At 69.1% G+C, this 57671-nt stretch carries 43 protein-coding genes and 3 pseudogenes (1 of these 46 cut by a window edge); 26 read left to right on the top strand and 20 right to left on the bottom strand.

The annotated features are described in order from the left end of the window. Positions 1 to 210, top strand: the 3' portion of a protein-coding gene (locus ACZ4Z1_RS18635) for an STAS domain-containing protein (protein WP_468487673.1). 165 nt of this gene lie to the left of the window's left edge; 210 of the gene's 375 nt are visible here — the last part of the coding sequence; the start codon falls outside the window, past its left edge; the stop codon is at positions 208 to 210. Here ACZ4Z1_RS18635 and ACZ4Z1_RS18630 read toward each other — a convergent pair. After that, positions 207 to 1130 carry an anti-sigma factor RsbA family regulatory protein gene (locus ACZ4Z1_RS18630; RefSeq protein WP_468487672.1) on the bottom strand — a complete coding sequence of 308 codons (924 nt, stop codon included), beginning with the start codon at positions 1128 to 1130 and terminating at the stop codon, positions 207 to 209. The genes ACZ4Z1_RS18635 and ACZ4Z1_RS18630 overlap by 4 nt on opposite strands. A 5-nt stretch (positions 1131 to 1135) precedes the next feature. Beyond that, a complete protein-coding gene (locus ACZ4Z1_RS18625) occupies positions 1136 to 1402 on the bottom strand; it encodes an STAS domain-containing protein (RefSeq protein ID WP_468487879.1) in 267 nt (88 codons plus the stop codon). A 930-nt stretch (positions 1403 to 2332) separates the two neighbouring features. Here ACZ4Z1_RS18625 and ACZ4Z1_RS18620 point away from each other — a divergent pair. From ACZ4Z1_RS18620 to ACZ4Z1_RS18600, 5 genes and pseudogenes are all read left to right on the top strand, one after another. After that, positions 2333 to 3194, top strand: a pseudogene (locus ACZ4Z1_RS18620) (IS5 family transposase). A 178-nt stretch (positions 3195 to 3372) separates the two neighbouring features. Next, positions 3373 to 4413 (top strand): chaplin, encoded by a 1041-nt coding sequence (locus ACZ4Z1_RS18615; RefSeq protein ID WP_468487878.1) that lies wholly within the window; start codon positions 3373 to 3375, stop codon positions 4411 to 4413. A 1710-nt stretch (positions 4414 to 6123) separates the two neighbouring features. Continuing rightward, a complete protein-coding gene (locus tag ACZ4Z1_RS18610) occupies positions 6124 to 6582 on the top strand; it encodes a hypothetical protein (RefSeq protein ID WP_468487671.1) in 459 nt (152 codons plus the stop codon). 655 nt (positions 6583 to 7237) lie between these two features. Next, the gene (locus tag ACZ4Z1_RS18605; protein WP_468487670.1) at positions 7238 to 7663 is read left to right on the top strand and encodes an ATP-binding protein; all 426 of its coding nucleotides are present in this window, start codon (positions 7238 to 7240) and stop codon (positions 7661 to 7663) included. A gap of 744 nt (positions 7664 to 8407) precedes the next feature. After that, positions 8408 to 8737, top strand: a complete 330-nt coding sequence (locus tag ACZ4Z1_RS18600; protein ID WP_468487669.1) for an STAS domain-containing protein — start codon at positions 8408 to 8410, stop codon at positions 8735 to 8737. A gap of 505 nt (positions 8738 to 9242) precedes the next feature. Here ACZ4Z1_RS18600 and ACZ4Z1_RS18595 read toward each other — a convergent pair. After that, positions 9243 to 9410, bottom strand: coding sequence for a hypothetical protein (locus ACZ4Z1_RS18595; protein ID WP_468487668.1), 168 nt, complete (start codon positions 9408 to 9410; stop codon positions 9243 to 9245). A 34-nt stretch (positions 9411 to 9444) separates the two neighbouring features. Between ACZ4Z1_RS18595 and ACZ4Z1_RS18590 the strand changes: the two genes are divergently transcribed. Beyond that, entirely contained in the window at positions 9445 to 9723 is a 279-nt protein-coding gene (locus ACZ4Z1_RS18590) for a hypothetical protein (protein WP_468487667.1), read from the top strand. Between the two features lie 250 nt (positions 9724 to 9973). Here the strand turns inward: ACZ4Z1_RS18590 and ACZ4Z1_RS18585 are convergent, their stop codons facing one another. Further along, entirely contained in the window at positions 9974 to 10708 is a 735-nt protein-coding gene (locus ACZ4Z1_RS18585; RefSeq protein WP_468487666.1) for a dienelactone hydrolase family protein, read from the bottom strand. A gap of 418 nt (positions 10709 to 11126) precedes the next feature. Here ACZ4Z1_RS18585 and ACZ4Z1_RS18580 point away from each other — a divergent pair, with 418 nt between their 5' ends. Together ACZ4Z1_RS18580 and ACZ4Z1_RS18575 are read left to right on the top strand one after the other, a co-directional pair. Beyond that, on the top strand, positions 11127 to 11573 hold the full coding sequence (locus tag ACZ4Z1_RS18580; RefSeq protein WP_468487665.1) for a hypothetical protein: 447 nt from the start codon (positions 11127 to 11129) through the stop codon (positions 11571 to 11573). Between the two features lie 80 nt (positions 11574 to 11653). Next, positions 11654 to 12251 (top strand): annotated as a pseudogene (locus ACZ4Z1_RS18575) (PDDEXK family nuclease); the annotation flags it as partial. A gap of 155 nt (positions 12252 to 12406) precedes the next feature. On the opposite strand, the gene ACZ4Z1_RS18570 reads toward ACZ4Z1_RS18575, so the two are convergent. The 6 genes and pseudogenes from ACZ4Z1_RS18570 to ACZ4Z1_RS18545 all read right to left on the bottom strand — a co-directional run bounded on the left by ACZ4Z1_RS18570 (position 12407) and on the right by ACZ4Z1_RS18545 (position 19505). After that, entirely contained in the window at positions 12407 to 13648 is a 1242-nt protein-coding gene (locus tag ACZ4Z1_RS18570; protein WP_468487664.1) for a hypothetical protein, read from the bottom strand. Positions 13649 to 14705: 1057 nt separating this feature from the next. Beyond that, positions 14706 to 15242, bottom strand: a complete 537-nt coding sequence (locus ACZ4Z1_RS18565; RefSeq protein ID WP_468487663.1) for a cation:proton antiporter — start codon at positions 15240 to 15242, stop codon at positions 14706 to 14708. A 70-nt stretch (positions 15243 to 15312) separates the two neighbouring features. Next, positions 15313 to 15678, bottom strand: a pseudogene (locus tag ACZ4Z1_RS18560) (hypothetical protein); the annotation flags it as partial. Then, positions 15605 to 16084, bottom strand: a complete 480-nt coding sequence (locus ACZ4Z1_RS18555; RefSeq protein ID WP_468487662.1) for a cation:proton antiporter regulatory subunit — start codon at positions 16082 to 16084, stop codon at positions 15605 to 15607. The pseudogene ACZ4Z1_RS18560 and the gene ACZ4Z1_RS18555, both read right to left, overlap by 74 nt. Positions 16085 to 16589: 505 nt before the next feature. After that, the gene (locus ACZ4Z1_RS18550) at positions 16590 to 18068 is read right to left on the bottom strand and encodes an MFS transporter (protein WP_468487661.1); all 1479 of its coding nucleotides are present in this window, start codon (positions 18066 to 18068) and stop codon (positions 16590 to 16592) included. A 960-nt stretch (positions 18069 to 19028) separates the two neighbouring features. Then, the gene (locus ACZ4Z1_RS18545) at positions 19029 to 19505 is read right to left on the bottom strand and encodes a hypothetical protein (protein ID WP_468487660.1); all 477 of its coding nucleotides are present in this window, start codon (positions 19503 to 19505) and stop codon (positions 19029 to 19031) included. A 167-nt stretch (positions 19506 to 19672) separates the two neighbouring features. Here ACZ4Z1_RS18545 and ACZ4Z1_RS18540 point away from each other — a divergent pair, with 167 nt between their 5' ends. From ACZ4Z1_RS18540 to ACZ4Z1_RS18520, 5 genes are all read left to right on the top strand, one after another. Then, complete coding sequence (locus tag ACZ4Z1_RS18540) at positions 19673 to 19936, top strand: hypothetical protein (protein WP_468487659.1); 264 nt, start codon at positions 19673 to 19675, stop codon at positions 19934 to 19936. 66 nt (positions 19937 to 20002) lie between these two features. Beyond that, a complete protein-coding gene (locus ACZ4Z1_RS18535) occupies positions 20003 to 20287 on the top strand; it encodes a hypothetical protein (RefSeq protein WP_468487658.1) in 285 nt (94 codons plus the stop codon). 298 nt (positions 20288 to 20585) lie between these two features. Beyond that, positions 20586 to 21311 carry a DJ-1/PfpI family protein gene (locus tag ACZ4Z1_RS18530; RefSeq protein WP_468487657.1) on the top strand — a complete coding sequence of 242 codons (726 nt, stop codon included), beginning with the start codon at positions 20586 to 20588 and terminating at the stop codon, positions 21309 to 21311. A 162-nt stretch (positions 21312 to 21473) separates the two neighbouring features. Continuing rightward, complete coding sequence (locus ACZ4Z1_RS18525; protein ID WP_468487656.1) at positions 21474 to 22175, top strand: DUF3159 domain-containing protein; 702 nt, start codon at positions 21474 to 21476, stop codon at positions 22173 to 22175. 230 nt (positions 22176 to 22405) lie between these two features. Then, complete coding sequence (locus ACZ4Z1_RS18520; RefSeq protein WP_468487655.1) at positions 22406 to 22741, top strand: hypothetical protein; 336 nt, start codon at positions 22406 to 22408, stop codon at positions 22739 to 22741. A 602-nt stretch (positions 22742 to 23343) separates the two neighbouring features. On the opposite strand, the gene ACZ4Z1_RS18515 is transcribed toward ACZ4Z1_RS18520, so the two are convergent. Continuing rightward, positions 23344 to 24789, bottom strand: a complete 1446-nt coding sequence (locus tag ACZ4Z1_RS18515; RefSeq protein ID WP_468487654.1) for an HNH endonuclease — start codon at positions 24787 to 24789, stop codon at positions 23344 to 23346. Between the two features lie 548 nt (positions 24790 to 25337). Here ACZ4Z1_RS18515 and ACZ4Z1_RS18510 point away from each other — a divergent pair. The 3 genes from ACZ4Z1_RS18510 to ACZ4Z1_RS18500 all read left to right on the top strand — a co-directional run bounded on the left by ACZ4Z1_RS18510 (position 25338) and on the right by ACZ4Z1_RS18500 (position 27328). Beyond that, positions 25338 to 26231 (top strand): transposase, encoded by an 894-nt coding sequence (locus tag ACZ4Z1_RS18510; RefSeq protein WP_468487653.1) that lies wholly within the window; start codon positions 25338 to 25340, stop codon positions 26229 to 26231. Between the two features lie 192 nt (positions 26232 to 26423). Further along, positions 26424 to 26717 (top strand): hypothetical protein, encoded by a 294-nt coding sequence (locus ACZ4Z1_RS18505; protein WP_468487652.1) that lies wholly within the window; start codon positions 26424 to 26426, stop codon positions 26715 to 26717. A 341-nt stretch (positions 26718 to 27058) separates the two neighbouring features. Continuing rightward, entirely contained in the window at positions 27059 to 27328 is a 270-nt protein-coding gene (locus ACZ4Z1_RS18500; protein ID WP_468487651.1) for a hypothetical protein, read from the top strand. Between the two features lie 82 nt (positions 27329 to 27410). Here ACZ4Z1_RS18500 and ACZ4Z1_RS18495 read toward each other — a convergent pair whose 3' ends face one another. The 7 genes from ACZ4Z1_RS18495 to ACZ4Z1_RS18465 all read right to left on the bottom strand — a co-directional run bounded on the left by ACZ4Z1_RS18495 (position 27411) and on the right by ACZ4Z1_RS18465 (position 38376). Continuing rightward, entirely contained in the window at positions 27411 to 28460 is a 1050-nt protein-coding gene (locus ACZ4Z1_RS18495) for a hypothetical protein (RefSeq protein ID WP_468487650.1), read from the bottom strand. Between the two features lie 37 nt (positions 28461 to 28497). After that, a complete protein-coding gene (locus ACZ4Z1_RS18490; RefSeq protein ID WP_468487649.1) occupies positions 28498 to 30489 on the bottom strand; it encodes a DNA/RNA non-specific endonuclease in 1992 nt (663 codons plus the stop codon). Positions 30490 to 30695: 206 nt separating this feature from the next. Further along, complete coding sequence (locus tag ACZ4Z1_RS18485; RefSeq protein ID WP_468487648.1) at positions 30696 to 32231, bottom strand: FG-GAP-like repeat-containing protein; 1536 nt, start codon at positions 32229 to 32231, stop codon at positions 30696 to 30698. Positions 32232 to 32378: 147 nt separating this feature from the next. Beyond that, entirely contained in the window at positions 32379 to 35729 is a 3351-nt protein-coding gene (locus ACZ4Z1_RS18480; protein ID WP_468487647.1) for an ALF repeat-containing protein, read from the bottom strand. A gap of 227 nt (positions 35730 to 35956) precedes the next feature. Next, positions 35957 to 36337, bottom strand: a complete 381-nt coding sequence (locus ACZ4Z1_RS18475) for a hypothetical protein (protein WP_468487877.1) — start codon at positions 36335 to 36337, stop codon at positions 35957 to 35959. A 209-nt stretch (positions 36338 to 36546) separates the two neighbouring features. Continuing rightward, complete coding sequence (locus ACZ4Z1_RS18470; protein ID WP_468487646.1) at positions 36547 to 36681, bottom strand: hypothetical protein; 135 nt, start codon at positions 36679 to 36681, stop codon at positions 36547 to 36549. A gap of 339 nt (positions 36682 to 37020) precedes the next feature. Next, entirely contained in the window at positions 37021 to 38376 is a 1356-nt protein-coding gene (locus tag ACZ4Z1_RS18465) for a hypothetical protein (RefSeq protein WP_468487645.1), read from the bottom strand. Positions 38377 to 38727: 351 nt separating this feature from the next. Here ACZ4Z1_RS18465 and ACZ4Z1_RS18460 point away from each other — a divergent pair, with 351 nt between their 5' ends. The 7 genes from ACZ4Z1_RS18460 to ACZ4Z1_RS18430 all read left to right on the top strand — a co-directional run bounded on the left by ACZ4Z1_RS18460 (position 38728) and on the right by ACZ4Z1_RS18430 (position 50594). Further along, a complete protein-coding gene (locus ACZ4Z1_RS18460; protein ID WP_468487644.1) occupies positions 38728 to 45057 on the top strand; it encodes a type I polyketide synthase in 6330 nt (2109 codons plus the stop codon). A gap of 5 nt (positions 45058 to 45062) precedes the next feature. Further along, positions 45063 to 45272, top strand: a complete 210-nt coding sequence (locus ACZ4Z1_RS18455) for a DUF5988 family protein (RefSeq protein WP_030602955.1) — start codon at positions 45063 to 45065, stop codon at positions 45270 to 45272. Positions 45273 to 45329: 57 nt separating this feature from the next. Further along, entirely contained in the window at positions 45330 to 46181 is an 852-nt protein-coding gene (locus ACZ4Z1_RS18450; protein WP_468487643.1) for an SDR family NAD(P)-dependent oxidoreductase, read from the top strand. 151 nt (positions 46182 to 46332) lie between these two features. Then, complete coding sequence (locus ACZ4Z1_RS18445; RefSeq protein ID WP_468487642.1) at positions 46333 to 46584, top strand: hypothetical protein; 252 nt, start codon at positions 46333 to 46335, stop codon at positions 46582 to 46584. 181 nt (positions 46585 to 46765) lie between these two features. Further along, positions 46766 to 48169 carry an ABC1 kinase family protein gene (locus ACZ4Z1_RS18440; protein ID WP_468487641.1) on the top strand — a complete coding sequence of 468 codons (1404 nt, stop codon included), beginning with the start codon at positions 46766 to 46768 and terminating at the stop codon, positions 48167 to 48169. A gap of 71 nt (positions 48170 to 48240) precedes the next feature. Beyond that, a complete protein-coding gene (locus tag ACZ4Z1_RS18435) occupies positions 48241 to 49611 on the top strand; it encodes a wax ester/triacylglycerol synthase domain-containing protein (RefSeq protein ID WP_468487640.1) in 1371 nt (456 codons plus the stop codon). An 83-nt stretch (positions 49612 to 49694) separates the two neighbouring features. After that, on the top strand, positions 49695 to 50594 hold the full coding sequence (locus tag ACZ4Z1_RS18430) for an alpha/beta fold hydrolase (RefSeq protein WP_468487639.1): 900 nt from the start codon (positions 49695 to 49697) through the stop codon (positions 50592 to 50594). 1096 nt (positions 50595 to 51690) lie between these two features. On the opposite strand, the gene ACZ4Z1_RS18425 is transcribed toward ACZ4Z1_RS18430, so the two are convergent. Beyond that, the gene (locus ACZ4Z1_RS18425; protein ID WP_468487638.1) at positions 51691 to 52152 is read right to left on the bottom strand and encodes a lamin tail domain-containing protein; all 462 of its coding nucleotides are present in this window, start codon (positions 52150 to 52152) and stop codon (positions 51691 to 51693) included. Positions 52153 to 52767: 615 nt separating this feature from the next. Between ACZ4Z1_RS18425 and ACZ4Z1_RS18420 the strand changes: the two genes are divergently transcribed. Further along, on the top strand, positions 52768 to 53481 hold the full coding sequence (locus ACZ4Z1_RS18420; RefSeq protein ID WP_468487637.1) for a chaplin: 714 nt from the start codon (positions 52768 to 52770) through the stop codon (positions 53479 to 53481). A gap of 314 nt (positions 53482 to 53795) precedes the next feature. Here ACZ4Z1_RS18420 and ACZ4Z1_RS18415 read toward each other — a convergent pair whose 3' ends face one another. Continuing rightward, positions 53796 to 54545, bottom strand: coding sequence for a transposase (locus ACZ4Z1_RS18415; RefSeq protein WP_468487636.1), 750 nt, complete (start codon positions 54543 to 54545; stop codon positions 53796 to 53798). A 1285-nt stretch (positions 54546 to 55830) separates the two neighbouring features. On the opposite strand from ACZ4Z1_RS18415, the gene ACZ4Z1_RS18410 reads away from it, so the two are divergent. After that, positions 55831 to 57671 (top strand): LamG-like jellyroll fold domain-containing protein (locus ACZ4Z1_RS18410; protein ID WP_468487635.1); only part of this gene is annotated, 1841 nt, incomplete at its 3' end.

Genomic DNA, 57671 nt, shown 5'->3' with positions numbered 1-57671 from the left:
GTCACTTTCTGCGACTCCTCCGGAATCAGCGCCCTGATCGGCCTGATGCGCGAGGCCAGGCTGCACCACGGCACTCTGGCCCTGGCCGGCGCCCCCGACCGCGTCGGACGGGCCCTGCACCAGATCGGGCTGCACCACTTCATCCCCGTCTACCCCGACATCGACGCGGCGCTGACCGCCTCGCCCGACGCCTCGGACAGCGGCGGCTAACAGGCGAAGTAGCAGCGCACGGTGGTGCCCTGCTCACCGGTGTGCAACCGGACGAGGTCGGCGACCAGGTGGACCAGCAGCAGCCCGCGCCCGCCGGGCTGCGCCCGGTCAGCGGGGCGCCGTCCGGCCAGTTGGTCATCCAGTTGACCGCGGTCACGGACCTCGCACACCACCTGCCGGTCCTCAACCCAGACTCGCAGGGTTCCCGAACCGCCGCCGTGCACGACACTGTTGGTGGTCAGTTCGGCCACCGCCAGCGCCACATCCTCCAACCGCGCTGCGTCCACACCCAGTTCCTCCGCGCGCCGAACCGCGGATTTTCGCACCGCGGGCAGCTCGTGCGCGGTGAACGCGGTCGCCACGACGCTGTGCGGAGGCGTAAGCGGTTCGTTGTAGCGGGTGATGATGGCGTCGGGGTCATAGGCGGGGCTGGCCCGCTGGTGATCCTGGTCGATGACGTGGGGGTGGGTGGCGTAGGCGTCGGCGAGCACGGTGGCATCGAGGCGGGCCGCGTCGTAGGGGCACAGGATGGTGACCGGGCGACCGCGGAACGCCGCGTTGATCAGTGCTTCGTGCTGGGCGCAGGCCGGGTACTCGGCGGCCGAGCGGCCCGGCCAGATCGGCTCACCGATGATCCGGACCCGCCCGGTCGGCTGGGCATCGGCGAAAGCCCGCAGCACCCCCGGGATGATGCGGCCCGGGTTGCGCCCGGCCTGCGTCATGTCGATGAAGCGCACCGCAGCGGCATGCCGGCCCAGTTCCCGCTTGAGCAGTGCCAGCCGGGCACCGGGGACGGCAACAGCCACCGGCTCTCCGGCCTGCAGGCCGCCGAGGATGAACGGCACCGTGCCCGCCGCATACTGCTGGTCATCGCGGTAGAAGAGAGCGGGGTGCGCAAACGGTCCGGCAGGTGCGGCCATGGACGTCACTCCACCACCTCCAGTGCCGGCAGACCGGGCCAGAACAGCTCCAGCAGGCGCCGCAGCGTCAGGGGAGGACGGCTCACCACGATGCGCCGCCCGGCTCCCAGGCTCTGCGCCGTGAGAGCCAGGGCGGAGGCTCCGGCCACATCGACGAACGTCACCGCCGACAGCTCCACATGGAACACCTCGTGACCGGGAGCGGCCAGACGCTCCAGCGCGGCCTCCCAGGTCACCCGCGTACTCAAGCTGATTTCTCCCGCCGCCCGCACCCCCGGCCGGTCCGGCAAGGGGTACACCGTCAGCACCGCCCCGGCCGGCCACGGCCCGCCGGGGCCCTGCGGGATCTGCACGATGCCCCCTGTGTCTTTGTTGCGACGTCAGTATGGCCCACACCGCCCGCCGGCGACATTCGCACACCAGGACCAACCGCGCCCGGCCGGGCAAAGCCGGGCGCACGCCCGTTCGCCGCGACGCCGGGCCGACCACGCTCCACGCGTCATCCTCGACCCGCCGCGGCCCCGGCGGCCTGCTCACCGATGCCACCCTGCGGTGCCTCCCCGTATGCGGTGAGCCGGTGTGGCCTCGGACATAGGAGTCCGGCCCCAGGCGCTGAGGAGGACGGTTTCCGGAACCATCACCTTCACACCTCGAACGAGACGAGCCTAGTCAGATCTTCGGTGCGGTGGCAGGTGTTCAACGCCGGTGGCCGGTGAAGGTCACGGCACGGGGCGACGGGTGGGCGAGGCCACCGGCAGGCGTTCGGGATGCAGGCGGTCGGCCAGGCCCAGGTCGAGATCGCTGCACAGGCGAAGCAGGAGCGTACGGCCGCTGTGGAGCGCCCGCCGGTCTCCGCCGCTACTGCGGCGGCCTGCGGAGCCGGGCCGACGTGGTGCCGAACCGGTGTGTGGTGAGGGCGGATGGCCGGAGCGGGCCGGGGCTGAGAGCAGTGACGAAGCGTGTGTCACCTCCGACGGTCATCGGCCGGGGGCAGGGACAGTCTGCCGGTGCCGGAGGACGGAGCCAAGGGCCAATAACCGGCCGCTATACGTGGCCGTACGGCACCACAACAGAGCGGTGCGCCGCGGCCCTTTCGCCGACTGCGGCGCACTTGGATGTCCGGGGCCGTGGTGGGCGGCCCCGGATCAGGGGTCAGCGGCGGCCTAGGCGGCGCCTTCAAAGATCATCTTGCGTGACGGATCATGTTTGCCGTGGTGCGTCGTCATGAACTCTCCGATGCTGAGTGGGCCGTGCTGTCACGGCTGTTACCCGAGTCCGGGACAGCCGGCCGGCCCCCGGGGTGGATGACCGGGTGGTGTTGAACGGCATCGTGTGGAAGCTGCGTACGGGGTCTGCCTGGCGTGATGTGCCCGAGCGGTACGGGTCCTGGCAGACCCCGTACACCCGGTTAAGCCGGTGGGCTCTGGACGGCACGTCCTTCCGCATGCTGCGGGCCGTCCAGGCCGAGCGGGACGCCGCCGGAGACGTGGACTGGCTCGTCTCGGTGGATTCCACGATCGTACGCGCTCACCAGCACGCCGCCGGAGGGGAAAGGGGGCCGTCGATCAGAACGAAGCGGCAGATCATGTCCTCGGCCGGTCCCGAGGCGGGCTGAGCACCAAAATCCATCTGGCCTGCGACGGCCGTGACCGGCCCCTCGGCTTCGTCCTGTCCGGCGGGAACACCAACGGCTGTACCCGCTTCGAGGCCGTGACGGCCGCCGTCCGGGTGCCGCGGCCGGGGCCAGGACGGCCCCGCGCCCGCCCCGTCCATCTGATCGCCGACAAGGGCTACAGCTCCCGCACGATCCGTTCGTACCTGCGGCAACGAGGCATCCCGCACAACATCCCCGAACGGATCGACCAGGCGTCCGGCCGTCTGCGACGAGGCTCCAGGGGCGGCCGGCCACCCGGCTTCGACCGCCGGATCTACCGGCAGCGCAACGTGGTCGAGCGCTGCTTTCAAAAGCTCAAGCAGTGGCGGGGCCTGGCCACCCGCTACGACAGGACCCGCGAGTCCTACCAAGCCGCCGTCACCATCGCCTCACTCCTGCTCTGGATCTGACCCTTTGAAGACGATCTCCAGTGCTTGGTGTCGACGATGCCGTGGGTGACGGCGGCCAGACGTACGGGACGGGGCGTGAGCGACCTCCTGCGGACAGCCCCGCCCGAGCGGGACCGGTGGGATCAGATGCCCGGACGGCTGCCGGGTGGACCTCACGGTGCGCCCCGCCCGGCAGGCCATGGTTGAAGATGCGACGGTCCATTACCGAACACGGACATTTGCACAACCGCACTGCACCCACCGTGCGCGCCCGCGCGCCCAGACGCCGATCACGCGCCCCGGCATGCCGCGCTATGCACGTGACTGGCCGGCGTTTTTGTCGGGCCCGGGGCTCCTGAGAGTGGGCCCCGTACAGGCTGACCCGTCCGTCGTCGGCTGCCACGAACGCATGCCCATGCATCAGGGGGCCCGCAAAGGGGATGCGGGCGGGGGAGGACCGTTCAGGCGGTGTGGTGCACGGAGGTCGTGCGGTTCCTGCCGGTGTGACGATCGTTTGGTCCGATGCGACGCGTTCAGCGCCTCTGTCCGTCTCTGTCATGGCTGGTCAGGGAGAGCGGGGGAGCCGGGTGTTCGCTGCATGGACGGTGTTCCTCAGGTCAAGTGGCTGGGCGGTATCCCTTCGGGATGTGGGCGCCTGGTCATCACCGGGTGTCCGGTTCGTCATCTTCGGAAAGATGAAGGACCACACGTGCAACACCTTGTGAATCAGAGCGTGTTGGTCGCCGCGGCGGCGACCGGGGTATTGGCCGGTGCGACGGTTGGTGCGCATGCCGACACCGGCGCTGCGGGACGCACCGCGGCCTCCCCGGGGTTGTTCGCGGGCAACCTGCTTCAGGTCCCTGTCCATGTGCCGGTGAACCTGTGCGGCAGGCACAAGTCCCCTGGTCAAAAGCCGCCGGGCAGCCATCAGACTCCGGGGCACAAGTCTCAGGGGCACGAGGCTCCCGGTGTTCCGGGGCCGGGTGGGCACCAGCCGCCTGCCGGTTCTCAGGGGCCTGGTCACCGTCCGCCGGCGGATACCGCCGGTGTCGTGGACTCCCGGGTTCCGCCGGTCGCAGCTGCGACCGGCGGAACGGGCCGGGAGATCAGGCAGGGGGCCAGGTCCCCGGCGCTGGCGCACACCGGCTGCGACAACCTCGCTGCCGCAGCCGCGACGAGCGCCGCACCGCTGCTCGGCGGTGTGGTGATCGTGCGCCGTAGCCGGGGCGCGCGGAGCTGACTCTTTCGCGGCTGGCGTGACCAGCCGGGACTGGAGGCTTCCCGACCGGGAGCCGCCAGTCGGTCATTCCCGCTCGAACCTGACGCCCGGCTTGTTCCGGGGCGGCGCATGGGGCGCCCCGGAGACACGGGTGATTGGCCCGCACGTTCCCGACGACGTGCATGGCCCTCCGGCGTTCCCTTCCCGGCCTGGGCTGTCTGCTGGACGGGGCAACGAACCATCGCCGCTGTCGGTCACGCACCGTCGCGATTCCTTCCTTCGATGGTCACGGCCGGTGGTAACCGGGTGGGGGTGATGGGGCGGTGAAGGGGGGCTGTGTCCGGCGGACAGCTCCGCCCGGCGCCAGGGGCGGCCGTCTTCGGCCAGCGTGCGAACCGCGGCCGTACTGTCGGGGAAGACGGCCGACAACGGCCCGGTACCGGTGCGTTCGATGACTTCGCGTAGGGCGGGGCCCGCCCCGGCGAGCAGCAGTTCGCCGCCGGCCGAGTGCAGGCGCATCGCCTTGCGGACCAGCACCGCCAGGGCGTCGATGGTCATCCACTTCACCGCTGCCGCATCAAGGAGCACCGTTGGCACGACCGCGCGGCACCGGATGACGGAAGCCCGGTAGCTCACCGTCTCCCGCGTCCCCTCGGGCAGGGGGAGCAGGTGGTACTGGGCAGGTCGGGGCAACGAGGCGGAGCCTTCCGTGCGCAGGGCTGGACGCCTTGAGCCGCAGGGACACCGCGGCCCTGCGGCCATAACGCGCTGGGTGCGGCTCCTTCTCGGGGACATGAGGCAAACCTGTCCTTGGTTCAGACCGCACGAACCCGTCCCATGCACGGGGGGATGTCTGGCCCTCAGCCCTTGCCCGCGGTCCCCGTCGGACGACAGCATGCACGCCATGTCCCCTTCTGCTTTCGCCCATGGTGCCGCCGGAACGGACCGCCGGACCGTCGTCAAGTCGGCTGCAGTGGCAGCGGGGTTGCTGCTCGTGGGCGGCGGCATCGCTCGGGCCCAGGCACGGGCCGCGGACGGTGTCGCCTTACGGCTGCCCGCGCCGACTGGCCCGCACCGCATCGGGGTCACCACCCTCTATCTGGTCGACCGCTCCCGGCGCGATCCGTGGGACCACGCGATCCCCGTACGGGAAGTCGTGGTCACGGTGCTGTACCCGGCCCGTACCGTCCGCGGTCATCCGGTCGCACCGCAGATGACGGCGAGCGCCGCGGCGATGTTCCACGACATTGATGTCCCCGTCCATGGACTGCCCTCCTCCGGTGTGGACTGGGCGGCCACCCTCTCCCATGCGCACACGGGCGCGCCCGCGCCGGCCGTACCGCGACCGGTGCTGCTCTACAGCCCGGGCGGCGGCGATCCGCGCACCCTGGGTACCGGGGTCGCCGAGGACCTGGCCAGTCACGGCCATGTGGTGGTGAGTGTCGATCACCCCGGCGACGCCAGCGAAGTCGAGTTCCCGAACACCACGGCATACCGGGACAAGCCCTACCGCACAACGGTCTTCCGGGATGACCCTCGCAAGGACCGGCAGCGTTTCCGCACCATGATCGACGCCAGGGTCGCGGACCTACGCTTCGTCTTCGACCAGCTGGCGTCTCTCGCAGCCGGGCGCAATCCGGATGCGGCCGGCCGTCCATTGCCGGAGTGTCTCGGGCACGCCCTGGATCTGCGACGGGTGGGCTGCTACGGCCACTCGGCGGGGGCACCGCCGTGGCCGAGGCCATGTATGAGGACCGCCGTATCACTGCGGCGGTCAACCTGGAAGGTTACCTGGACCATCCGCCGGACAGGCCCGGTCAGCTGGGGGAGCTCTACCCCGTCGCCCGTTACGGGGTGGACCGGCCGCTGCTCCTGCTGGGGTCCGAGGAGTTCATCGGCGAGGAGGCGGCGAAGAAGGAACTGGGGCTTTCATGGGCGTCCATGCTCGCCCACCCACGGGGGTATACCCATCTGCGACAGATCGACCATGCCGCGCACTGGGTGTTCACCGACCATGCCGTCATGGCACCCCAGTTGCAGGCCGTCGGGCTGATGGCGGCCGAAGCCCGGAACGCGCTGGTCGGCAGGATCACCCCGGCCGTATCGGTGCCCATGGTGCGGCGCCACCTACGGTCGTTCTTCACCCGGCTCCTGCCCCGGCGGGCGGCCCTTTCGCAGGGACTGCGGTGATCAAGTTGCGAGCTCGTATCCGTCCCGGGCAGGGCCTTCGGGCGGATACGACCTCATCACTTGATCGCCTGGATCACTCCGGGAGAGCCACACCCCAACGCGCTTACCGTGCCGCAGGCATCATGTCCCCTCGCCCCGGTAACACCCCGATCGTCGGCATGGAATTTCCCGCGTTCTGCGCCCGGACGGGGCTTCGGGCTCCACGGCCCGGGCGCGGCCTGGCGGCAGGCGGCGGGGAGCCGTGCGGTGGGGGAGGTGCCGGCACCGAACGTGGCTCGGAGGATGGCGTTTGCGCGCCTGGCACGGGGTTACCCGGTCGGTACCTTGATTGCATGTCCTCCCGCAGTGTGTTCAGGGCATGTTCGCCGCAGTCGGCCGGCTGGCCGTGGTGAACGGTCGCCGCCGTCGGGCAAAGGCGGCGGCGATACACACCTCAACCGGCACGGACTCCTGGCACCGCGCGAAAGCGTCAGCAGGCTCCAAGACGAGTACGTTGAGTACGTCACCAGGCAGATGCGTCGTGAGCGCCGGGCGCATACCGGCGGATCCTTGTTCCCGTACGCGTGTGCCGTGCGGCGGGCTTCGCGTCCGCCTCACCCGAACGGGTACACGCAAGGCAACCGGTTACCGGGCGCCGACCGCCGCCCGGGCCGCGATGAGCTGTCCGTTGTGGGGATCGACGATCACCGCACGAAACCACCCGCACGCCCGCATCGAATACCTCTCACCGCATTGCCCCGAGACGGTCTTCTGGGCCCGCTGGCTGACCACGGCCTATCAGGGCCGTGCCAGTCCGCCGCCCGTCGACACCGGCGACGCCTCCTTGCTCGTCACCGAACTGGTCGCCAACGGCATCCGTCACACCAAGAGCCTTTGCCGTCTGAGTCTGTGCGCCCAGCCCCGGCACCTGATGGCCGAGGTCCATGACGACAGTCCCGACCGGTCCCGTACCCGCCTGCTCAGCGCGGATACGGAATGCGGCCGGGGTCTGGCCATCGTGTACGCCCCCGCCCAGAGTCTGGAGATCGTCGATGGTCCCGGAGGCGGCAGAACCGTCCGTGCCGCCCTCACCACGCCCTGACGCCGCCCCGCAGGGGGACCGCGGCCTTGGCCGAGCGGGCAGGGCCGTGGCAACTGGGGCGGCAACGCCCGGCAGGTTTGGGCTCCCAGCCCTTCGGCCCCACTCGTTTCGCGTCCGCTTCCCACACGCCCGTTTCAACCACCAGTGTTCAGCCGCCGGGGTGCCTAGACGCACACGTTCTGCGGCAGCTCCACGGTGGCTTTGTCGACACGGCTGCAACTGCCGCGAGCCGCGCCCTGGTGCTGCACGCGGCAGCCTGCACAGGGCCGTGCTCAGCAGGTGCGGGCCGTCCAGCCAGTTCGCACCCGACAGCGTGCCGTGCCCGGCCGCCGGTCTGCTCTCGTCCTCCAGTGGCTCCATACCGGCGCCGTCTTCCCGCGCATCGGCCCGAGGGCGTCACCCGGTCGTGCAGGCGCCGGCGTGCCCGCGGCCTGCGCCGGTCATGGGCGCGGGCCCCGGGAGCTGACGGCAGGGTGCGCGCGTGGTGCTGGGCGGACTTCACCCGTACGGGGGAACCGGCGGGCTTCTGCGCGTCACTGACCGGCCACTTGGCTACCTTTGACCCGTCACCCCCGGACCTCGGGTGCTGTCTGCACGGCACACGATTTCGTCACCACCGGGGTGCGGGGCGTGTCAACCCAGGACTACGCCATGGCGAAGACGTCACGCCGCACAGCCAGCCCTCCGGCACCTACCGGCCCAAGAAACGTTTCCGGGCCGGACGGCCGCACGCCCCCCTATGCCGTGCAGGGATTCACCGTGATCGAGCTGCGCGGTGAAATCGACCTCGCCTCCGCCGATTACGCCGGCACTCTGCTGGAGGCCGCCTTCACTCTCCCCGGTCCCCGGGTGCTGGTGGACCTCCGCCCGGTGAGCTTCTTCGACTGCTCCGCCCTGTCCCTGCTGTGCCGGGTCCGCCGCCGTGCCCTGGCACACGGCGGCTGCCTGGGACTGGTCTGCGCTCATCCGTGGCACCTGCACATCCTGCACATAGCCGGGCTGAGCGAAACTCTATGCCCACAGCCCACGGTGGAGCAGGGCGTCGCGGCGGCCCTCCTCCACTCGGAAAACTGAATCGCACGTGACGCAGCCGACCACGTTCACTGCGCCAGGGGCCGCTACTGCCACCGGATCGGTGGACAACGGAAGCCGGCGGGCAGCGGGACGGGATCACCGCGCGGCTCACCTCACAGCCGTACCAGCACGGCCAACCACAGGCGCGCCCGCAACGCACCGATGCGGATGAGAGCCCCCGCCAGCGTCGGACGGTGGACTCGGACACGTCGTTGCCGCCGGCCATGTCGGCCAGGCGTTCGTCGTGGTGCAGTACGGCCAGGACGATCACCGCGATCTTCCCGGGTGGCAGGATCCGCCACCGGGACCTGATCGCCTTCAGATGGCGTCTGAGCAGATCGGCGAGGTGGTTGACGGTGCGCGTGGACAGCAACAGACGGCACTGGAAGACAAGCGGGCAGGTGTCCTCGGCATGCTTCTTGGTATTCGTCACACAATTCCAACGGCCGCCGGGGGCACCCTGGTTACGCCCGTGCCGCACCGCTCCGGGCGGCCGTGCCCCTGGTCACAGGCGCGTGGTGAACCGGCCGTCGGGGAGTTTCCGCAGCCAGCCGCGATCGACCAGTCTGACCAGTTTCCCGCGCAGCGGCTCCGGCTTGCTCCGCACGCTGATGTCGACGCCCGCCGCCTCGCCGACCTCGCGGGCCATGACCGGTCCCGCGGCCTGCCGCACAACGGTGAGAATGCGCTGACAGTCCGGCGGCAACGTGCTGATCCTCCACGCCCGGTTCGCGGTGCGGGATCAGCATCACCGCTCGTCCGGCCACCTGCCCGGGCGCCGGCAGGTCCGAGGCGCGTTCCTCGGCGAGTTGCCCGGACACCCGTTCAAGGACCCGTTTGGCGACAGCGAGCTCATCCCGCTCAGCCCGCACCTCCGTCCACTCCTTGGCCAGCCGTCCTTTAATTTCGTCCAGTTCCGCGCGCCGCGCGGTGATCCGTTCCAGCAGCTCGGGATCCAGCATGCACAGATCGTAGAAGCCCGTTGATGAGGCTTTCCGGAAAAGGGGTGATCGAGTGGCTTCGTTCACGAGCCGACGGCACCAGTACACAAGTTCGGGCAGCACTCGAAGCTCCGCAGACGTCGAGCAATTCATGGCTTCGGGCAGCACGGGCCCCTGCCAAGAGTCTGGCAGGGGCCCGTGGTGCAGAGAGCCGAGGAGGGCCGGGACCTGTCCCTGGATGAGCAGCCTCCTGGCCGACGCGGCTACCGTCTGCTGGTGGCCTGACGGCCCGGCGTCACTTCAGGTGTCGGGTGAAGAACTGGGCCGCGGCGTCCCCCGCGAACTGCGGGACGCCGGTGTGCCCGCCCATGTTGGCGTGCAGCGTCTTCTCCTTGGAGCCGAAGGCGTCGAACAGGTCCAGGGCCGCCTGCCGGTCGTTGCCTTCGTCGTCCCACTGCAGCAGGACGTGCAGCGGAATGGTGACCTGGCGGGCCTCCTCGATGATGGTGCGAGGGACGAAACTCCCGGCGAACAGAACAGCGGCCGAGATGCGCGGCTCGACCACCGCCAGCCGGGTCCCGATGGAGATCACTCCCCCCGAGTACCCGACCGGGCCGCCGATCTCGGGCAGCGACAGGAGGGCGTCCAGGGCGGCCTGCCATTCCGGGACCGCCTTGTCGACCAGGGGGAGGATGAGGGCGTCGATGATCTCGTCGCTGGCCGGCTCGCCGGCCTCCATAGCCCGGCGCAGGTCGGCGAGGGCCTGCTCGGCGGCGGGCAGGCGGGGCCGGTCGCCGCTTCCGGGGAGCTCGATGGTGGCCGTGGCGAAGCCGTCCGCCGCGGCGTGCCGGGCTCGGGCCACCAGTCGGGGGTACGCCTTGCGCAGCCCGAGAGGAGGAGGGCTGAGCAGGATCAGCGGCGCCGGTGCGGACGTGGATGCGGGCGTCCACAGGATGCCGGGGATCTCGCCGAGGGTGAATTCGCGCTCGAGGACAGCGTCGTCGAGACGCTGTTCAGAAGTGAATTGCATGGTCGTGCCTTTCGGAGTGCCATTGAACGGCGCTCCCGGACGACCTATCGCCCGACCATGACCCCGGAGAGGAGCACCCATGTCGATACGTTCACGGGTACCACCTCCTCGTTCTCTTGCACGGCCACCGGAAACGTAGCAGTGGCTGCCGTGGTTCCGTCAACGGGTTTTTGCGGAGGCTCCGTGGCCGAACACCACGGCGTCGGAGCCACGCCTGTCACTGGTCGGGAAGCGCACGTCCGCCACCGATTCGAGCACCGAAGAACCGGCAACCAACCGCTGACGGACGATCTACTGCGCAGACTTCCGCCCATGACCAGCGTGAGCACCCTGAGCACTGGTCACACCAACCATTTGACCAGTGACTACAAGTTGGCGGAGGCCCAGTGACGCGCACAATTGCGCTTGGCTGGCGCACGTGATGCTCGAAGGCTGGGGCGACCGGGACGAGGACGACCGCCCCGACGACCTCGATCACATGGAGTACCTGATCCGGGAGAGCGGCGTCCTCGCGGGCAACGGCGCGGCGGCGGAAAGCGCCGTGCTGACGGAGGACGACCTGCACCGGCTCCTGGCCGTCGCCCGCCACCCCGTCTCGTGGAGCCTCTTACTGATGATCTCGGCGTGGTGTCACCGGGCAGCCCTCGATAGCGCCAGGTCAGAGACTCTGCTCTCATGCGACATCACGCGTGGAATCTCAGTGGAAGGCACTCGGCCCATGATCAATACGATGGGGGCTGACCTGGGGAAACGCGCTCCGCCGGTGCAGTCCTCTGGGGCGCGGGGGACGCATGGGGGATTGGCAGGCTTCCGGTGCTGGGGGGACACGAGTGATCCGAGTGGCCACGGCCAGGCTCTCACATGATCTTCACCGTTTTGCGGTCTTGCGCGGAAGCAATCGGGGGCCTCGCAGGCGTTGGCAGTCCCGGAGTCGAGGAGGGGAAGGTGTCGGGGCTGAAGCTGTTCCATACGACGAATGGCGGCGTGAGCGAGGTCGCGCCGCGTCTTGCTGAGGCCGAGGCGGATGTGCAGCATCTCATCGAGGCGCACTCGGAGATGATGCTGAGTGTGCGGTTCCTGGCGAGCGAGTACGGCACCGGTCCGGTGCACGGCGGGCGGATCGACTCGCTGGGTCTGGACGAGAACGATGCGCCGGTGGTCGTCGAGTACGAGCGCGGCACGGATGCGAGTGTGATCAACCAGGGGCTGTTCCACCTGGCGTGGCTGATGGACCACCGGGCCGAGTCCGGGGCACCTGGTCCGCGAGCGTCTGGGGGCGGCAGCCGCGTCCCGGGTGCGGTGGAGTGCTCCGCGGCTGATCTGTGTGGCGGGCGACTTCACCCGCTACGACGTGCATGCCGTGCGCGAGCACCGGCGCAGCATCGATCTGGTCCGCTACCGCTTCTACGGTGAGCGGCTCGTCGGTCTGGAGACGGTGGCCTCCGTCACGGGGCAGACGGCGGTATCCGGGGCGGCCCGTCGCCGGCGCGCGGCCGAGAGGGTGCGCGGGCACCTGGCGCAGGGGGCGATGGCCGAGCTGGCGCCATCGCCGCCCCCGGAACCCGGTCACCCGACACCATGACGATCGAGCAACACGCCCAGGCCCCCAAGGCCAGACCAGGAGCAGGGACGCGTACGGCCCCGCACGCAACCGGGAGGCCGGGGGCACGTGCGGGGCCGCTCACGGGGTGTGGGCCGTCAGACTCCGATCAGGCTGTACGTGCCCGTACCGTCCTGCCGGCCGCTGGAGTACTGACGGATGAACTCCCCGTCCGCGTACCGGTCGTGGCCCATCATGGAGCCGGTGTACTTGTTCTGCACACCGATCTTCGAGCTGCCGGGTACGTCGCGGTAGATGTAGAACCGCTGGAGGTCGTCCTCCGCGCAGGTCGTCGTCTGCAGGACCGCCCGATCGGTGGCCGCGTTCTGCGAGGCGATGGTCGCACACCCGCCGTTGCCCCAGTTCCACAGGGATGCCTCAAGGACCCCGTTGCGCTCCGTCACGTTGCACAGGCGCCAGTTGTCCAGGTGGGCACTGAAGATCGTCGAGGGCCGCAGGCGGACACCGTCGGCCGCCAGGAGCGGCGCGCCCCAGGACAGGGGCTTGCCCGGTACGGCGATCTTGTAGACGCCGGCCTGGCAGTCGAGCGCGGCCCGCGCGCTACGCCCGGTGGCCTCGGGTTGTTCGGCAGACGTGCCGCCGGCGAGAGCCGGGCGCTGCACGAGGCGGTTCCGCATCTGCTTCGCCGTCGGCGCCACCGCGCCCGCCGGGTGCTCGGCCTTAGCGGCGGCCGAGCCGCAGTCGAGGAGAGCCTGCGCCTTGGCCATGATGCTGCCTGCGGGCACCTTGTCCTGGCAGCGCACCGCGCCTTCCTCAAGGGTGGTGTAGGTGGTGAAGTTGCCGCCGTCGGGTCCCTCGATCCACTTCAGCGCCCAAGTCCCGCCGCCCTGTTGGACGCGGTTGCAGTTGAGGCTTCCGTACGTGCCGGTGACCTTCTTCGTGCCCTTGTAGGCGCCGTAGTAGCCGGGCTGGTTGAAGTTCCACGTGACCGCGTTCGACTCGGTGCTGGTGGAGGTGTAGTCGACCTTTACGTTCAGGCCCAGGCTCGCGCCGACCTTGCCGAGGACCTCGGTGCCGAAACCGCCCTCGACATTGCCGTTGAGGCCGACGGAGACCGTGATGGTCGTCTGGCTGGTGGTGGTGACGGTCTGGGTGCCGGTTGTGCCCTCGGTGACGTACCAGCCCTTGAAGTGGGTGATCGTCGGGGACACTTCGGTGGTCTTGATGTACGGGTGGCGTGTGCCGAGGTCGGCCGCCGTACAGGTGTCGCCGGGCGCGGGCGTCTGCGCCGTCGTGGTGGTGGGTGCTGCGGCAGCCGGTGAGGCGGCAAGCCCCATGGCAGTGACCGCGCAGGCGGCTGCCGTAGCGGTCACCGCCATGAGTGATCTGCCGGTGCGGCTGATGGGTCTGATGGGGCGCATCATTGCCCACTTCCCCCTGATCGTGTGTGTCCGGTCGGGGTGAATGTAGCGGCCGCAGGGGGTGGTGGCGTGAGGCCGGAACTGGCCACAAAGGATCACGGAGGGGCTGATTCCGACCTGTCGCAGACCGTTGCCGGGCTGCTTCGGTCCCCGGTGAATCCGTACGCCATGAGGTCACCCTTTGGAACGCGGGGGCTGGGGGCGGCAGTCGGAGGCGACTCGTGATCTGTTCCCGGTTACGCAACATGTGGAGTGTGTGATGATCCCTGAGAAAGCGGCTAAGGGTTCCTGACCTGCGGTTTTGCGCGTGCGCGTTATGTGCGGTGTGGTCGTTAAGGGCGATATCTTGACGCTGAAATGAGGCTCGTGACGCTCATTTGACGCTCGACCTGATGGGGAGTCAGGCGCTGTTCGTCGCTGGTCAGGCCGCCTAACTGGCGGTAAGGGCTTGGCGGATTGCCGGGGGTTCTGTGATCGTCATCGTGCCGCGCACCTCCGAAGGGAGGGAAGCCTCCTACGTGATGCACGGGTGATCGCCTACAGAGCGCGTCGACCTGATTCGGCTTGCAAGCCTCCTCGCGGGTCGCAGCGGAGGTGTGGAGGTCGGGCCGTGGTGCCGGTATCGCACAACACCGCGGCCCGACGGGCTGTCGCGGTTGAGCACAGTTACCGAGTGTTGGGCCGGCCCCGGCAGATCGTGGCGAAGTCGCAGGCGGCGCAAGTGTCGCACCACGAGGTCTTGCGGGGCATATCGTTCTGGCGCAGTTGTTCAAGACCTCGACAAGGTCGGCGCGCTTGCCGCTCAGCTCCTCGTCCCCGGCCACGTAGATGTGCAGCTGTTCAAGGGCGACGGCGTCAGGCTGGGCGCGTTCCCTGGACTTGAAGTCCACGAGGGACTGCTCACCGGTGTCGATTCGGCGGATCAGGTCGATTCGCCCGTTGACCGTGACTCCTGGGGTGAGGTGCACCTCCACCGGCTGCTCGGAGTGCTCGGTCAGTTCCAGTCGGAAGCCGTTCACGGCCAGGGCCGCGGCGGCGTGCAGCGTCGGCAGCAGCTCCACAGGATCGACGGAAAGGCCGAGGGCCAGGAAGAACATGGCGGCGAACAGGGCGCGCAGGGGCTGAGTACGGCCCGGGCCTTTTCGGCGACGGTGCCGGTCAGCGCGAGGCCGATGAGAAACGCGCCGACGGCCGCGGAGACGTGGACGGTCTCGGCGAGCGCGGCGACGATCAGGGTGAGGCCGAGGATCCGTAGCAGAACTTGCTTGGGGCCGGGGTGGGAGACGATCCGACCGATGTGATGGCCCCAGCGGGCGGAGGCGGTGATCGCGGCGGTGAGGGTCGCCGTGGCCGCCGGCAGGGCGAGCAGGGCCTGCCAGCAAGTACCGCCGGAGGTGACGACGGCGAGCAGGGGCAGGTAGGCGGCCTTGGCGAAGTCCTCCACCACCAGGACGGACAGCACCGCCGGGGTCTCCCGGTTGCCCAGGCGGCGCAGGTCGCTCAAGAGGCGGGTGATGATGCCGGAGGAGGAGACGTAGGTGGCGCCCGCCAAGGCCAGTTCCGGTGATGTCCAGGCCGAGCAACCACGCCATGGCGGCACCGGGGGCGGCGTTGAGGAGAAGGTCGACACCCGCGGAGTCGCGGTGGTGTCGAAGGCCGGCGGTGAATTCCGGGACGGTGAAGTCCAGGCCGAGGATCAGCAGCAGAAGGATGACACCTATGGAGGCGCCGGTGTCGACGAACTCCCGGGCAGCCGGAACCGGAGCCAGGCCGCCGTCGCCGAGAGCCAGCCCGGCCGGCAGATACAGCGGCACAGGGGAGAGGGCGAAACGCCGGGCGACCGCGCCGAGCAGGCTCAGCACGGTCAGGACGGCCTCCAGCTCCAGCAGCAGGGTGATCGGTGTGTGCGCCGGATCAACCCTGGACGATGCGCTGGACGCCGGCGATGCCGACACGGGTGCCGATGACCACCAGGACGTCACCCGCATGCAGGGGCCGGGCAGGCCTGGGGGAGGCGATGACTTCCTCGCCGCGCACTACGGCCACGATCGACGCGCCGGTACGGGTACGGGCCCGGGTGTCGCCCAGAGCACGCCCGGCGAACGGGCCGCCAGGAGGCACCTCGACCTGCCCGGCGCTCAAGCCGGGCACCTCGCGGGTCAGGTCGGCGAACCGTTCCGCGATGCGCGGAGCGCCCGGGATCCCGGCGAGAGTGTCGGCCTCCTCATCGGTGAGCCGGAGCACCGGCCGGGTTTCATCAGGGTCGTCCCTGGAATACACCATCAACTCGAAGTCGCCGGGCCGCCGGGCGACGACCCCGATCCGGTCGCCGTCATGGTTGAGGAACTCGTACCGCAGCCCCACGCCGGGACGCAGAACTTCATCGATGCCCATGTCCCTCGCTCCTGTCATCCCTGGTCCGGATCCGTGTGTGCCGGTACCGCCGGGGCACTGTGGCAAGGGCCCGCAGCATCTGGTGACAGCGATTCGGGACCCGGCGCCGCGCAGGGCTGTCGTGGTCTGCGGTCCGGCCCGCACCGGGTGATGGTCACTTTTCCGGCCGAACCGGCGACGCAAGCAGGGCTGAATGGCCCCCTTGAGCGGCCGGATGGCCCGTGTCCGGTGCAGTCAGAGGCTGCGCTGCCGAGTGGGGGTGGCCAGCATGGCGAAGAGTGTGTCTTCAGAGCGTGCGCCGATGCTGTGAAGTCCCACCTCGCGTTTTCGACGGGCAGTGGTTCGGCCCGGCCGCCCTACCGCTCCCGTACCCGTAGGTGTCCGCAGGGTCGGGTTGTGGGCGTGGTCGTGGTCGTGAGGCTTCACCCGTCGTGGCTGTATGAGGTGTACGGGGAGAGGACGAGGCGGCGGCACGGGCCGGGTGCCGCCGCCTTGGGGAACTGGTCTACCCGGCCCGGTTCTTCGTGTGCTTGGGCAGGCAGAACAGCAGGGTCCACAGCAGGGCCAGGAGGCTGCCGACCCACCACAGCACGGTGATGAACGCGTCGCGGTTGAGTGCGGCCTCGGGTGAGCCGCCGGTGGCCGCGAAGAACACCAGCGCGGTCAGCGCGGTGCCCAGGGCGATGCCCAGGTGCATGACGGTGTTGAACAGGCCCGAGGCGGACCCCGCGTCCTCGTGCGGGACCTTGGCCAGCGACATGTCGGCGAGCGGGCCGCCGACCATGCCGAGGCCACATCCGATCAGTACCACCGGAGCAGTCATCGCCACGAGGCTCAGGTCCGCCTGGCCTGCTTCGATCTGGAGCCCGTAGGCGGCCATCGAGGCGAGCGTGATGAGAGCTCCGGCCTGCGGCAGCCGGCGGGCGAAACGCCCGCCGCTCCTCGCCACGACCGTCGCACCGCCCAGCTCTCCGACGGAGAGCAGCACGAAGGCCAGGGCCGCGTGGAAGGGGCTCATGCCCAGTCCGTGCTGGAGGTAGAGGGTCCAGGTCATGAAGAACAGCCCGCACAGAAGGCCGTGCATCAGCTGTGCGGCCATGCCTCCGGAGAACTGCCGGCCCCGGAAGAGGGACAGAGGTACGAGCGGGGCGTTGCCCTGCTTGCGCTTCTGGTGACGCAGGAAGACGCCGAGGACGAGCAGGCCCGCGGCGAGCAGGGCGAAGCACCATAGCGGCCAGTGATGCAGGTGACCCTCGGTGAGGGGAAAGACGATCAGGACGACGGCCAGCGCGGACAGCAGCATGCCGGTCAGGTCGAGCCGGTCGGCCTTCTTCACGGTCGACTCGGGGATGAACCTGTGCCCCAGGAGGATCACAGTGAGGCCGACGGGCACGTTGACCAGGAAGATCGGCCGCCAGGACAGCCCGAACAGGTCCGCCTCGGTCAGCAGACCGCCCATCACCGGGCCCAGGACATTGGCGAGCGACATCACGGCCCCGTACAGGCCGAACACTTTGCTGCGGTTCTGGCCCTCGAAGGTGACGTGGAGGGTGGCCAGGATCTGCGGGATCATCGCGGCCACTCCCACGCCCTGGAGCGCGCGGGCGGCGATCAGCACGCCCGGCCCGGCAGTGAGGCCGCACAGCAGTGAGGCCGTGGTGAACACGACGGTGCCGATGAGGAGGATTCTGCGCCGGCCGTAGAGGTCGCCGAGACGTCCGCCGGTGATCAGTCCGACGGCGATGGGCAGTGAATAGCCGGTGGTCAGCCATTGCATCGTGTCCGGTCCGGCGCCGGTGGACTCCTGGATCGCGGGCAGGGCGGTCAGGACGACCGACTGGTCGATCATGTCCATCAGCTCGGCGCACAGGAGCACCAAGAGGGCGGTCCAGGCCGCCAGGCCCATCTTCGACAGACCGGGTGTGGGCCGGGTCGGGGGCTGGGTGGTGTGCTTCGGCTCGTCGTCGAGCGCGGAGGAAGACACGACGGGAACTCCTGATCCAAAGGAATCGGGGAGCTCTGCCGACAGCCGCACCGGGTCCGGAAAGCACGAAACCCGGGGCAGACGGCAGAGCTGCACCCGGGAAGAAAAACTGCGGGGAAGGGTGACGCAACTCAGGCCAGCGCGACGTCCGCCCCCGGACACGTGCGACACGAAGCACGTGGGGAACGCGGACGACTACATGGCCTGGTTAATAGGTCGCCACCTCAAGATCGATACAGGAGATACAGGGAATCCCGTCGCTGCCACCGATACCTCGGCACAGGAACCTTTTCACGTTACGGCATCCCGGGCTCCCGACGCAAACCAGACGTCTGCGACAGCATCCGAGGCATGACAGGCCCGTAGGAAGCCACCCCGAGCGACGCGGACGACGTCGAGCGCCACCCCGGTTCGCGCGCTGCCGGACCGTACTCGCCTCGCCCTGACGCTCGCACCCGGTCGCGGTCGCCGGCACCTACCGCACCGGTCGCTTCAGTGCGGTGGGTGAGGGTCTGTTCCTTCGAGTGATCGGCGCTCCTTCGCGGCCTGTTCCCTCATCTGGTCGTCGGTGCGCGTGCTGTGCCAGATGTGGCCTTCCCACTTCACGTACCGATGTTCGCGGTCTCGGAGGAGGATCGGCTTGAGGCGGCCGTGGAAGAGGAGCGTACGGCCCTGGTCCCGGCGCTGCGGCTGTGGCTGAACCACATCGCGCTTTACCCGTGGCGGGCGAGCCGGTTCGCCGCGACGCCTGGGAGGGTGCCGCGGGAGCGGCCGGGTGTGTAGTGGTCAGGGGTCGGCTGGGTGGGCGCCAGGAGTCGGCGAGGGCCCAGTGTGCGAGGGCGTCGGCGCCGCGGTCGGGTGGGCTGTAGGGGTAGGTGACGCGGCCTGCGACCTCCGCGAGGAAGCGGGCCTGCTCGGCTTCGGCGCCGCCGACCAGCCGACGCCAGTAGGACGAGGCGATCAGCGGGGCGAGGGTGACGGCTTCGGGATAGACCGCGGCGAACAGCCGCGAGGTGCTGTAGTCGACGTAGTCCTGCTTCTCCCGGCCGAAAAGGGGATCAGGAGGTGGAGGCGGTCGTCCCAGGCGCCCCGGGAGCCGAAGGGCTTCGGGCGCCCGTCCACGGACCAGATGAGCGCGCAGAGCATCAGGCCGGTCAGCCCCGCGTCGCAGGTGGTGGCCCAGCCGTAGCGCCGCAGGAGGAGCAGGTAACGCCGCTGTGCGTCGATGATGTCCGGGAGCCGGGCGAGATCGACGGCGGGATGGCCGCTGTCGGGCGGGCCGATCCAGGTGCCGTGCCGCAGGCAGACGTAGGTGTGGTGGGGCAGCAGCCGGACCACCGGGCCGCCGGGGTGGTGGGCGTCGCAGCGGTGGCAGCTGGCCTGCGGCTGATGACGGAACATCTCCCAGTTCGGCGGCGGGTCACGTGGTTCCGGCATCGCTCCGGCCAGGGCGTGGACGGAGCGTCCGGTCAGTGCGGCGAGCTGTTCGGGGACGACGACGCGGCGGCTGGCCCCAACGTAGGGCTCCGGCCCCGCTCGACCAGCGCCTGTCCTGCGCCCGTTGACTGTCCGACGCCGGCCGGCATGCCCGGCTGCCGGAGGCCATGCCCGGCCTGCTGGGCGACGCACATGTAGCGGCCCGCTCCCGTCAGGAGATGGACCTGGCCCGCCTGTCCACCGGCTACAGCCTGTTCTCCCAGGTCCTCAGCAAGATCGGCAGCTACGAGCGGACCCACGAGGCCGCCGACCGCGCCATCGTCTACGCCGACCTGTCCGGATCCCCGCTCGCCACCGCAGCCGCCGCCTGCGAGATGAGATCCTCCTGCGCCGCCAGGACCAGCCCGCCGAAGCCCAGCGCCTCATCCTGAAGGCCGCGGCCCAGGTAGAAGCCACCAGCCTCAAGACGAGCGCGCAGACCTCGGCTTACGGCCCAGATGCTGTGCACCCCGGCGTACTGCGCGGCCCGCGCGGACGACCGGCCCCAGGCTCTGGCCACCATCGGCGAAGCCCAGCGCGCCGCCCGCCTCCTGCCCGAGCAGGCCCCGCGCGAGCGTCTGTTCCCGCTTACCCCGGCGGCCGTCGCCCTATACGCCGTCGGCGTCCACTGGTCCCTCGGCGACGCGGGCGCCGTCCTGGAAGCTGGTTCGAGCCTGCGGGAGCAGCAATTCCCTACGTCTGAACGCAAGGCGCGGATGCACACCGACCTGGCGTGCGCCTGATGGCAGATCTCCAAGCCCGAGCCGACTGCCGAGCGTCCTGGATGTACTCGCCGCCCCCGCACCGGCTGACGCACGATGCCTAGCCGAAGCCCACGACAAGGCCGCCGCTGCGCTCGGCGCCACTCCCCACGGTCTCCTGACGTGGCAACGTCGGTCAGCAGGAAGAAGCCGCAGCTCATAGCGTTGGCGAGATCCCGTTGGAGACTGTCGATCCAGCCCATGGCCCGCCCCTGCCGCGCTGCCTAGCGTGAGGGGCGCGGTCAAGAGACCGGCAGCCCCGGAAGAAATGAGAAGTGCCATGCTCGCCCAGTTCGTCCTCTTCGACGGCTTCGACCCGCTGGATGTCATCGCCCCCTACGAGGTGTTCAGCGCCGCCGGGAACTTCACCGACCAGGTGCGGGTCGAACTGGTCAGCGCCGAGGGGGCCAGGGAGGTTCCCAGTGGGATTCCCGGCGTTTCCCTGACGGCCGCAGCCCCGTTGAACCCGGGCCGCGCGGACCTGATCGTCGTACCCGGCGCGGCGGGCACGCTGCCCGCGGGGACGGGCGACCTCACCGGGGGCCTGTCCGGCGCGACCATCCCCGTCCTCATCGGCAACTCCCTCACCACCGAGCTTCCGGGGCTGCTGGCCAAGGCCCTCGCCACGCCCGGCACCACGGTGGCCACGGTCTGCGGGGGTTCGCTGGTTCTGGCGATGGCCGGGCTCATCAAAGGCCGTAACGCGATGACCCACCATCAGGGCGTGGACCTGCTCGCCCGGAACGGTGTCACCGTCGTCCGCGCCCGCGTCGTGGACGACGGTGACCTGGTGACCGCCGGAGGCGTCACTTCCGGTCTCGACCTGGCCCTGCACCTGCTGGACCGGGCGATCGGCCCGAAGATCGCCTTGGCCGTCGAGCACCTCTTCGCGCACGAACGCAGGGGCGTGGTGTGGCGTGACCAGGGGGCGGTCCCGCAGCCCAGCCCCTTCGACACGGCGCAGGGCGGCGCCGGCATGCCGTCGTCCGCGTCCGCTTCGGCCTGACACCTCACACGCATTCGCGTCCCGCCGTACGTTGCCTGCCACGGCGGGTACGGCGGGTACGGCGGGGCGCGCGCCATCCTCCGGTGCGTGCCGGGAACCGAGCACGTGCCGTCCCCGGCGGCCCGGGCTGCCCGCCGCAACTGCGGCGAACGGAAGGAAGCCATGGACACACCACACAGCGAGGTCTCGACGGGGGGCGCCCTCCCCAGCCCCCTCCCGGGCTCCGGCCTCAGCCCTGGGAAGGCGGTGATCCAACGGTTCGGCGGCGCCTCGGGACTGGTGGCCACCGCGGCTCCCACCCTCATGTTCGTCGTCGCCGACCGCCTCGGTGGCCTGCGGCTCGCCCTGGTGTCCACCACGGTGACGGTGATCGTCGTCCTCGCCTGGCGTCTGCGCACCAAGGAGCAGGTACGGCACGCCGTCATCGGCGCGCTGGTGGCGGTGGCCTGTGCGGCCGTGGCGGCCGGCACCGGTGAGGCCAAAGGATTCTTCCTGCTGCCGATCCTGGTACCGGCCGTGGCGACGGTGGTCTGTGTCCTGTCGGTGGCCGCCGGCCGCCCGCTGGCCGGTCTGGTCGCGAACCGGCTGGTCGGCGGCCCGCCGCGGTGGCGCTCGTACCGGCCCCTCCGGCGCTTCTACGGGGTGACGACACTGCTCATCTCGGTGGTGAGCCTCGCGAGCCTGGTGGCGCAGGTGGTTATCTACCGCCAGGCCGAGATCGCCTGGCTCGGAGTCCTGCACATCCTCATGGGGCCGCTGTGGCTCGCCGTCACGGCCACCTCCATCCTCCTGTCCCGCATGGCCGTGACCCGCTACCGCAAGGCGGCCACGCAGGAGTCGGAGTACGCGGGGGCCGAGGCGTGACTGGAACGACGCGGCGCTGCTGTACCTCTACAGCCTCCTCGCACCCATCATCGCCTCGCGCGTGAAGCACGAGTTCGCCGACGTCATCGACTCACCGCAGGACCAAGCCGCCCAGATGTTCGTGGCCACGGAACTGCTCCAGTCCGCCTCCGCGGCGACCACCCGGAACTCGTACCGCCGCTGCGGGCGGTCATCACGGAGATCAGCGAAACGCTCTAGGTAAGGCAGCGTTGCCAGCCCGTCGTCACAGGGCGGGCAACTACGTGGAGGCCGCGGCGTACGGCACAACGTGGGCACGGGCCCGCGAGCCGGCCCTGACCCGGACGGAGCGCGCTTCCGGTCTGGCCAAGCGGCCCTATGACCTGCGGCATGCCGGGATCTCGTTCTGGCTGCACTCGGGTGTGGACCCGGCCGAATTCGCCCGCCGCGCGGGCCAGAGCATCCAGGTGCTTTTTCGTCACTACGCGAAGTTCCTGGACGGTGTGCGCGAGCAGGCCAACCGGCTCATCGAGCAGTCTTTGCAGGAGTGGGACCGCTTCAGCGGAGGAGGCGTTTCTGCGGGGTGAAGTGCAGTTTTGGTCCGTGACTGGTCCGGAAGAGCTGGTCGGGACGGGTATAGCGGTGGGAGGAACTGGGGGTACGACGGAAACCGGGCCTGGCTCTGAGTGAGTCCAGCGGAAGGCGCCTGACGGGCAAAAGCCCGGGTCAGGCGCCTTTTTTCGTGGGCTCAGAAGAGGCCCAGCTTCTTCGGCGAGTACGACACCAACAGGTTCTTCGTCTGCTGGTGGTACACGGTCGACATGGCTGTTGACCAGGGAGGATGTCTGCGGCTGCTCGATGTGCGCACGCCTTGGACCGGAGCTGGTCCGGATCTTGTTTCCGGCGGACGACCTTGGCTGCGTTGTGCTGCGCGGGTGCCGCACACGGGGCGCACCTGGGCCTGCGGCTCGGGCTCCGAGGAGAGGGCACCGGCCCGGTTGTGGTGGAACTTCTTCGGTCGCTCGTAGGTGGACATCGAGGAGGCGCGGGGGAGTGGACGGAGGGGTGGTTCGGGGAGGTGAAAAGGGGTATGACGGGGAGAGGCTGGCTGCGCCGGAGTTGCCTCTAGTGCCGTTGGGGCGTGGCGGTGGAGTAGAGACAGCGATGGTCGTGGCACGAACCGGCGGGCTCAGGTGTATTCGCGGTTCTGGTACCAACGCCACCGATGATGGCGGACGAATCGGGTATCGATGTAGTGCCAGCGGTGCAGTTTGAGCTGTCCCTGGTCGGCGTTAGTCACGGTGTTGATGACGCGAAAATTGTCGGTGAGGACGCGTGCGCCGGCATCGAAGAGTATGTGGCAATTTGGGCACAAGCAGAGGAGGTTCTCGACCACATCGGGACCGCCGTCTTCCCGCGCCTGGATATGGGCTCCCTCGCTGTATCGATGGCGAGGTGCAGGCAGGAGGAGCACCTCATGGCACATCTGACATCGGTCCTGGTACCACTTTTTGACCAGCTTGGTCGCACTGATATCGCGTCGCGCTCCCGGGTGAATCGGATCACCGGAAGATGCGCTGGGGTGAGACGGCAGGGCGTCGTCCGCGTAAAGCGGTGGGGCAGCCTCCTCGGGAGTCGTGACGTCCGACATCGCTGCATCCAGGTGTCCGATGAGTGGCAGTATCGCCTTGGGATCGACGAAGAGCAGCTCATATATGTCGAGAATGGAACGGCGGACAAGTGACCAGGCGGCGTCGATGTGCGCACCGTGGATCGCGGTGCATTCGGTCGCGGCGAGTGTCCCTGCGATGCGGTACATGTGATCGTCTGCGCGGATGAAGAAGTCATGCTCCGGGTCGTGGAGCACAGCCTCCCACTCGTGCATGACTTGGCGGAACGCATCCCACTTTGTTCCAGCGCGAGGGGTACAGGGCAAGGTGAACTTTTTCTGAAAGGCCCAGCGATAGGCGTCGGCGAGGCCAGCGCGCCAGTCTCCCTCGATGGCTTCGATGGCGGTTCGTGGCACCACGCGGCGGGTGAAGTGGAGCGCCCTGGAGTAGGTCGCTACGTGGGCGGGGCCAAAGCCTACCCACTCATGCTCCGCGAGTTCCCAGAGCACCCCTATGCGGGGAGGGACCGGTCCTCTGTGGGGCTGGTAGCGGTACCTGCCGCGGGATGGAAGACCGTGTCGACCGTCCCATGCCTGGTGCAAGTGCGCCTCGAGGGAGATGGAGAGGCTTGGGCGACCGCGAGTTTGTTTGAAGGGAGCGCCGGTCAACAAGAGGGTGGGGGCCGCCTCTCCCTTCGTCCTCGCCCGGAGGGTGGCATGCGCTGCCGAGCTGAACAGCCGCTCGTCGGAAATATCGTGGTGCATGAGCACCGGGGCGGACTCCTGCAGGACAGGGGAAAGGATGTCCCTCAGCGGAGGCAGGCGACGTTCGTCTGGTTCGATGAACGCGGTCCAGACCGACAAGGGTGCGCTCGGCCACCAGTCGAGGGATATGGCAGGGGCGATGGCTGTCGACCACCAACTCACCGCAGCCACATAAAGATCCGCCGGGTCCGCTCCCGCTGAGTGGGCCACCTCGTGCGCCATCTGGCCGAGTGGTCCTCTATAGATGATGTTGTCGCCCATGGTGTCCTTCTGTGGGGGCTCGTCGCACTCGCGAAAAGCCCTGTTGTCCTTCGGACGGCATTGTGCATGGCGGCACTGACATCAGCCGGCCGCGTTCAGGTGAGAGGAGGTCAGGGGGAGGCCGCCCCGCGTACGGCGAGACATTGAACCCGCGTGCGGCGTCAACCCTTGGCATCCTCCTGAACGCCTGGGGCCTGAACGAACTCGTCATCCTGAATATCGGCTTGGGCTGGGTTTCGCCGACAACCGACTGTACGCGGCGGTGGGAGTGGTGGCGGTCGCCACGACCCTGATGAAAGGGCTCCCGCTCCACCGAGCCACCCACCGACGCCGACCGGGTCAGAGCCAATCTCGCCGCTTGAAGTTGAAACACACAGACTCACACGCCAGCGCAGTCAGTGTCTTCGGACGGCCAGACTTCTGGCTTTCCGGGGACGGCCGGATGTGGCCACTGCACTGGTCGACGCGACCGGCCGAGGCTTACGAGTTGGTGCGTGATTGTGGGTGGGCATGCTCTGTTGGTGAGGGGTTCGACTGATCGTTCGGTGTTGGCGCATCCGCTGTTCACTGGCATCCCGACAGAGCATCTGGCGTCGTTGGTAGCTGAGTTGGCCGGGCCCTGGGTGGCCGGTGTCGAAGGGCATCGGTTCCGGGTGAGGGGTGGCGAGCGGAAGCGTGCGCCGGGTGCTGGTGCCCGGCACCGGCTGGTCTTCGTGGACCGGCTGGTGGCCACACTGATTCATCTTCGCCACGATCTGCCGCACTCGGTTTTGGCCCTGCTCTACGGAGTGGACCGCTCGACCGTCACTCGGGCTGTCGGTGAGGTCCGCTGTCTGCTCGCCGAGCGTGGGTTCGCCGTACCAGACCGCCCTGATCTGCGGCTGCGCACTCTGGAGGACGTGTTCGCCTATGCCCAGGCGGAAGGTGTTCAGCTGCGTTTGGACGCCACCGAGGTGCAAGTCCGCCGGCCTGCCGCGGGTCGGGGCGGACGGCAGGTGTTCGTGTCGGGCAAGAAGAAGCAGAACACGATGAAGGCCACCGTCATCGCCGACCACCAGGGCCGAACTCTATGGACCGATGCCCTCAGGCCAGGGCGGATGCATGATGTGACCGCCGCCCGCACGGCCGGGATCAGTAGATGCTTGGACCACTTCAACCTCGTCCAGGTCTTCCTCGACGACGGCTACCTCGGCCTCGGACGGGACCACCCGAGGCGAGCCCTCACCCCGCCGCGCAAACTGCGACCGGGAGCCATAGCGCCCTTTGTCGAAGCCCGAGCACGCCAACGGCACGACCACTCCTCACAACGGATCACCGTTGAACACGCCCTCGCCGATCACAAACGCTGGAAACAGTTGACGCGCTGGACCCATCGCCGCGACCGCCTGCCCGACACCTACCGCGCCATCTCCAGCCTTGTCTCCGACCGCAATATTGCCTGAGCAACGTGCTGAGCAAGGCAGACACGTCCCACCCGCTATCACGCACCAACTCGTAAGTTCGGCGCGAGTGATGTGCAGGAACTGCTGGACGGTAGCTCACGTAGCGTGGACCTACTCGGTAGCCGCACTGCCCCTGCCCGCGCGCTCCCGGCCACCGCGTTGACGAGCAGTCGACTGGCAGCATCCCATCGAGTGGAAAAGCGACCCGCGCTCAACCGCGCCACAGGCCGCGCCAAGGACCTGCCCCACCTCGGCACCCACCTGGTCCGATACTGTGCCGACGACCCCGACTTCGCGGCACTCATCAGCACGTACGCCATGGAACGGCTCATGTACAACGCCCGCCTGGGCTGGCGCATTGAGGGAAACCGCATGATTGGATGGACGCACGGGCGGGAGACCTACGAGGACCTTCTGTCCCTCACCGAAACCCTCGCAGCCATCATCGACAACTTTCCCGAACAGGCGTGGAGCTGGCCCAAATGAGCTGCTGTGCACCCGGACCGGACTCCCCCGCCGACGGCACACTGCGGGGGCAGGACACCGGCCCCGCAGCTGTGCGGACGGAAACGGGCAGCGGGGCGGGCCCAGTTTGTACATCTCACCGGGCCGATGGCGAAGGCGTCGTCGGTGAGTGCTGTGCGGGCCGCCGGTCGGTGTGGAGTTGGCCCGGCGCCGGCCGCCTTCCGCACGCACCGGGAACCGGCGGTGCAGAAGAAGACCGGGGCTATGGTCTGGCTCCGCGCGCCTTCCGCCCTCTGCGGCTTCGCCCGTGGTGGACTCTCGCCGAAGCCTGGTAGGCACATCTGAGAGCAGCCGCTCACGCCGTGGCCTGGCTGCCGCTGGCGGCCGCGCTGCGCCACCAGCTCGCCGGCCTGCTGAGCCCGCAGGACGAAAGGTGCAGTGAGCTGCCGGGCATCGTCGGCGGGCTGCCCGGCGCGCCTCCGGTCTTCAACCTTCCCGTACGGCCGGAGGTGGTGGTGGAGATCGAGGCCGACCAGCCGGCCGCCTCGGAGTTTGGGCGTTTCCGCCACCGGCCCCGCGCGGTGCGGGTACGCGAGGGTCTGGCCGTCGACGAGCTCCCCGCCGTTCCGTAGGCAGCCACGCCCGAGAGCTGCGCTGACCTGCCCGCGCGACCGGGATGGTCGGCGTGGAGCGGCTTGTGGGCGTCGGTCTTGCTTACTGGGTCAGCTCAATGTGTGGATGGTCCGGGATTGCCGGACAGGCGTGGAGTTGCAGGTCGTAGCCCCCGGCGAGGGCGATCATGGTGAAGTTCGCCGGAGGGGTGCCGGGGAGGAGGGGCGTGGGGTCGGTCCGCTCTTCCTCGGGGGCCCAGCTCTTGCTGCCGGCGTTCCATTCGGTCGAGGCGATCGTCAGCAGCGGATCCATCTCGGTGTCGCACTCGGGGCAGCGCCGGGGCATGGGGTCGGTGAGTCCCCAGCGGCTCCAACCGCCGACCTTCCAGCCAGGGGCGACTGACAGGTGTTCCGCATAGAACTCCTTCGGTGTGGACGCGTAGGAGTTGTCCACCTCCGATTCTGCTGCCCGCCATGTGTCCCGGTCGCCCAGCTGGTCCTGCACCTCCTTGCTCAGCTCCAGAAGGTCCGGGTACTCGGTGACCTGCTCCGGTGCGAGCAGGCACGGCTCGGGCAGGTAGTCGGAGAGCTGGATTGCGGGCGGCTCGGGAGCGGTGGCCAGGACATCGGTGACCTCGGCGGCGGACCGCCAGAACAGCGCAGCTTTGGGACTGGCCGGGTGGTTGAAGGGGCACCAGAGGACCTGGAGGAGGTCTGCCCCGGACGGCCCGAGCGTGCCCAGCTGAGGAATATCCCGCAGGTACAGCTGGGCCACGGGCAGCATGGCGACCGGGCCTTCGGGCCACGGGCGGCCTTCAGAGATCCGCTTCTCGGTCGCCACTTCCTCAGGCGTGGGCCGGGATGCCGGGCGGCCGAGGTGCCGCCGGCTCGCCACTGCCGCCCGGATGCGCCGCAACAGCCGTACATCCTCCGGCGAGAGGACCGCATGCGCCAGGCTGCCCCTGACATGCTGCTCTGCGCAGTACGGCCAGGGCTCGTCGGCGGGCCACAGGAGCGGCCCGCCGACGGAACTGTCGTGCACTGACGGAGACCCGGGGCGGGGATGCAGCCGGGTTGCTGTGCGCGCCAGCGGGGCCAGTTGAGGAAAGAGCGCGGCGACATCGAGCGGCCGCGGCGGGGTAGTGAAGCTCATACCGGCTCCCGGTGGACGAACAGGGCGAGAGGGTGGATCAGTTACCGAGGTTGAACTGCCCGTTGCCCTGGGTGTTGGGGATATAGACATCGGGGAACAACTGATCCACCGATCCGTCCTCCCGCTCGATCTTGGCGCTCATCGTAACTCCCTCGGGAATCGTGCTGGTGGCGTCCAGGTACTTGGGCGTTACCTGGTAGAGGATCGCGTCGTCGTCTCCGAACGACAGCTTTGCCACCTCGTCACGGACCTTGGACTCGTAGTCCCACATACTGCCCGGGCCGGTGTTCATCCCCACCTGCCAGCAGGGGACGAGGTTCTGCGAGATTCGTCCGCCGAGAATGTTGGCTATCAGGTGGCACCGGGAGAGCCCGGCGTTAAGTTGGTTCGCTTGGGCGAACAGCTCCGCATCCTTCCAGCCGGTGATGTCTCCTCCGGCCGGGCTGCCCGCTCCCAGTGTCTTCCCCAGGCATGCCCGCGCCGCGGACGCCCGGGTACCGGCGGGGCCCAGCGGGTTGGTGGTCTTGTTGACGTGGGCAACCGGTTCCGTGGTGTTCAGGATCCACCCGTTGCCGGACGGGCGTGCCCCCTGCGGCGAGACCCCCAGGCACTCGGCGTGTGCGGAGTCGAACGACGCCGTGAGCCCCAGTGTGAACTGCTCGGCGTCGATGACCCGCTGACTCTCGAAGCCGTCGTACAGCTGGTCCACGGCGAACTTCTTGTCGGCGGCCGAGACATGGGCCCGCACGCAGCGCCTGGAGGAGTCCAGAGTCGAACCGCCGCCGAGCTCGAATATGCTCCACCCGTTGTTGCCGGGATGGGGGATGAGTTCAGCGCACTGCGCGCCGTCCGCTCCTCCTTCCTTGGTCTCCGCGAAGGGAAACGGGGCACAGCTGTCGGTCGGAATGAGGTCCGTCGCGTCAGCGAACGGCTTCGACGACGCAGCTCCACAGGTGCGACTCGTACGGTCAGCCACGCCGCTCTTCGCCCGGGTCAACGGCGTGCCGCGTCCCCAGCGGTCGACCAGGTTCTTCTGGGCCCACAGATAGGCCGCCACGGCAGCGCCCTGGTCCGAGCCCTTCGTGCTGACCGCCACCTCGGGCACCACCGAGGGAATGACGCAGCCCGGTGATGCGGTGGGATTGGCCGCGACATCCCGGACGGCGTCATCACAACGGATCTTGCGCGGATTGCTCCACGACGCGGTCGGGTCGACGACCGTGGCGCCCGGGGACGTCACGTACAACTTGTAGGAGGTGTCGAACTCCGCGACGGCGCCCGCCGCGGGGGCCGAGGAGTAGGAGACGGAGCCGGTGACGGACTGCCCCACGGTAAGGGCGCCGCCGTACCAGGGCGCGGTCTTCGTCGCTGTGCAGCCGGTCGTGCAGGAAGCGCGGAACTTGGCGTTGAGGACAGTGACCTTTCCGCTCGCACCGGTCATCTTCACGGTGACCTGCTCGTTCCACGTCTTGCCCTTCGCGGGCAGTGTCGCATCGGTGGAGACCTCCAGGGTGCCGCGCCCGATCTCCGCGCCGTTGCTGTCACGCAGGGTGTAGAGGACATTCACCCCGGTCACGCAGTACCGGAAGCGTTCATACGAGTAGCTGCCGGGATTGGTGATGTCGCAGCTGCCGCCGGCGAGCGGCCGTACCGCGGCGGACCGTACGGACGCGGCCCGTACGGACGCGGCCCGTACGGACGCGGCCCGTACGGAGGTGTGCCGGACCGAAGTGGGGCTGACGCTCACACACGCCTTGACGGCGCCCGCCCGGCGCTCCTTCGAGCCTGCCTTCGTGGGCTCGCAGCGTGCTCCGGACTGCTTCGGGAAGGAGCTGATCTCGGTGACGGGGGCCGAAGCGTCGGACCGTTCCGTCCGGCCCACCTGGCCGACCTGCCGCGGCTTGTGGTCCGCAGCCTGTTGCGCCGGGGCCATGCCTGTCGTGGCCAGCCCCAGCGTCACCGCGGTCAGTACGGCGAGGACGGTCGACCGGGCACGTCTTCGGGCTGCGTCTTTGGGACGTATCTGCACGTTCGTCAGATCTTTCTTCTTTGTCTTTGGGGGAGGGGCGACGGACACACCGGACATGCGGCGCCCCGGGCCGCAGTGGACGGGCAGCGCTCTGGCGCACAGGCCCTCACGGGTCCGTGGACACGTGGGGAAGCGGATGGCGCTCAGGTGGTGAGCCCCGGCTGCGAAGGCCGGAGCTCACCACGTCGTGCATCTATTCCGGTCGGTCAGGACGCGCTGGGCCACATGGCCGTGCGCGAGCCGAGGGTGCCCTTGCCGTTGCCGGGGTAGAGGTACAGGCCGCCGGAGCTGTTGATGGCGGCGATGTCGGCCTTGCCGTCACCGTCGAAGTCGCCGCCCATGACAGCGCGGAAGGAGCCCCAGGTCTCGTCGGGCCACATCGCCTTGTCGTAGTCGAACGTGCCCTTGGCGTTGCCCGTGTACAGGCCCAGGCCACCGGTCTGGGAGACGGCGGCGATGTCGTCGCGGCGGTCGCCGTTGAAGTCGGCGGTGGTCAGGTGCTTCTTGGACCAGGTCTTGTCGTGCCAGACCTGGCGCTTGAAGCCGGACAGCCGGCCGTCCGCGGTGGTGGTGTACGCGTACAGCGAGCCGTCGTCCCAGATGGCCACGAGGCCGTCACGCCCGGAGTCGTCGGCCTTGTAGCGGGCGAACTTGGAGACGGTCTTCCAGGAGCCGTCCTTGGCCATCGAGCGGGGCGAGCCCAGCTTGCCGCTCTTCGTGCCCGGGTACAGGTCGAGGTACCCGTCGACGTTGACGGCGGCGATGTCGGTCAGGCCGTCACCGTCGAAGTCGCCGGCGGTCATCGCGCGCTTGCGGCCCCAGGAACCGTCGTGGTTCCACAGCTCGCGGCCGTATTCGAGGGTGCCGTTCGGGCCGGTGTAGAAGACGTGCAGGTTGTGGTCGTCGAGGACGGCCGCGACGTCGGGACGGCCGTCGCCGTTGAAGTCCGCCGCGGTGACGACGTCGGTGACATGGTCGTACATGGCCGTCAGCCGGATCTGCTGGACCCAGCTGTGCAGATCGTCGACGCGGGTTTCGACGGCGCCGGTACGGGTCTCCTCGGAGCCGAAGCAGCCGCCCTGCCACGAGGCGTGGTGGACCGCGACCAGTTCGAGGCCGCCGTTCTCCGTCTCGCGCAGGGCCGGGCCGCCGGTGTCGCCCATGCAGACGCTCGCACCGTCCTTGCCGGTGACGGCGAGCGTGGTCTTGTCCACCGCGTCCACGGAGAAGCCGCCGCTGTGCAGGCGGCCGGGGACCCATTCGTCCTTGGTCCGGCCGTAGCCGGCCACGCGCAGGGTCTCGTCCTTGGCGGGAGCCACGGAACCGACGGTGACCGGGGCGATGTCGTCGACCGGTGCGGACAGCCTCGCCATCACCAGGTCCCGGTCCGCACGCGGCACGAGTTCGGTGACGGTGCGCACCTGCCCGCTCTTGCCGGCCAGGTCGGTGCGCCCGATGGTGGCCGTGGCCGCCAGCTTCGGCTTTCCGGCGGCGACCTTGTCCTGGCCGGGGTGGTCGGCGAAGCAGCTGGCGGCCGTGAGCAGCCACTGGGGGTCGACCAGGGCGCCGGTGCAGGCGCGCTTGCCGTTGCCGATGTCGAGCTTCGCCGTGAACGGGTACGCCCCGTCCTTGGCGGCGTCACCCACAACGGCGCTCGCCGGGATACCGGTCAGGAGGCCGGCCGCGACAGCGGTCGCGGTCAGTCCGGTGAGCCATGCGGCGCGCGGACGTCTGCCAAACACTCTTGCTTCCTCAATTCTTGGGAGGGGGAGGGGAGAAAGGGGGGATTCCGTGGGGGAGATCCGATCCGGAAACTGGGCGGTGCGGGGCTCGGTGACGCAGGAATGCCAAGCGCGGCACTTCCGTTTCGGTACCCTGCTTTGCTTCGATCAGAGGATCGACTCAAAGATTTTGGATGCGGTACCTACGGCTACTTTTTCGACCTTGCGGAGAACTGGCTTGCCGACGGAAACGACCTTTCCTGCGCCTCGCGTCGCGAGATTCAGTGCTTGGCGGCCGAGAGCGCTGATGAATTCCCCGCTGCCGAAGCCGTTCTCAAAACCGGTGATGATGGCACTGATCCCTGCGGAGATGCCCGAGATGCCGAAAGAGATCGCGGAGATACTGCCGAAGATCGGCGCGGCCGGCCAGAACACGCACAGGGCCGCGGCTCCGGCACCGATGAACCCTGATGCCGCACTGACCGTGTCGGCGCCGCGGGCCCATGCCTTGGGGTCTTTCCACCACTCCTTCTTGCCGGGTTCGGTCGTACCGGATTCGGTCCCCTGGGGGTTGACCTGGTCGTTGGTCTCGGAGTCGGAGGGGTTGCGTTTGTTGTCCCGGTCTTTCTGTGCCTGCCGGGCGGCCTCCTGGGCGGCCTTCTTCAGTTCAGCTGCCCGCATGTCGGCGGCCGTCTTGCGGGCCTGGCTGGCGGCGACGGCTGCAGTCTTGGCGTCCTGGCCGGCGGTGACCGCGGACTGGCGGGCACTGGCAGCTGATGCGCTGGCGCTGTAGGAGGAGGCCAGAGCACTGTGGGCGGCGTCGATGGCGCGGTTGGCCGAGTAGTTCGCCGAGCGGGAGGCACTGCGGGCGGTGGCGGCCGCGTTCTTGGCCTTGTCCGCCGAGGCTTTCGCGTCGGCGGCCGACTTGTCGGCCGCTTCGGCGTTCTTGCGGGCCTCGCCGGCGTAGTCCTGGGCCCGCTTGGCGTCCTTGAGCGCCTTTTGGGCCCATTCCTGTGCCTCGGCCGCCTTGCCGCGGGCTTCCTTGGCGACCTGGGTGGCCAGTGAGGCGTTTTGCTGCGCTTCGTGGGCGATGCGGGCGGCGGTAGCGATGGACGCCTTCATGGCGGAGGCATGGCACAGGGAGTCGTAGTCGAGCTGCGCGGCGAGGTACTGGATGGAGTCGACGAACTTCCGGCGCATCCACGCCGGTCCTTCCGCTACGACGTCGGCGTACGCCTTGGAGTAGGCGCCGCCGTGGGACAGGATCGACAAGGTGGTGACGGCGTCGTCCTCCTCGATCGCGGCGGGAAGGTCGACGTCGAAGAACTTCTGCAGGGCTTCCGGGGTGTCGGTGTCCAGTGCCTTGTTGCACGCGGTGATGACCGCATTGCCGGGCTTGGCGGACAGGATGCGGAAGATGTTGACGCGGTTTTCCGTCTCCCGCGCCCTGATCACACCGGAGGTGTTGAAGTCCCCTGTGGGGCGGTCACCGGCCAGGGCGGTTGCCGCCGCCCTGGCGACAGCAGGATCGGAAATCTGCGCCATGAACAGGGTGGTTTCCCGGTCGTCCTGGGAGGCAGCGACCGGCCGGTCGACGTCGATCCAGGACAGGACGTCGTCGTCGCTCCCGGACAGGGCGAAGCGGGCGGCCTCACGGGTCCAGCTTCCCTTGGCGTCCAGCAGGCCCACGGCCGCCTTGCGGCCGAGTGTGGCGGCGACCCCCAGGTCGTCGCGCGCGAGCGCCTGTTCGGCCTTGGCGATGAGGTCCTTGACGGCCTGGTCGGTCTGCTGTTCCTGGGTGCGCTTGTTCAAAGCGGCCGCGCGGTCGGCAGCCTCGATCTTCGCGAGGACCGCGGCTTCCTGCATTCCTTGCTTGCGGTCCTGCTCCAGGTAGGCCATCTCGGCCTCACGGGCCTTCTGTTCCACCTTGATGGCGTCTTCCACGGCCTGAGTGGCGGCGTTGGCGGCCTTGACGGCCGCATCGGCGTAGGCGGTGGACTTGTTGGCGAAGTCGACGGCCTGCCCGGCGTACTTGACCGCCTCATCGGCCGCAGCGGCGGCCTTCTCCGCGTGCTCGGCGGCGGCGATGGCGGCCTTGTGGGCGGTACGGGCGTTGGCCGCAGCGGTGCTGGCCAGGGCCTGGGCCCGAGCGGCGGCATCGGTGGCCTGGTCCGCGGCGTCGGAGGCGATCGCGGCCTGCCGCTTGGCCTCAGCCGCCTGGGACTGGGCCGCACCTGCCGAGGCAGCTGCCTGGGCGGAGGCGTTGGCGGCGGCGGAGGCATTGCGCGCAGCGGATGCTGCCGACGCCCCGGCGCTGGCCGCCTGGTCCGAGGCGATGGCCGCCTGCTCAGCGGCGGCGGCCGAGTCGCGGGCCTTGGCCGCCGCATCGCGGGCGGCGACGGCGGCGTCCTTGGCCTGGCTGGTCTTCGAGGCGTCCTTGGAGGCGGCGATCGCGGCGTTGTAGGCGCGCGACGCGGCGGCCGCCGCCGCGGCCGCCGCCTGCGAGGCGGCGGTGGCGGCCAGAGAGGCCCGGCGCGAGGCGGTGACGGCGGCATTGGAAGCGCTGATGGCGGTCCGGGCGGCGGAGGCGGCGCCACTGGCCGCGGCGGCGGCCTTGCGGGCCGCGTCGGCCGACACCTTGACGTTGTCCCTTGCTTTCTCAGCCTCCGACTTGGCCACCTCGGCTGCGGCCTTGGCCTTGTTGGCGGCGGTGGTGGCCCGTTCGGAGGCTTCCACGGCCAGGTCAGTCTTCTGACGAGCGGTCTTGGCCTCGCGCTTGACGATGGCGACAAGCTGGTCGATCGTGGCGGCTTCCTGGTCCCGGGCCCGTGCGATGTGCTGGCCGGTGTCGAGGTACCACTGGACGTCGTCCGCGGTGCCGCTCAGCGCACGGTTCGCGTACTTTGTCACCTCCGGGCCGGCCGTCTTGAGACTGCGGGTGATCTCCACCCGCATGTCTTCCAGCCGGGCCTCGTACTGGCCGACGGTGAGGAACTTCTCCAGTGCCTGTTCCGTCTCGGCGTTCAGCGCGGCATTGCCCTCCCGCTGGACGGCGGTGCCGCCGGTGTTCATCACGGCGAGGATCGAGACCCGCATGTCCTCCATGACAGAGGAGCGGAAACCGTCTTTCACGTAGGCGGCGATGGCATCGTCGCCGCCCTCCAGGGCCTTGTCCGCGTCCCGGCGGGTCCCCTTCCCGCCGTGGGCGAGGTAGGTGAGGACGGCGACCCGGTTGTCCTCCAGCGTCGCCTTGGGCAACTCCTCGGTGAGGAACACGGTGATGTCATGGTCGGTGCCGCTGAGGGCGTAGGCGGCGGCCTCCTTGACCGCCTTGCCGCCCGTGACCCATGCCTTGACCGCCTTGGCCCGGTCCGTGTCCGGCAGGGCCAGGGGAGTGGCGTCCACGGGAGCGCCGGCGGCCCGGGCCGAGGCAGTGAACAGCAGGGGCGTCGAGGAGGCAGCCGCAGTGGCCGCCAGGGCGGCAACGAAACGGCGACGGTTCCAGAACGTTGTCTGCACGAAAAAACCTTGTCTAGTCATGGCCGTCAGAAGGACGACGGAGTATCACCGGGCTCCGCCGTTCTAGCGTCAGCAGAGCCCGGTGACAGCAACTGCCCGCAGCGGTCGCCGCAAAGGTCAGTCAGCGGGGTGGTTTTCCCTGAGGGCGCCACCACCCCGCAGGTCAGGCATGCGCACGCCGAGCAGTCGGCGATTGCAGCAGCGCGCCCTCGGGGAGTGAAGGGGGCTTACTTCTTAGTCGAGATCTCGACCAGCGTGTGGGCCTCGCCGGTGTTGTCCGCTGTCTCCCCTACGGGCGTCCACGCGTTCTTCCGGACATCGAACGACTTCTCCTGACCGGTTCCGGCAACGGTCATGTCGACAGTGGTCTGGTAATCGTTGCCCTTGATGCCGAAGACCGCGGGGATTTCCAGCGTCAGATAGCCGGAGTCTCCCGTCACGCGGAAGCAGACCTTGCTGTTCTGCCGGGACCAGACCTCCAAGAGCCCCTGCCCGCTGTCACAGGAAGCCAGTGTGATGTGACCGTCCCCCCGCTTCAGCTTGATGCCCTTTTCCGCAAAAATCTTGTCAGCGTTCGGGTAGTTGAAGTCTTCGATCGCGAGCGGCATGTCACCTGCCGCAGCCTGCCCATTGGGTTCGGCGTGAGATTCCCCCGGGATGGCCTGCAGGAAGTAAAGCGCAAGCGCGAAAACGAAACCACTCAGCAACCCAAATCGGGCCAGTCGGCGCATTGTTCTCTTTCTGAAATCTCGTCGAGTTGCTGCAGGCTCACCCGCGCCCAGGGTGCATCGCGCCCCGCGGGTTGGCACCCGCAGACTCACAGGCTGATCACCAGCAAATGAGTATCAATGACCGACAAAGGAATATCCATCCAGGAATGAGCGACATAACGCGCAAAACGGGCATTCCTGCTGTGATTCGCGCCACCCTGGGTCAGGTTGTAGCCGCCCACATAAAAGAATCTGCCAAATTCTCGCGAAGATGCCGCGTTCCGGACGCGGTCAGCCCGGCCGACGGCTCTGCCGCACGGCGAATGCACCTCACCGGCGGCACAGCGCCGCCCGCGACAGGTGGTGTGACGCCATCGGCCGGTCCCGTGGCGGACCGCCACGAAGGCCCATCTCCCAGTCGATGACCGATGCCGGCCCTTGAGTGGAAGAACAACGCACGAATGAGTTCCCAAAGTCCCTCAGGTCCAGCACACCGGCCTTTCCCTCTTGGGCTGCGGAAGCGAGGAGGGACTTGCGACGAGATGTGAATGGGCGGGCACCGGGAGGGTGATGCGGGTGGTCTATGGGCGGCGTTCACGGGACAGGGACTGCGTACGGTCCAGTAGGACTTTGGCCGGCGGATAGGCGCGATGCGGCAGCAGGCTTTGGCGAAGACGCAGCAGGTACTGGTCGGCGCGTCCTGATTGCAAAGGCCGGTAGAGGGAGAGGAATGTGTGCCAGTGCAGGCATGCGGCGTCCACATCGGCGATGCGTAGCTGGGTGGCGGCGATGTGCGCATGGGTGAGGGCGAGAGAGCGTCGGTCGCAGGGGTCTCGGTGTCGTGCGGAGGCTTGGAGAGCCGTGAGGGCTTCGGTGTGCTGTTTCAGTGCCTGGAAGACGGCGGCTCGTTGGTAATGCAAAGCGGCGAGCGGGTACTCGTCGAAAGGTTCGGATGGTGCCGAGAGCTCTTCGTGGCTGTTCTCCGCGGCGTGCATCAGTTTGCGTGCCAATGACGGCTGCCCGTCGTGGGCGGCTGTGAGGGCTTGCTGGATGCGGATATAGGCGGTCAGTGCGGGGTGGGCGACGCGTTCCGCGATGTGGGTCGAGCTTTCGGCGAGAGTGTGGGCGTGATGCAGGTGTCCGAGCCGGAGAGCCTGGGCGCTCATGGTGCGCAGGGTGATGGCGTAGGTTTTGCGGCATCCCGCGTAGTGGGCGAGGCTCAGGGCAGTCGTGAAGTAGCGGTGTGCCAGGTGGTGGTAACCGGCGTCGTCGGTCATCACTGCAAGGTGGTGGGTGAGTTGGGCGGCGCAGGTGAAAATCCGGTGCCGGTCGGGATGATTGGCGCGGCGATCCAGCAGGGTGCAGATGTCCTCGGCGAGGTAGGCGGCCAAGGCGGTGCGCGCACAACGGCCGCCGTATTGCTGTGCCAGGTTGGTGAACGTATGCAAGATGCTCTGCAGGGCAGCGGTCTCGTTGGTGACGAGGGGGCTGGTGTGCGGTGGGGCTGGCGCGGCGGGGAATGTGGTGGGTGGCGTGCCTGCCGGTCTGATCGGGGCGTAGGCGGCACGCTGTAGCGCTGTGCGCTGTAGCGGATCGATGTCGCTTCGGGCGAGGGCGAGCAGTTGTCGTACCGGTGTACTGGATGTGGCCTGCTGTGGCAGCTCGGCAGTCTGGGTGGCGCTGAGCGGGGTGAGGCCGGTGTCGTAAGGGGTGATCGGGCGGCCGACGCGGCGGCTGAGGGCTTCAGCGGCCAGGGCCGGGACGGGGGCAGGGGGGCGGGATCCGCGGCGCCAGTGGGCGATGGATGCCCGGGAGTAGTTCAGCCCCAGTCCCTGGGCGGTGGCCAGGGCGTTGACGGCCCTGGCCAAGGAGGCGTCGGACCAGTCCGCTTCGGCTAGCAAGGCGGTCAGGCGGCGATTGGGCCCATAGGTTGGCATGTCCCCTCCCTGCCCCAGAATGCGTTCACATGCTCACAAGCGCTGTCCGCTTGATGCACGGCAGCGCGTTACAACGTACGCGGGCTGGTGAGTCGTAAGCCTATGCCCACCGCTGACAGGTGCCTGCCCGGGTGCTCCGCCGGAGCGGAGGCATTCGCCGGGGCAGCGCAGCACAGCTCGGGCCCGGAGGGACGGAATAGGCACGGTCGCGTGCCGTCGTGCGCCGGGGCTTGCCTCGTTGTCCGGCAAGGCCACCGAACGACGTGTGCGGCTGGAGCTGTGCAGCGTTCCTGCCTGGATTGAGCTGAAGCGGCGGTGTGCGCAGGCGTCGACGGTGAACTAGGAGGCCCAGTGAGTGCAGCGTTGTCCAGGCACAACGAGCGGACAGGTCCGGAGGAACCGGTGGCGGTGGTGGGAGCAGGTTGCCGCCTGCCCGGTGGTGTCGTGTCTCTGGAGGGGCTGTGGCGCTTGCTGGAGGGCGAGAAGGAGGCCGTGACCGAGGTGCCACCAGGCCGCTGGGATACCAGGCGACTGCATGCCGAGCTGCCGCCGGGCACCGCGGAACGGGTGCGCCGCGGCGGTTTCCTGACTGAGGACATCACTGCATTCGACCCGGATTTCTTCGGAATCAGCGGGCCGGAGGCACGTTGGCTGGACCCGCAGCACCGGCTGCTGCTGGAGGTTGCCTGGGAAGCGTGCGAACACGCCGGGATTCCGGTGGATGCGTTGCGGGGAACGGCCACCGGGGTGTTCACCGGCATGTACGTACCGGACCACCTGGTGCGCTCCCACCGCACACCGCAGGAGACCGGCCCGTACTGGATGACCGGCGCGATGCACGGTGTAGGAGCGGGTCGGCTGTCGTTTCTCATGGACTTGCACGGGCCAAGCCTGGCGACGGACACAGCCTGCTCCTCCTCGCTGGTGGCCGTGCACCTGGCGTGCCAGAGCCTGCGGACCGGGGAGTGCGATGCGGCGCTGGCCGCCGGGGTGTCGGTGGTCCTCAGCCCGGAGGCGATGATCTCCGAGGCCCGGTGGGACATGTTCTCGCCCACCGGCCACTGCCATTCCTTCGACGCGGCCGCGGACGGCTATGTGCGCTCCGAGGGCTGCGGTGTAGTGCTGCTCAAGCGTCTGAAGGACGCGATACGCGACGGAGATCGGGTACTGGCGGTCTTACGCGGCTCGGCGGTCAACCAGGACGGACGTTCGGTCCGGCTGACAGCTCCCTCCCAACAGGCACAGCAGGAGGCCGGAGAGGTCGCGTTGGCTCGGGCCGGGGTGGAGCCGGCCCAGGTCGGCATGGTCGAGGCGCACGGTGCCGGTACCGCGGTCGGTGACCCCATCGAGTTCGCGGCTTTGAACGCGGTGTACGGCGGGGGCCGGGGCCGGTGTGCACTCGGGTCGTTGAAGTCCAACATCGGGCACACCGAGCCCGCTTCGGGCATCGCCGGGCTGCTGAAGACCATCGTGAGCCTGCGGCACGGCCGCGTCCCGGCCACGCTGCACTTTCGCCGGTGGAACCCGCAGATCGATGCCGACGGATCCCGGCTGTTCGTGCCCACCGGGTGCCGGCCCTGGCCGGTCGAGGACGGGCCCCGGCTCGCGGCGGTGACCTCCTATGGAGTAGGCGGCACCAATGCGCATGTCATCGTCGAGCAGGCTCCGGCCCGCGTTTTCGCACGGGCCACCGGGCCGGTACGGGAAAACGGGCACCAGGGCGCAGCCTCGGTGCGGCGCACGTTCCTGCTCAGCGGCGGCTCCGGCCCGGCGCTGCGGGCCGCGGCCGGCCGGCTGGCCGACTGGCTGGAAGACGAAGGGGCACGGGTGCCGCTGCGCGATGTCGCCCACACGCTGGCGGTGCGCCGCTCGCACGCCAAACAGCGCCTTGGCGTGGTAGCGGGTGAGCGTCGCACGTTGGTGCAGCGGCTGCGGGCCCACGCGGCCGGGGAACCGGCACCGGGCATCGCCGAGGGAAACGTGGGGGGCCTGGGCGCCGGGGCGGTGTTCGTCTATTCGGGCCACGGCTCCCAGTGGGCCGGTATGGGGCAACGCCTCCTGGACACCGATGAACACTTCACGGCGGCGGTGGACGAACTGGAGCTGTTGCTGCGGGCGGAAGGCGGATTCTCCCTGCGGGAAGTCCTGACCGCACCAGGGGTGGTCAGCGGGGTGGACCGGGTCCAGCCGGTGATCTTCGCGTACCAGATCGCGCTGACCGCGATGTGGCAGGCCCACGGTGTGCAGCCGGCCGCGGTGATCGGGCATTCCATGGGCGAGGTGGCCGCCGCGGTGGTCGCCGGAGGTTTGAGCTTGGCCGACGGCGTCCGTGTGATCTGCCGCCGGGCCCGTCTGCTGCGGCGCACCGCCGGGCACGGGGCCATGGCGTCGGTCCAGCTCGGCGCGGCCGAGGTGGAACGCGATGTGCAGCGAGCCGGGGCGGACGCAGTCTCGGTGGCCGTGGTGGCCGCGCCGCACAACACCGTGGTGTCCGGCGACGCGGAACAAGTCGAACAGCTGCTGGAGGTCTGGGAGGAGCGCGGTGTCGGTGTGGCGCGGGTCCGGGTCGACGTGGCCTCGCACTCGGCACAGATGGACCCGATCCTCGACGACCTGTGCGCTGCCCTGAAAGAGCTGTCCCCCCGCAGGCCGAAGCTGCGCTTTTACAGCACCGTGCTCGAGGACCCGCGGGCCGAGGCCGCCTTCGATGCTGCCTACTGGTGCGCCAACCAGCGCCGACCGGTGCTGTTCTCCTCAACGGTCGCCGCGGCCGCCGGCGACGGCCACGGCCTGTTCCTGGAGGTCAACGCGCACCCGCTGCTGACCCGGGCGACGGAGGCGACGCTGGCCGGTGCGGGCATCACGCACGCACGGACCGTACCCGCCCTGAGCCGGGACGAGGATGAGCGCCTGACCTTCGCCACCCGGCTTGCAGCCGCGCACTGCGCCGGCTACCCCGTCGCCTGGCAGCGCTGGCTCGATGCCGGTCAGCTCGCCGAGGCCCCACCCACCACCTGGGAGCGACGGCCCCACCGAGTCGAGCCATCGACACTGACGCAAGGCGCCCCCGAGCGGCCCCACCCGCTGCTGGGTGAGCATGTGACGGACCCGGAAGACGAAGGGCGCCATCTATGGCAGGGGGTCATCAGCATCGGCCGACTGCCCTGGCTGGCCGACCACCGGCTTGAGGGGCTGGCGGTGCTGCCCGCTGCGTGCTACGGCGAGATGGCCCTCGCCGCAGCCCGCGCTCTGTTCCCCGCCCCGGCACATCGGGCCGAGGTCCACGACCTCGACTTCCAGCTCATGCTGGAAGTCGACGAGCACGAGACGCCGGTCGCAGTGACTTCTGAACCGGTCGATGACCACCGGGCCGGCTGGCAGATGCGCTCGCGCCCGGCCAATGAGTCCTGGCAGCTCCACAGCACAGCCCAGCTCGGTCTCTGCGGCCCGGCGCCCGAAAAGACAACCGACCTGGCTGCTGTGCGTGCACAACACCCGCACTCAGTGGATCTCACCGCTCTCAGGGACCGCTGGCGCACCTTCCATGCTCTGGAATACGGACCGGGCTGCCACAGCCTGACGGCCCTCTACCTTGAGGAACAGGGCAGGCGCAGTGGTCTGGCAGAAGTGACGATTCCCGATCCGGCCCGGCCGGGCGCGTCCGGCTACCAATGGCATCCGGTGCTGCTGGACGCCTGCCTGCAGGCGATGCTCGCGCTGTGGCATCACGCCGAAGCCGTGGACGAGGGGCACACCTTCCCCCGCGGCATCGGCACCCTGCGCACCTACGGCGACACCACGGGGGCCCGCTGGTGCCGCGTCCGGCTCGATGACGTCCAGCCGCGGTCGGCCACCGGACGCTTCCAGCTTCTGGACGACGATGGGCTCCTGATCGCCGAAGCCCGTGACGTACGGTTCGCCCACGGCGCCGCAGCCCCGGCGGAGGAACGTTTCAACACACCGCTGTTGCAACAGCGGTGGGAGCCGACCCCACTGGCCGCTGCCGTCGGCACCGGCGGCAGCTGGCTGCTGGCCGGCGTCCGTGAGGGCGACCTGCAGGCTGTCTCCTTGGCGAGGGCCCTCGAAACCTGCGGCGCCACCGTGCACCAGTTGGCTGCTCCCCCCTCCACGCGCTCTTGGGACCGGCTTCTGAGCGCGTTCCTGCGGGACGCCGGTGGCGGCCTTGACGGCATCGTCTTGTGGCTGCCGTCCCCGCAGCCAGTGCCGGACGCGCTGGGGGCCGAGCAGGCCCAGCAGCACGTGCTGCGCCTGGTGCAGAGCCTGCACGCACTCATGGAGCAGGAAGAAGGCGCCCGGCCCCGCCTGACGGTGATCACCCGTGCCGCCCAGTGGGCCCAGCCCGACGACTGCCCGCGGCTGGACCAGGCCGGAGTGCGCGGCCTGATGCGGGTACTGACCTACGAGCATCCGGAGTTGCTGCCCACCCTCATCGACGCGGGCGACGACACTCCCGTGATGCGGCTGGCGGCCGAAGTGCTGGCCAGGCCCGAGGAGCGCGCCGACGAAGTCGCCTGGCGCGGCACCACTCGCTATATCGCCCGCCTCGCGCACGCTCCCCTGGAACCCCACGAGCGACGACACACCACCTGCCGCTTCGAAACCGATGCTCTGGCGGTGCACTGCCGACGGGCTCGCGACATCGGCTCCGCCGAACTGGTGCATGGTGCCCGCTGCACCCCGGGCCCCGGCCAGGTGCAGATTCACATACAGGCCACGGGGACTGCCGTACCTGCTTCCGCGGACGGGCGCCCGGGCCCGGGCGCCGTGGAGTGTGCGGGCACGGTCAGCGCCCTGGGGCCCGGCGTGGACACAGTCGGTGTGGGGCAGCCGGTGATGGCCGTGCTGCCGCCCGGGGAGCTGAGCAACTATGCCGTCACTCGCGCCGACTGGGTCATGCCCGTGCCCGACGGCACCCGGCCCGCCGAGGCCGCCTGCCTGCCAGTGCCCTACCTGACCGCCTGGTACGCCCTGGGGCACCTGGCCCGCCTCGCCGCCCACGAACACGTCCTGGTCCACGACGCCGGGCACGGCGCCGGCCTGGCCGCCATACACATAGCCCGCGCCCACGACGCCCGCGTCTGGGCCACCTGCGCCACCGACGCCCAACGCCGCTACCTGCACGGAATCGGCGTCACCTGCCTGCCCGATCCGGGCCCGCACGGTTTCTCCGACGTGGCACGGCAGGCCACCGGGGCGGCCGGCTTCCACGTCGTCTTCACCCCCTCGGCCACCGCAGCTCCGACGCTACGGGCCTGCCTGGACACGCTCGCCCCCGCGGGACGATACGTGGCAGTCACCACCCCCGCCGACACGGACGCGAAGCGGTTGGCGTGGGCGGCCTTCGGCAAGGGCATCACCGTCAGCACTTTCGCCCCTGACCATCTGCTGACCGGCGCCCCCGACACCGTCGCCGCCGTACTGGCCGAGGTCGGCCACGCCCTGGGGGGCGACCTGCCGGCCTGGCCATGCACCGTCTACCCGATCACCGGTGCTGCCGCGGCGCTACGCGCCGTCCCGCACGGCCGGCACACTGGCGCCCTGGCGCTGGCCTGGCCCGGCACCGGGCCGGCCGTCACCGTCGTACCGCCGAAGGACGTACCGATCGTCCGCACGGACGGCAGTTACCTGATCACCGGCGGGCTGGGCGGCCTGGGCATGCTGGTGTGCCGCTGGCTCGCCGAACGGGGGGCGGGCGCCATCGTCGTCAACGGCCGCTCGGCGCCCTCCGCCAAGGCCGCGGACGTCCTGGACGAGCTGCGCGCAGCCGGCACCCGCATCGAGGTGGTGCGCGGTGACATCGCCGCCGCCGGCACAGCCGAGGAACTGGTGGTGGCCGCCGAGGCCGACGGGCTGCCGCTGCGCGGGGCTGTGCACGCCGCCATGGACCTCAAGGACGCCACCGTGGCGGGCATCGACGCACCGCTCCTGCAGCGAGTCTGGCGCCCCAAGGCCCTCGGCGCGTGGCGGCTGCACGAGGCCACCTGCGATCGCGAGCTGGACTGGTGGGTGTTGTTTTCCTCCTTCACCTCCACGGTCGGCTCGCCCGGCCAGGGCGCCTACGGCGCAGCCAACGCCTGGCTGGACGAATTCGCCTCCTGGCGCCGTGCCCACGGCCTGGCCGCCACCGCGATCAACTGGGGGCCCTGGGCCGATGTCGGGCGCGGCGCGCAGACCCGGGCCCGCGGTTTCGACATGATCAGCCCCGACGAGGGCACCGCGGCTCTGGAGCACCTCCTGCGCCACGACCGCCACCGCACCGCATACATCGCCTTGCACCCGCACGACTGGCTGGCGGCCTACCCCGCCACGGCATCGTCCACCTTCTTCAAGCGGCTACTGGCATTCCCGAGCGACACCGAGACCCCCGGCAACCTGCTGGACGACCTCACTCGCACACAGGCGCACCAGCGCCTCGACCGCCTTCGCGACCACATCGTCGGTGAACTCGCCGACGTGCTGGGCCGCGACGCCGAGCGCATCGACCCCGGCGCCTCCCTGGTCGCCCTGGGCCTGGACTCCCTGCTGACCATCGAGCTGCGCAACCGGCTCCAGCGCACCCTGCGCTGCGACATCCCACGCACCACCCTGTGGACCAAACCCACCCTGACCGCCCTGGCCGACGATCTGCTCGACCGTCTCGCCCTGCCGCAGAAGGGATGACCGCCATGCCCCACACCACCGAAGCCCTGCTGGAAGGGGGCCCGGACCACCTGGCCGGACGCCGGTCCGTGACGCAGACCGACAGCGGCGCCGACCTCAAGATCCCCCACCTCAACCGCTACGAGCATTACACCTTCAGCGGCACCCTCCAGGACAGCGACGGCACCGCCGTCCAGGTCTTCCGCTGGACACATCACACCTTCATCGCCGAGTAACCCCCACCGCGCCGGGCGGCCCGGCGGGCGCCGCCCGGCCCCGGACTCAGGAGAAACATGCCATCGACTTCCCCGTTCCCGACACTGGACGGTGCCAAGATCCTGCTCACCGGCGCTTCCTGCGGCATCGGCCGGGCCACGGCCCAGACCCTCGCCCAGGCCGGAGCCGACCTTGCCCTCAACGGTCGTCGGGCGGAAAATCTGCAGGACGTCGCGGCACTGGTCGGAGCCGAAGGCCGCTCCGCACACCTGCTTCCCGACGATCTCAGTGACCCCGATGCGCCCCGGCGGCTCGTCGAAGCCGCAGCCACCGGCCTTGAAGGGCTCGACGCCCTGATCCACATCGCCGGAGCCTATACGGCCGACAACGCCGGACAGTTCCGGCTGGCCCCCTTGCTCACCAGCGAAGGCGAGGACTGGTCCGCAGCCATCGCCGTCAACTTTACCGCGGCTCTGCACCTGTGCCGCAACGCCCACCCCTACCTGACCAAGTCGACGAACCCATCCGTCTTACTGATGTCCTCCGCCGTGGGCCTGATGGGCGCGCCCGCCGGCGAGGCATACGCCATGACCAAGGCCGCGCAGGTCTCCCTCGTCCGCAGTCTCGCCGTGGCCTGGGGCCCGCAGAACATCCGCGTCAACGCCCTGTGCCCCGGAATCGTGGACACCGGCGCATTCGAAACCCTCGAAGACGACGAGGAACTGTCCCGCTGGCTGCGCAGCCGCACCCCGTTGGGCCGGTGGGCCACCGTGCAAGACATCGCCCAGGCCGTGCTGTTCCTGACCTCCCCGGCAGCCGGGTTCATCACCGGCCAGGCCCTCGCCGTCGACGGCGGCATGTCCGTGCCCGGCAGTGGCTTCACCGCCCCTGACACCACCGTGACACGCACACCATCGCCCTCCCGCTGACCGCATCAGCCAGAGCATGACCGTGGCGGCCGGCCCTGCCCCGCTCCGGACGGTTCCTGACAGTGGCGCCGCGCCCGAGATGCACCAGGCGGTCAGTGCCTGCTGTTCGCCCTTGAGACCCCCGACAGGTTTGACCGGCAAGGAGACCGATATGGCCAAGAAGAGGATCACTGCGGGCATGGTGCTCGACCAGGTACTCGACTACGGCAAGGACACCACCAAAGCGGCGCTCGGCGCCGTCACCGGAGGCCGACGCCGCAAGGCGAACGACAAGACGGACAAACAGCAGCAGCAAGCCCTCGCTGCCCTCACCGCAGAAGTCCGCCACCTGGCACAGCGCCTTGCGGCGGCCGAGACCGGCAAAGCCTCCGGCACCTCGGGCAACCGGCGGGACGGCGAGTAACCGCACCACACCGAGAGCGAAGGAGGGCCGTATGCCACGGGGACGCGCGCGCCGTACGGCGGGCATTGTCGGCCGGACCCTTTGCGCGCAGGCCCTCCATGCCGTTCGGACACCCTCTGGCGACCCCCCGCCTGCGGTAGATGACAAGCATCGGCAACGGGCCCGTACCGTCCGCGCCACCTTGGAAGAACTGGGCCCGCTGTATGTCAAGGTCGGCCAGATCCTCGCTACCCGCCCCGACTTCGTACCGCACCACGTACGCCAAGAACTCGCTCAACTCAACGACGAGGCCACCGTCGAGCCATTCACCGCCTTCGAGCCGGTCCTGGAAGAGGAACTCGGGCCCGGCTGGCGCGACCGGTTCCAGGCCGTTCACACCGGCGAACCTCTCGGTTCGGCCTCGCTGGCCCAGGTCTACAAAGCCGTTACTGCCGACGGCACACCGTGCGTCATCAAGGTCCAGCGCCCCGGAGCCCGGACCGCCGTGCGCGACGACATGAAGGTCCTGCGCACAGCCGCCCGTCTGCTGGGCCTGGCCGCTCCCCGCTTCAAAGAAGTCGTCGCCCCTGACGCGCTGCTGGAAGCTCTGTTCACCGTCATGGAACCCGAGCTGGACTTCACCCGCGAAGCCAAGAACATGAACACGGCTCGCATCCACGCCGCACGGTTCACGAGGCTGTCGGTGCCCGTGGTCATCGACGCCACCCCCCGCGTCCTGGTGCAGACCCTGGCTGACGGCGTCCCCATCAACAAGGTGAAGCCCGACACGCTGACCAACGAACAGCGCACCGCCCTGACAGGCGACTTGATCACCTTCATGCTGCGGTCCTATTTCGTCGAGCGTACCTTCCACGCCGACCCTCACCCAGGCAACATCCTGATCAGCGACACCGGCACGGCCCACCTCATCGACTGGGGCATGGTCGGACGCATCGACCGCAACGCTAGTACCGCCTTCCTGGGGGCCTTCCTGTCCCTCGTGCGCAACGACGGGGCAGGCATGGCCCGGCAATGGATCAATCTCGGTTACGCGACCCCGTGGAGCAACATCAGCGGCTTCATCGCAGACGTATCCAACGCCGTGCCGCACTGGGCCGACGCCTCCCTGGACGAACTGAACTTCGGCGTCGCCCTCACCGCAGTCCTGCGCTTCTCCACCAGCCGCGGCATCAGGATCACTCCGCTGGCCTCCGTCGTCGGCAAATCCGTGGCCAACATCGAAGGATCCGTACGCTGCATCTGCCCCGACCTCAAACTCTCCGACGCACTGCGCGATGCCCTGCCCGACATCGTCAAAGACCTGCTGGGCGAAATATTCAGCCCCGAACAGATTGCCCAGTCGGCCATCGACAGTCTCACCGCTGCGGCCAAGGTACCCACCCAGGTGGAAGCGCTCCTGGACGACATGGCCGGGCGGCAATTCACCATCCAGTCCCGCGCCGGCCTAACCGATGCGCGATGGCAGCCACGCACCCTTCTGCGCGGAGTGCTGACCACCAGCCTGGTAACCGCGGCGGCCGCCGCACTGACCCGAAACCGCACCCGGCAAGAGCAGGAAGCCACGCGCCGTACGCCGTTGGCCTGACGACGGCGATCGCCGCCCGCAAGGCGCCCTCGCTCGCACTGACACCGCAGCCGAGACACCGAGGAGTCCTCATGGCCACATTCACACCGGGCCCAACGCCGACAGCAGCACCCGGCACGGACCTCATGAACTGCAAAGACCACCTGACCTGGCGCGTGGAGGGCGGAACCCGCGCCCGGCCCATCATCGTGACCATCATGTTCCTGGAAGACAAGCTGCCATGGGAGCAGTTCGTCGCCTGGCACCAGCAACTGTGCGCAGGTATGCCCCGCATGCGTGCGCGCGTCCAGGAATTGTCCTCGCCCCTCCGCCGCCCCCACTGGGCAGCGGACCCCGACTTCCGCCTCGAACAACACCTGCAGCATGTCACCGTCAGCGGCAAAGGCACCCGCCGAGACGTTCTGGAAACGGCCGCGACACTGGCCGAAGTACCCTTCTGCCAGAGCCGCTCCCCCTGGAACGGCTACCTGATCGACGGGTTGGACGACGGCTGTTCCGCCTACCTTCTCAAAATTTCCCACAGCATCGCCGACGGTGTCCGACTGCGCGAGATGTTCCTGCGCCAAGCCGCCACTGACCGACCGACCGCCCCCAGCACACCGTCGCCCACAGCCGAATCACCCGCCCCCGCGGCACACCACCGCCCCCACCCCAGGAATGCGGTACGGCGCCTGGGCAAAGCCGCCCAGTTCATCACCCAGGCCCTGAACGACATCCGCGACCGGCCCTACCCCATACCACCGGTGAAGACGCGCTTCGCCCGGTGTTACTACACCACCAAGGTCCCCACCGACCCGTTCAAGAGCGCCGCTGTCGCCTGCGGCGGGACCGTGCACGACGCACTCGTCGCCGCGGTCGCCCAAGGCTGCCACCGATACCATCGGTCCCGTGGAACCCGACGCGAGCGTCTGCGCGTATTTTCCCCCTACGCCGAGCCCCCGCTCACCGCACGCGTCCCCTTCTCCCCCATGGGCAACCACTGGTTCATCGTCCGCTTCCCCCTGCGCGCCGACCAGCCCGATCCACGCCGACGCATTCGTGAAGTCCGCAGCGCCGTCCAAGTGGCCTACCACCGCGATGCCGCCGACTGGATGGGCGCCGTCGCCCGCATCAGCCCTCTCATCCCCTTGCGCTGGTTCGAGGCCGGCTTCCTGCGTCTGTGTGCCTCCCACGACTTCGGCATCAGCAACATGCCCGGCCCCCGCGCGCCGCTGTCCATAGGCGGGACCCGCGCCCGGGAGATCTACGCCATCGCGCCGGTCATGGGCTTCGCCGTAGCCGTCACCCTGTTGTCCTATCGCGACCACTGCCACGTCACGGTCAACATCGACCCTGACGTCATCGCGGACCCTGACCTGTTCGCCCAGTACATCCACGACAGCCTCCACGAGATAGGCGAGCTCCACGCCCCGGCACAGCCGGCATCCGGCGATCACACCTGACCGGCCACGGCGGGCCCGTCCGGTACCGGTACGGGTCCGCTTTCGCCTCACCGACCACCAGGGCCCGGAAGGAGCCCGCCTCCGTGACTGAACAGTTCGCCCACGCCAACGGCATAAGAATCTGCTACGAGACCATAGGGGCCCCGAGCAACCACCCCCTTCTCCTGATCTTCGGCATGTACGGCCAGCTCATCTGGTGGGACGACGCCCTGTGCCAACAGCTGGCAGAAGAAGGCTTCTACGTCGTCCGCTTCGACAACCGCGACAGCGGCCGCTCCCACCACCTGCCCAACCCGCCCCACCTCCTGCGCACCGCACTGCGCCTCACCCGGCCGGCCTACACCCTCGCCGACATGGCCGAAGACGCACTCGGCCTTCTCGACCACCTCCGCCTGCCAGCAGCTCACATCGTGGGCGCCTCCATGGGCGGCATGATCGCCCAAGTGCTGGCCCTCAGACACCCCAGCCGCGCACTGTCCCTGACATCGATGATGTCGACACCCGGACGCCCCAGGATCAGCCGCTGCACCAAACCCTCGCTCCTGCCCTACCTCCTGCACCGCTGCCCCTCCGACCTCGACGGCTACATCAGCACCAGCACGGCCATGCTGCGAAAGCTGTCCTCCCCCGACCGCCCCTTCGATGAGCGCGGCACGCAGACTCTGCTTCGCCGCAGCCACGCCCGAGGCGTCGACCCCGACGGCACCCACCGTCAGATGGCAGCCGTCCTGTCCGCAGCCGACCGCACCCAGGCTCTTCGGAACCTGGACCTCCCGGCCCAAGTTCTGCACGGAACCCGCGACCCCCTCGTACCTCTGGCGTGCGCCCGGGCAACGGCGCGCGCCATACCTGGCGCACAACTACGGACCATCCCCGGAATGGGACACCACTTTCCGCCCGAAGGGTGGCCACACCTCATAGAGGGGCTCCACGCGGTAGCGCAACGATCCGGAAGTGGCCCGCCACCTTACGAAAACCCGTAGGACACCCGACCGACGCCGCCCGCGTTCGCCGATATCGTCCGCTGCACGATGCTCACTGCGCCGGCGCTCATCGGACGGAACCACGGAATCCGCGTACCTCGGCCTCGGAGGCAATTGAGGCCGGAAGCATCGGTCTGTCACCAGCTCGCCAGCCCCACGCCTCGATAGCACGACTGGCCAGCGCACGGGACTGCGCCAAAAGGTTCTCCTTCGGCCTCCGACAGAACAAGTGCGTCTCGGCCACCAGCAAAGGATCATTCATGCGCCGGTTTTAGCGCACGCAAGGCTCCACCGAAAGCCAACGTGGCCCGCTAATCGGTGAGAATACGACGGCCAGCGCCCTTGGTCCCGCAGTTTCCACCCACGGCGGCGTGCCCCACGACTCCGGCGTCGCCTCGGCCGTGATCAACACCTCCCAGCGGGTCGGCGGCGCGCTGAGCCAGGTCTTCGTTGTCCCCGCCCGGCAACGGAGCGACGCCAAGGGCGCGCAGCGCGGCCCGGACAGTTCATTCGTGTGTCCCCTATGCGACGCAGGGCCTGCTGGGCAGCGGCCGAGGTCATCGCCGGTGATGTCCGCAGCGTCCCGAGGCGGTGTTCGCCTCCCGGCGGGCCGACTATGCGGCGTCGCGCAGTCGCGTGGATTTCGCGAGGGGCCCAGTTCTGACATGGCCTCCTCGAAGGTTCGCGCGGCCACGGTTCGGCCTGGCCGGCGATGCTCCGCTACCGGATCGTCGCGGGGAGCGGGCCTGCTCGCGCAGTCCGGGAGCCGGGGCGTGGGCCGAGTCCGTGGTGTCAACGCCGCCGTCGGGGCCCGATTTGGGGAGCTGCCACAAGGCGCGGCCGCACCGACGACGCGGCGCCGACCACTGGCGTTTCTTTTCCTCCAGCAGCGCCTCGGAAGCATGATGTTCCCTCCTGCTGGCCTGCGGCCGTGCTGGGCGCAGGCCGGGGCAGGGGCCGGTGCCGGGCGGCAGGCCAGAAGGCTGATAACCGGCCGTTGTGCAGTGCAGCAGGCCGGGCAGGGCGGTGCGCCGCAGCTCTCCCCGGGGCTGCGGCGCACCTGGTGGCGGGGTCGCTGGGAGGCGGCCCGGCCCGGTCAGCGGCGGCCCCAGTGCTTGGTGTCGACGACGTGGCGGTGGTCGTTGCGCAGGGTGGCGGTGTCGCGCTGGTTGTCCCAGACGTAGTTGCGGCGGTCCTGGTAGACGTCGCGCCAGGTGTCGGGTCCGTTGCCGGTGTGTACGCGGACTTCCTGGCGGCCGTTCAGGCGCAGGTTGTTGAAGCGGTAGGTCTTGTGGGTGCGCTCACTGGTCAGGGTCCAGCCCTTGAGGTTGACCGGGCGGTGGCCGGTGTTCTTGACGGTGACCCACTCGGCGTTCAGGGACCGGTTGGAGCCGTCGTCGCGGCCGGGGCTGTCGGCCTGCACCGCGCCGATGACGACGGGGGAGCGGTGGGTGGTGGGCAGGCTGCGGGCGTCGGTGGCGGTGGCCGGCAGGGCGGCGGTGCCGACGAGGGCGGCCGAGCCGAGCGCGAGGGCCGCGAGACGGGCGGAACGGGACATGAACAACCTCCTGCGGGCAGCCCCGCCTACGGCGGGACCAGTGGGACGAGATGCCCGGACGGCTGCCGGGCGGACTCACTGTGCGCTCGTCTGGCAGGCCGTGGTTGAAGATGTGACGGCCTACTACAGAACACGGACATTTGCACAACCCTTGCGTGTCCGTCGCGCGTGCCCCCGCGGCCATCCGACGGCCGTGCGCCCCCGGTACGCCGCTCCGTACACGGCACTGAACTGCGCATTCGCTGGGACAGGCGCTTGTGAGGGTGGCGTTGTGCACGGGCATGCGGGGAGGGTGCCGGCCGTTGGGAACGGATGTGCATGCCGAAAGCGGCCCTCGGGAAAGCTGCGGGCGGGCGAAGAACCGTTCCGGCAGCAGGGTGCCCGCAACACGGTGCGTTTCCTTGTGGCGGGACGATCGTTTGGTCCGATACGACGCGCTCAGTGCCCCGGCCCGCTTCTGTCATGGCTGATCAATCAGGGCGGGCGCGACGGGAGTTTGCCGCATGGGTGGTGATTCCCGGCGCGGGGAGCTGGGTGATATCCCGTATGGGATACGGGCGCCTGGTCAACGCCAGGTGTCCGGTTCGTCATCTTCGAAAAGATGAAGGACCACACGTGCAACATCTCGTGAAACAGAGCGTGCTGGTCGCCGCGACGGCGACCGGGATACTGGCTGGCGCGACGGCGGGCGCGCATGCCGACTCCGGCGCCGTGGGACGCACCGCGGCTTCCCCCGGCGTGCTCGCGGGCAACCTGCTCCAGGCCCCCGTCCACCTGCCGGTAAACCTGTGCGGCAACACCGTCAACGTCGTCGGCCTGCTCAATCCCGTCTTCGGCAACCACTGCGCCAACCCCGGCGGCCACCACCACCCACCCGGCCACAAGCCGCCAGGGAGCCACCAGCCTCCCGGCCACAAGCCTCCTGGGGGCCATCAGCCTCCGGGTCAGAAGCCGCCGGGGCATCAGCCGCCGGGTCACAAGCCTCCGGGTCAGAAGCCGCCGGGGCAACAGCCGCCCGGTCAGAAGCCGCCGGGGCATCAGCCACCCGCCAATCAGCCGCCTGGTCACCGGCCGCCGGGCCATGAGGTTCCGGGGGCTCCGGGGCCGGGACACCGGCCGCCGACCGATGTCGCCGGAGCGGTGGACGCCCGTATCCCGTCGGCCGCATCCCCGGCCGTCGGCAAGGGCCGGGAAGGGGGGCAGGCCGTTCAGGGCCCGGCCCTGGCACACACCGGCAGCGGCCATGTCGGCGCCGCGACTGCCATGAGCGGCGCGCTGCTGCTGGGCGGTGTGGCGCTGGTGCGCCGCAGCCGCAGTTCACGCGCCTGACGTGGGCCCCTTCGGCACTGCGTGACCAGCCGCATCTGGCGGCTCCTGACCCGGGAGCCGCCAGTCGGGCACTCCCGCTCGGGTGCAGCGGCCAGCCGCACCGGACAGGTACACGGTGGCGCCTCTGGCCCCCGTTTCCCCGGCGATGCGCCATGATTCACCGGCTTTCCCCTCATGTCGTGGCCCGAATGGTCTTCTGGACGGAGCAACGAACTGCCACCGCGGCCGGGCACGTACCGTTGCGACTCCTTCACCCGATGGTCACGTTCGGTGGCGTCACGGCGGCGGCTTGGTGAAGATGTCACTGAGCGTTTTCAGCGTTGCCTCTCCAGGGTGAGGACAGCTTTGGCGATGATGGTCATGCGGTTGGGGCTGATGCGGGATCTGCGAAAGATCTGCCAGGACTTCAGCCGTGCAATGCCGCGTTCGACTGGTGCCCTCACCGCGGCCAGGGCCCGGTTGACGGTGCGCTGGGTGAGGGTGAGTTCACCGCCCGGTGGGCGTTTGAGCCCGGTGGTCACCCAGGGGCCGGCGCCCTGGGAGGCGCGGTCGGCGAGGACCGGGACGCCTTGGCGTTCGCAGATCTGGATGATGCGGTGGGTGCGGGCCGCCGTCAGGTCGTGGGTGCGGCCCGGCAGCGCGGGCGAGAACCACAGCACCTCACCGGCGGGATCCGTGACGACCTGCACATTCACGCCGTGACGGCGGTGCTTGGCTGAGTAATCGGCCTGACTGTCGCCGACGCGGTCGCACTCGGCCAGCGTCCCGTCAAGCAGGACGAACTCCGGATCACGCTCGCGCAGAGTTTTGAGCAGGCCCGGGGCCCGGTCGGCGAGCAAGGCGGTCACGGCGGTGACATACGCGTGGGCGGTGCCGACGGATATCCCGAAGCCGGACGCGATCCGGGTGAGGGTGTCGTGGCGGCGCAGGTACACCAGAGCGACGAGCGCACGCTGGTGCGGCGGGAGCTTGCACCGTCGGTCACCCTCACGGGTGACGACGAGCATCGTGACCCACTCGACAAGGGTATGCGGGAGGTCGAGTGCGGCAGGATAGCAAACCAACAGGGCTCCTGCGCCGACGGGTTGAGGCTTCGGATGCCTCCTTCAACGGCACGGGGGCCTTGTGCGTTGCGGCCCTCACCTCGACCTCACTGGCGTCATCCGATCAGTGGCCACGCTGAAAACGCTCACTGACGCTGTGCTCACCCTGATGGCCGCAACTTCCGGGAGAGGGGCGTCCGTTGGGCTGCTACAAGGCGTTCCGGGATTGCCGGACGACCTTCCGCTGTGAACGGATACGGAGCCTCTCGTGTGGCGCCGTCGTGGGGGGCTCCGTGTCGGCACTTGTCGTCCCGCGTCGTGGCCGGCCTGGCGCGCGAACTGCGCTGTCGATGGTGACGCACGTATGACGCACGCCCCCCTGATTGGCTCATACGGAGGCATAAACAGCTTCTGACCTGGAGTTTTCTTGAGTCCCTCCCGGTTGGAGATTCTTCCGGTAGCGCACCATGTGGAGTACGTAGCGATCTTGGAGGGGGCGGGTAAGGGCGTCTGACTCGAGGAGATGTGCGTGCACGTCGTGTGTGGTGTTACGGTCGGGATCTTGACGTATGAACGACACGCGCTCGCCGTGCTTCCTGGCGGGGCGTCAGTTGAATGTCGACGTCTAGGAGAGGCATTATTTCAGCGCAATTCGCCACTCTACCTCGGCGTTGAGGGCATCGACGACGTGACCGCCGTCGGCGGTGAGTTCTCCAAGGGGCTGGCCCGTGCAGTTCGGTCGGGAGCGTGTGCGGGAGCCAGGCGGGGTTTCTTCTCGAATTCCGGGGCGTGTTGCTGTGGCGCTCGGCGGGGAGCCCGCCCGGGCTGGTGGGAGATTGCCTTGCTATGGCGTTGAGTTGGGCGCTCCGTAGACACGACGCCTCGCGAGAAGTCTCCTCGGTTCGCCGAGTCGAGCACGCTCTACGACGCTCATTGCGACGACCCCGCGGGCGACGGCGCTCGCCAGGTGATGCTCGGCGTCGCCCACCCGTACGAGCCTCCCCCCTTCGCCGGATGGAGCGCCTCGGCGGGTGGCCGGGCCCGCACCAGCTCGAAGATCACCTTGGGGCGACCTTTAGAAAAACTTGACACTCCATTACCCAAGGGAATATATGTTCGGTGCGCGCCGATGGCATTGGGGGCCGTGGCAGGGGGGATCGGCATGAGTTCGCCGTGACGTGAGCCCAGCCTCAGCATGCTCGAAACCATTTTGGTGCGGGCATGTCTGACCGTTGGGAGTTCGTGTATGAGATGGCGTGACACCTTTGACCGGCCGGTAACCGTGACGCTGACAGCGTCGGTTGCGATGGCTGCCTGGATCGGCGGGCCGATGGCCGCAATGGCGCAGGCAGTACCTGTGGAGGGCCCGGGTTCGCTCGTGGAGGAATTTGCATACCCTGACCGGGACAAGCTGCTGGCCGAGAAGGGCCTGAAGCTGGTATCGGGTGACGGCAATATCACGCTGGCTGACTGCAAGACTGACGGCAGTCTGGTGCGTATCAACAGCCGCACCAGCGGGGACGTGTGCTTTGCTGTCTCCGGAGCCACGGGTTATCTGTCCATGGAGATCGAGCGGGCCTACCTCGCCAAGGCCGATGACGGCGATGTCGTGGCGACTGTCCGCACCGAAGACCCCCGGACCAATGGCTCGAAGGTCGAGAAGGTCGACCTGGAGCCCGGCAAGTGGAAGTCCGTCGGCGAAGGACTCGACCCCAAACTCTCCGCCACCCTGCTGGAACTCAGCGTCGGCCAGGGGAAGCCCGGCCCGGTCCTGTCCGGTGATTCCGTACGCCCGTGGCTGGCCCGCGTCACAGTGAACCAGCCGGGGCACAAGGACGGACGGAACTGCAGCGCGGCCCTGGTCGACAGCAGTTGGATTCTCACTGCAGCCAGCTGCCTCGGTGGATCCGCCGCGATACCGGCCCTGGGCGAAGGGGCGCCGAAGGACAGCGTCACGGCGGCCTTCGCCGGCAAGGCTCCGGTGAAGGTCAACTACCTGGTGCCGCGCGGCGATCGCGACGTCGTGCTGGCCCGATTGGCCACCCCGGTCACCGACATTACCCCCGCCACGCTCACCAGTAGTGCTCCCGCTGACGGGGCTGCGCTGGAGGCCGCCGGGTACGGCCGCTCCGACACCGCCTGGGTGCCCCGTAGCCCCCACGCCACCAAGACGACTCAGGCCAAGGCCACCGACGCCGAGGTGGAGCTGACCGGCGGCCGGATGTGCAAGGGCGACGCCGGTGGCCCGATCGTCGATGGCAGCGGTCGCATCACAGCAGTGCAGAGCCGCGCCGACCACGCAGGCTGCCTGGGTCAGCCCGGCGAGAGCCAGACCGCGGTCGCGGCTCGCACCGACAACATCACCGAATGGCTCGACGCAGGTGTCTCCAGCCACAAGGACCGGTTCAGCCTGGATGAGGGAGCTGGTTCGCGGCGTGTGTCGGGAGGCGCTTCCAGGGGGGTCGTTGCGGAGTTGGGTGGCGGTGCCGAGTTGGGTGCCGCGGGGAAGTCCGGTTCCGCACTGCGTCTGAACGGGACGTCGGGGTTTGCGGCGACGGCTGGTCCGGTGGTGGATACGACAAAGTCGTTCTCGGTGTCGGCGTGGGTCAGGCTGGACAACAAGAACAAGAACTACACGTTTCTGTCACAGGCAGGTGACCACGCCAGCGGTTTCCAGATCTACTACTCGCAGCACTACGACAAGTGGGTCTTCAATCGTCACGCTTCTGATGCGGATGACACGAAGATTGTCCGTGCGATGAGCAAGGATGTGGCGAAGGCGGGTGAGTGGACGCATCTGGCGGGTTCCTACGATGCGGACACCCAGACGCTGTCGCTGTTTGTGAACGGCAAGTTGCAGGAGTCGGTGAAGTTCACGACACCGTGGCGGGCCAGGGGCGGACTCCAGTTGGGCCGGCTCTTCTACAAGGGGGCCTGGCAGGAGAACGCGCACGGCCTGATCGATGGCGTGCACGCGGTGCAGTCGCCGGTGGCCGAGGCCGATGTGGCGGCCATGTCCCGCGGCGAAATGCCCACATACCTCAAGGAGCTCGCCTCCTTCTCTTTGGATGAGGGTGTTGGTTCGGGGCGTGTGTCGGGGGGTGTTCCGGGGGAGTTTGTCGCGGAGTTGGGTGGCGGTGCCGAGTT

This window comes from Streptomyces sp. NPDC030165, from assembly GCF_055573595.1.
The sequence above is the reverse complement of the archived record's forward strand: the minus strand, read 5'-3'. Positions and strand labels throughout refer to the sequence as shown.

What these genes read in the sequence shown, in the direction of transcription:
- ACZ4Z1_RS18630 (WP_468487672.1), bottom strand. Translation starts at nt 1,130, where the DNA reads ATGGCCGCACCTGCCGGACCGTTTGCGCACCCCGCTCTCTTCTACCGC.
- ACZ4Z1_RS18615 (WP_468487878.1), top strand. Translation starts at nt 3,373, where the DNA reads ATGGTTGAAGATGCGACGGTCCATTACCGAACACGGACATTTGCACAA.
- ACZ4Z1_RS18605 (WP_468487670.1), top strand. Translation starts at nt 7,238, where the DNA reads ATGAGCTGTCCGTTGTGGGGATCGACGATCACCGCACGAAACCACCCG.
- ACZ4Z1_RS18585 (WP_468487666.1), bottom strand. Translation starts at nt 10,708, where the DNA reads ATGCAATTCACTTCTGAACAGCGTCTCGACGACGCTGTCCTCGAGCGC.
- ACZ4Z1_RS18570 (WP_468487664.1), bottom strand. Translation starts at nt 13,648, where the DNA reads ATGGCGGTGACCGCTACGGCAGCCGCCTGCGCGGTCACTGCCATGGGG.
- ACZ4Z1_RS18555 (WP_468487662.1), bottom strand. Translation starts at nt 16,084, where the DNA reads ATGGGCATCGATGAAGTTCTGCGTCCCGGCGTGGGGCTGCGGTACGAG.
- ACZ4Z1_RS18545 (WP_468487660.1), bottom strand. Translation starts at nt 19,505, where the DNA reads ATGCCGGAACCACGTGACCCGCCGCCGAACTGGGAGATGTTCCGTCAT.
- ACZ4Z1_RS18540 (WP_468487659.1), top strand. Translation starts at nt 19,673, where the DNA reads ATGCCCGGCCTGCTGGGCGACGCACATGTAGCGGCCCGCTCCCGTCAG.
- ACZ4Z1_RS18535 (WP_468487658.1), top strand. Translation starts at nt 20,003, where the DNA reads ATGCTGTGCACCCCGGCGTACTGCGCGGCCCGCGCGGACGACCGGCCC.
- ACZ4Z1_RS18530 (WP_468487657.1), top strand. Translation starts at nt 20,586, where the DNA reads ATGCTCGCCCAGTTCGTCCTCTTCGACGGCTTCGACCCGCTGGATGTC.
- ACZ4Z1_RS18525 (WP_468487656.1), top strand. Translation starts at nt 21,474, where the DNA reads ATGGACACACCACACAGCGAGGTCTCGACGGGGGGCGCCCTCCCCAGC.
- ACZ4Z1_RS18515 (WP_468487654.1), bottom strand. Translation starts at nt 24,789, where the DNA reads ATGGGCGACAACATCATCTATAGAGGACCACTCGGCCAGATGGCGCAC.
- ACZ4Z1_RS18495 (WP_468487650.1), bottom strand. Translation starts at nt 28,460, where the DNA reads ATGAGCTTCACTACCCCGCCGCGGCCGCTCGATGTCGCCGCGCTCTTT.
- ACZ4Z1_RS18475 (WP_468487877.1), bottom strand. Translation starts at nt 36,337, where the DNA reads ATGCCGCTCGCGATCGAAGACTTCAACTACCCGAACGCTGACAAGATT.
- ACZ4Z1_RS18465 (WP_468487645.1), bottom strand. Translation starts at nt 38,376, where the DNA reads ATGCCAACCTATGGGCCCAATCGCCGCCTGACCGCCTTGCTAGCCGAA.
- ACZ4Z1_RS18455 (WP_030602955.1), top strand. Translation starts at nt 45,063, where the DNA reads ATGCCCCACACCACCGAAGCCCTGCTGGAAGGGGGCCCGGACCACCTG.
- ACZ4Z1_RS18450 (WP_468487643.1), top strand. Translation starts at nt 45,330, where the DNA reads ATGCCATCGACTTCCCCGTTCCCGACACTGGACGGTGCCAAGATCCTG.
- ACZ4Z1_RS18445 (WP_468487642.1), top strand. Translation starts at nt 46,333, where the DNA reads ATGGCCAAGAAGAGGATCACTGCGGGCATGGTGCTCGACCAGGTACTC.
- ACZ4Z1_RS18435 (WP_468487640.1), top strand. Translation starts at nt 48,241, where the DNA reads ATGGCCACATTCACACCGGGCCCAACGCCGACAGCAGCACCCGGCACG.
- ACZ4Z1_RS18425 (WP_468487638.1), bottom strand. Translation starts at nt 52,152, where the DNA reads ATGTCCCGTTCCGCCCGTCTCGCGGCCCTCGCGCTCGGCTCGGCCGCC.